This is a genomic window from Bradyrhizobium sp. 197, from assembly GCF_023073375.1.
GTDB lineage: Bacteria > Pseudomonadota > Alphaproteobacteria > Rhizobiales > Xanthobacteraceae > Bradyrhizobium.
In genome coordinates this window covers 1-56,930 of sequence record NZ_JADPJJ010000070.1, presented here as the reverse complement: position 1 = coordinate 56,930, position 56,930 = coordinate 1, and the positions used below count along the sequence as shown (strand labels likewise).

At 58.6% G+C, this 56,930-nt stretch carries 45 protein-coding genes, 2 pseudogenes and 1 other annotated feature; of the genes and pseudogenes, 19 read left to right on the top strand and 28 right to left on the bottom strand.

The window, feature by feature from the left end:
- Positions 1-12 precede the first annotated feature (12 nt).
- The 5 genes and pseudogenes from bioD to IVB27_RS43615 form a co-directional block, all read right to left on the bottom strand.
- Positions 13-525: an ATP-dependent dethiobiotin synthetase BioD gene (gene bioD, locus IVB27_RS15975; protein ID WP_247444408.1), complete on the bottom strand. Its 513-nt coding sequence runs from the start codon at positions 523-525 to the stop codon at positions 13-15.
- Positions 522-1,670, bottom strand: coding sequence for an 8-amino-7-oxononanoate synthase (locus IVB27_RS15970; protein WP_247400747.1), 1,149 nt, complete (start codon positions 1,668-1,670; stop codon positions 522-524). Before IVB27_RS15970 ends, bioD begins: the two co-directional genes overlap by 4 nt.
- Before the next feature lie 87 nt (positions 1,671-1,757).
- Complete coding sequence (gene panD, locus IVB27_RS15965; protein ID WP_247400744.1) at positions 1,758-2,111, bottom strand: aspartate 1-decarboxylase; 354 nt, start codon at positions 2,109-2,111, stop codon at positions 1,758-1,760.
- Between the two features lie 50 nt (positions 2,112-2,161).
- Positions 2,162-3,146: pseudogene (bioB, locus tag IVB27_RS15960) on the bottom strand (biotin synthase BioB).
- A gap of 439 nt (positions 3,147-3,585) precedes the next feature.
- Positions 3,586-4,005, bottom strand: a complete 420-nt coding sequence (locus IVB27_RS43615) for a DUF7694 domain-containing protein (RefSeq protein ID WP_524536486.1) — start codon at positions 4,003-4,005, stop codon at positions 3,586-3,588.
- Between the two features lie 1,906 nt (positions 4,006-5,911).
- Between IVB27_RS43615 and IVB27_RS15955 the strand changes: the two genes are divergently transcribed.
- Positions 5,912-6,133 (top strand): hypothetical protein, encoded by a 222-nt coding sequence (locus tag IVB27_RS15955; protein WP_157642944.1) that lies wholly within the window; start codon positions 5,912-5,914, stop codon positions 6,131-6,133.
- A 1,971-nt stretch (positions 6,134-8,104) separates the two neighbouring features.
- On the opposite strand, the gene IVB27_RS15950 is transcribed toward IVB27_RS15955, so the two are convergent.
- Positions 8,105-8,686, bottom strand: coding sequence for a hypothetical protein (locus IVB27_RS15950; RefSeq protein ID WP_247444407.1), 582 nt, complete (start codon positions 8,684-8,686; stop codon positions 8,105-8,107).
- A gap of 238 nt (positions 8,687-8,924) precedes the next feature.
- On the opposite strand from IVB27_RS15950, the gene gmd reads away from it, so the two are divergent.
- The 4 genes from gmd to IVB27_RS15930 all read left to right on the top strand — a co-directional run bounded on the left by gmd (position 8,925) and on the right by IVB27_RS15930 (position 15,341).
- On the top strand, positions 8,925-10,010 hold the full coding sequence (gene gmd, locus IVB27_RS15945; RefSeq protein ID WP_247337061.1) for a GDP-mannose 4,6-dehydratase: 1,086 nt from the start codon (positions 8,925-8,927) through the stop codon (positions 10,008-10,010).
- A complete protein-coding gene (gene fcl, locus IVB27_RS15940; protein ID WP_276001279.1) occupies positions 9,991-10,968 on the top strand; it encodes a GDP-L-fucose synthase in 978 nt (325 codons plus the stop codon). Before gmd ends, fcl begins: the two co-directional genes overlap by 20 nt.
- A gap of 218 nt (positions 10,969-11,186) precedes the next feature.
- Positions 11,187-13,013: a glutamine--fructose-6-phosphate transaminase (isomerizing) gene (gene glmS / locus IVB27_RS15935; RefSeq protein ID WP_247340039.1), complete on the top strand. Its 1,827-nt coding sequence runs from the start codon at positions 11,187-11,189 to the stop codon at positions 13,011-13,013.
- A 978-nt stretch (positions 13,014-13,991) separates the two neighbouring features.
- A complete protein-coding gene (locus tag IVB27_RS15930) occupies positions 13,992-15,341 on the top strand; it encodes an MFS transporter (protein WP_247340037.1) in 1,350 nt (449 codons plus the stop codon).
- 481 nt (positions 15,342-15,822) lie between these two features.
- Here IVB27_RS15930 and IVB27_RS15925 read toward each other — a convergent pair whose 3' ends face one another.
- From IVB27_RS15925 to IVB27_RS15865, 13 genes are all read right to left on the bottom strand, one after another.
- A complete protein-coding gene (locus IVB27_RS15925; protein WP_247444406.1) occupies positions 15,823-16,689 on the bottom strand; it encodes an electron transfer flavoprotein subunit beta/FixA family protein in 867 nt (288 codons plus the stop codon).
- A 407-nt stretch (positions 16,690-17,096) separates the two neighbouring features.
- A complete protein-coding gene (gene nifA / locus IVB27_RS15920) occupies positions 17,097-18,854 on the bottom strand; it encodes a nif-specific transcriptional activator NifA (RefSeq protein ID WP_247444405.1) in 1,758 nt (585 codons plus the stop codon).
- Between the two features lie 260 nt (positions 18,855-19,114).
- Positions 19,115-19,951, bottom strand: coding sequence for an SDR family NAD(P)-dependent oxidoreductase (locus IVB27_RS15915; protein ID WP_247296043.1), 837 nt, complete (start codon positions 19,949-19,951; stop codon positions 19,115-19,117).
- Between the two features lie 917 nt (positions 19,952-20,868).
- Positions 20,869-21,867, bottom strand: coding sequence for a nodulation protein NodZ (locus tag IVB27_RS15910; RefSeq protein ID WP_247444404.1), 999 nt, complete (start codon positions 21,865-21,867; stop codon positions 20,869-20,871).
- A 171-nt stretch (positions 21,868-22,038) separates the two neighbouring features.
- Complete coding sequence (locus IVB27_RS15905; protein WP_247340028.1) at positions 22,039-24,048, bottom strand: carbamoyltransferase family protein; 2,010 nt, start codon at positions 24,046-24,048, stop codon at positions 22,039-22,041.
- A 190-nt stretch (positions 24,049-24,238) separates the two neighbouring features.
- Positions 24,239-25,027 carry a nodulation factor ABC transporter permease subunit NodJ gene (nodJ, locus tag IVB27_RS15900; protein ID WP_247340026.1) on the bottom strand — a complete coding sequence of 263 codons (789 nt, stop codon included), beginning with the start codon at positions 25,025-25,027 and terminating at the stop codon, positions 24,239-24,241.
- 3 nt (positions 25,028-25,030) lie between these two features.
- Positions 25,031-25,945 carry a nodulation factor ABC transporter ATP-binding protein NodI gene (nodI, locus tag IVB27_RS15895; RefSeq protein WP_018455479.1) on the bottom strand — a complete coding sequence of 305 codons (915 nt, stop codon included), beginning with the start codon at positions 25,943-25,945 and terminating at the stop codon, positions 25,031-25,033.
- 4 nt (positions 25,946-25,949) lie between these two features.
- Positions 25,950-27,662, bottom strand: coding sequence for a nodulation protein NodU (nodU, locus tag IVB27_RS15890; protein ID WP_247340021.1), 1,713 nt, complete (start codon positions 27,660-27,662; stop codon positions 25,950-25,952).
- Between the two features lie 11 nt (positions 27,663-27,673).
- Positions 27,674-28,351: a nodulation methyltransferase NodS gene (gene nodS / locus IVB27_RS15885; RefSeq protein ID WP_249811592.1), complete on the bottom strand. Its 678-nt coding sequence runs from the start codon at positions 28,349-28,351 to the stop codon at positions 27,674-27,676.
- Positions 28,326-29,684: a chitooligosaccharide synthase NodC gene (gene nodC / locus IVB27_RS15880; protein ID WP_247340017.1), complete on the bottom strand. Its 1,359-nt coding sequence runs from the start codon at positions 29,682-29,684 to the stop codon at positions 28,326-28,328. Before nodC ends, nodS begins: the two co-directional genes overlap by 26 nt.
- Positions 29,685-29,698: 14 nt before the next feature.
- Positions 29,699-30,358 carry a chitooligosaccharide deacetylase NodB gene (gene nodB / locus IVB27_RS15875; RefSeq protein ID WP_524536485.1) on the bottom strand — a complete coding sequence of 220 codons (660 nt, stop codon included), beginning with the start codon at positions 30,356-30,358 and terminating at the stop codon, positions 29,699-29,701.
- Complete coding sequence (locus IVB27_RS15870) at positions 30,355-30,987, bottom strand: NodA family N-acyltransferase (RefSeq protein ID WP_018455474.1); 633 nt, start codon at positions 30,985-30,987, stop codon at positions 30,355-30,357. The genes nodB and IVB27_RS15870 overlap by 4 nt, the downstream gene beginning before the upstream one ends.
- Positions 30,984-31,400: a response regulator transcription factor gene (locus IVB27_RS15865; protein ID WP_247340056.1), complete on the bottom strand. Its 417-nt coding sequence runs from the start codon at positions 31,398-31,400 to the stop codon at positions 30,984-30,986. The genes IVB27_RS15870 and IVB27_RS15865 overlap by 4 nt, the downstream gene beginning before the upstream one ends.
- A 442-nt stretch (positions 31,401-31,842) precedes the next feature.
- Here IVB27_RS15865 and IVB27_RS15860 point away from each other — a divergent pair, with 442 nt between their 5' ends.
- The 7 genes from IVB27_RS15860 to IVB27_RS15830 all read left to right on the top strand — a co-directional run bounded on the left by IVB27_RS15860 (position 31,843) and on the right by IVB27_RS15830 (position 42,538).
- Positions 31,843-32,787, top strand: a complete 945-nt coding sequence (locus IVB27_RS15860) for a LysR family transcriptional regulator (protein WP_247444402.1) — start codon at positions 31,843-31,845, stop codon at positions 32,785-32,787.
- 1,811 nt (positions 32,788-34,598) lie between these two features.
- The gene (locus IVB27_RS15855) at positions 34,599-35,318 is read left to right on the top strand and encodes a MerR family transcriptional regulator (RefSeq protein WP_247403307.1); all 720 of its coding nucleotides are present in this window, start codon (positions 34,599-34,601) and stop codon (positions 35,316-35,318) included.
- 1,352 nt (positions 35,319-36,670) lie between these two features.
- Positions 36,671-37,747, top strand: coding sequence for a histidinol-phosphate transaminase (gene hisC, locus IVB27_RS15850; protein ID WP_247444409.1), 1,077 nt, complete (start codon positions 36,671-36,673; stop codon positions 37,745-37,747).
- A 209-nt stretch (positions 37,748-37,956) separates the two neighbouring features.
- Entirely contained in the window at positions 37,957-38,985 is a 1,029-nt protein-coding gene (locus IVB27_RS15845) for an LLM class flavin-dependent oxidoreductase (RefSeq protein ID WP_247444401.1), read from the top strand.
- 330 nt (positions 38,986-39,315) lie between these two features.
- Positions 39,316-39,591: a hypothetical protein gene (locus IVB27_RS15840; protein ID WP_247444400.1), complete on the top strand. Its 276-nt coding sequence runs from the start codon at positions 39,316-39,318 to the stop codon at positions 39,589-39,591.
- A gap of 555 nt (positions 39,592-40,146) precedes the next feature.
- Entirely contained in the window at positions 40,147-40,491 is a 345-nt protein-coding gene (locus IVB27_RS15835; protein WP_247403311.1) for a hypothetical protein, read from the top strand.
- Positions 40,492-41,800: 1,309 nt separating this feature from the next.
- On the top strand, positions 41,801-42,538 hold the full coding sequence (locus IVB27_RS15830; protein WP_247403313.1) for an outer membrane protein: 738 nt from the start codon (positions 41,801-41,803) through the stop codon (positions 42,536-42,538).
- Between the two features lie 478 nt (positions 42,539-43,016).
- Here IVB27_RS15830 and IVB27_RS15825 read toward each other — a convergent pair whose 3' ends face one another.
- On the bottom strand, positions 43,017-43,739 hold the full coding sequence (locus IVB27_RS15825; protein ID WP_247444399.1) for a helix-turn-helix transcriptional regulator: 723 nt from the start codon (positions 43,737-43,739) through the stop codon (positions 43,017-43,019).
- An 810-nt stretch (positions 43,740-44,549) separates the two neighbouring features.
- The gene (metC, locus tag IVB27_RS15820) at positions 44,550-45,776 is read right to left on the bottom strand and encodes a cystathionine beta-lyase (RefSeq protein WP_247444398.1); all 1,227 of its coding nucleotides are present in this window, start codon (positions 45,774-45,776) and stop codon (positions 44,550-44,552) included.
- A gap of 503 nt (positions 45,777-46,279) precedes the next feature.
- Positions 46,280-46,394 (bottom strand) — a sequence feature (AL1L pseudoknot).
- Positions 46,395-46,883: 489 nt separating this feature from the next.
- Between metC and IVB27_RS43610 the strand changes: the two genes are divergently transcribed.
- Positions 46,884-47,126, top strand: coding sequence for a QVPTGV class sortase B protein-sorting domain-containing protein (locus tag IVB27_RS43610; RefSeq protein ID WP_524536484.1), 243 nt, complete (start codon positions 46,884-46,886; stop codon positions 47,124-47,126).
- A 263-nt stretch (positions 47,127-47,389) separates the two neighbouring features.
- Complete coding sequence (locus IVB27_RS15810) at positions 47,390-48,292, top strand: transglycosylase domain-containing protein (protein WP_247444397.1); 903 nt, start codon at positions 47,390-47,392, stop codon at positions 48,290-48,292.
- Positions 48,293-48,296: 4 nt separating this feature from the next.
- Here the strand turns inward: IVB27_RS15810 and IVB27_RS15805 are convergent, their stop codons facing one another.
- The 4 genes from IVB27_RS15805 to IVB27_RS43120 form a co-directional block, all read right to left on the bottom strand.
- Positions 48,297-48,941 (bottom strand): FMN-binding negative transcriptional regulator, encoded by a 645-nt coding sequence (locus tag IVB27_RS15805; RefSeq protein WP_247444396.1) that lies wholly within the window; start codon positions 48,939-48,941, stop codon positions 48,297-48,299.
- 64 nt (positions 48,942-49,005) lie between these two features.
- Positions 49,006-49,224 carry a rubredoxin gene (locus tag IVB27_RS15800; RefSeq protein ID WP_524536483.1) on the bottom strand — a complete coding sequence of 73 codons (219 nt, stop codon included), beginning with the start codon at positions 49,222-49,224 and terminating at the stop codon, positions 49,006-49,008.
- A 155-nt stretch (positions 49,225-49,379) separates the two neighbouring features.
- On the bottom strand, positions 49,380-49,658 hold the full coding sequence (locus IVB27_RS15795; RefSeq protein WP_247444395.1) for a hypothetical protein: 279 nt from the start codon (positions 49,656-49,658) through the stop codon (positions 49,380-49,382).
- An 8-nt stretch (positions 49,659-49,666) separates the two neighbouring features.
- Complete coding sequence (locus IVB27_RS43120) at positions 49,667-50,125, bottom strand: MFS transporter (RefSeq protein ID WP_276001277.1); 459 nt, start codon at positions 50,123-50,125, stop codon at positions 49,667-49,669.
- Between IVB27_RS43120 and IVB27_RS15785 the strand changes: the two genes are divergently transcribed.
- Positions 50,095-50,571 carry a hypothetical protein gene (locus IVB27_RS15785; protein WP_247444394.1) on the top strand — a complete coding sequence of 159 codons (477 nt, stop codon included), beginning with the start codon at positions 50,095-50,097 and terminating at the stop codon, positions 50,569-50,571. The genes IVB27_RS43120 and IVB27_RS15785 overlap by 31 nt on opposite strands.
- Positions 50,572-50,773: 202 nt before the next feature.
- Here IVB27_RS15785 and IVB27_RS15780 read toward each other — a convergent pair.
- Positions 50,774-50,992: pseudogene (locus IVB27_RS15780) on the bottom strand (DUF2285 domain-containing protein); the annotation flags it as partial.
- A gap of 1,198 nt (positions 50,993-52,190) precedes the next feature.
- Between IVB27_RS15780 and IVB27_RS15775 the strand changes: the two are divergent.
- Positions 52,191-52,424 carry a hypothetical protein gene (locus IVB27_RS15775; protein ID WP_247339998.1) on the top strand — a complete coding sequence of 78 codons (234 nt, stop codon included), beginning with the start codon at positions 52,191-52,193 and terminating at the stop codon, positions 52,422-52,424.
- A gap of 3 nt (positions 52,425-52,427) precedes the next feature.
- Positions 52,428-52,649 (top strand): hypothetical protein, encoded by a 222-nt coding sequence (locus IVB27_RS15770; RefSeq protein WP_247339997.1) that lies wholly within the window; start codon positions 52,428-52,430, stop codon positions 52,647-52,649.
- A gap of 1,377 nt (positions 52,650-54,026) precedes the next feature.
- Here the strand turns inward: IVB27_RS15770 and IVB27_RS15765 are convergent.
- Together IVB27_RS15765 and IVB27_RS15760 are read right to left on the bottom strand one after the other, a co-directional pair.
- The gene (locus IVB27_RS15765; RefSeq protein WP_247444393.1) at positions 54,027-54,449 is read right to left on the bottom strand and encodes a hypothetical protein; all 423 of its coding nucleotides are present in this window, start codon (positions 54,447-54,449) and stop codon (positions 54,027-54,029) included.
- A gap of 19 nt (positions 54,450-54,468) precedes the next feature.
- Positions 54,469-54,690, bottom strand: a complete 222-nt coding sequence (locus IVB27_RS15760) for a hypothetical protein (protein WP_247339994.1) — start codon at positions 54,688-54,690, stop codon at positions 54,469-54,471.
- A 573-nt stretch (positions 54,691-55,263) separates the two neighbouring features.
- On the opposite strand from IVB27_RS15760, the gene IVB27_RS15755 reads away from it, so the two are divergent.
- Complete coding sequence (locus IVB27_RS15755) at positions 55,264-55,929, top strand: hypothetical protein (RefSeq protein WP_247339993.1); 666 nt, start codon at positions 55,264-55,266, stop codon at positions 55,927-55,929.
- 53 nt (positions 55,930-55,982) lie between these two features.
- Positions 55,983-56,237 carry a hypothetical protein gene (locus tag IVB27_RS15750; RefSeq protein WP_247339991.1) on the top strand — a complete coding sequence of 85 codons (255 nt, stop codon included), beginning with the start codon at positions 55,983-55,985 and terminating at the stop codon, positions 56,235-56,237.
- The last annotated feature ends 693 nt before the right edge of the window (positions 56,238-56,930 follow it).

The window sequence follows — 56,930 nt, the reverse complement described above, 5'->3', positions numbered from 1 at the left end:
CCGACTTCCTGCTTAATCTGATCGCCTATAACCTGATCCGAATTCCAAAACTGCTCGCCGCATAGCCACCCCGCGCCGGGGCACACTCAATAACAAGCTAGAAATTACATCCAACTCTACCGCGCCGTTCCAAAAACGACCGGCGGAAAAATGAAAATTCTCCATTTCAAGGTTTTTCAGCAGACTGCTAGAATTCAGCGGCACCATCAGCCCGCCAGCGCCTTCGATGACGAGCGGTCGCTCCCCGGTATGCGGCAGGACGAGCGAATCGGGGTCGATGCGAATTCCGTCTATTTCGGCGGCATGGTGCGGCGAGGCGGACGTTTTAAGGCGGTAACGCTCCGGAACGATCCGATCGGCCGGAAGACCGCTCAGTCGTGCGACCTGCTCGCTATCGGTCTCTCCTTCAACACCGGCCTGAATTGGTTTCCAATAATTCGCGCCGAGAAGATGGGCAAGGCCTGCCGAAAAGACAGATTTGCCGATCCCTGTATCTGTGCCGGTCACCACGATCCGCTGCCTCATCGAGATCCGCCCCTCGTCTCCTCAGCGAGGGCATCGAGCATCGCACGCACCTCATCCTCTCCGACGTTGAGCGTCAGTGAAATTCGTAAACGGGCCGTGCCGGCCGGCACCGTTAGCGGTCTGATTCCTCGGATGTCAAATCCGCGAGCCTGTAGCGCGGACGCTAGCCTCATGGCGCGGGCATTCTCGCCAACGATGTAGGGCAGGATCTGCAAGTTCGAAGGACTTCTCTCGCCTCGCGCAACCATCTCCTGATGCGTGAACGCGACAAGCTTCGCCAGCCGCTGTCGGCGCTCCGGTTCCTCCTGCAGGATCAACAGAGCCTCCCGTACGGCCACCGCCATTAACGGCGAGGGGGCGGTCGCGAAGATAAACGGGCGACAGCGATTGATTATGAAGTCGCGCAGCACGCCAGAGGCGGTGACAAGCGCGCCGGCAGCTCCCAGCGCCTTGCCGCAGGTATGAATAACCAGGAGATTTTCGCGTCCTTCAAACGGCCCTGTGAGCCCTCGCCCCTGCTCGCCGTAAACGCCGGTGGCATGAGCTTCATCCACAACCAAGAACGCATCGTGCCGGTCCGCGATCGCGAGCAGGTCCTCAAGCGGTGCGAAATCGCCATCCATGCTGTAGAGGCTCTCGACTACGATCCAGACCTGCCCCGCTCCGCCCGCGGCACGCCAGTCGCAAATTGCGCTTACGATAAACTGCGGGTCGTTATGGGCGGTGATTCGAAACGCGGCTCGGCCAGCTCGTGCTCCTTCGTGAATGCTGGCGTGAACCAGGGAATCAAGGACGAGCAGGTCATCCCGTTGCGGCAACGTTGTCAGCACCGCAAAATTTGCCACATAACCACCGCCGAAGAAGAGCGCGGTCTGCGCGCCGAAGAACCGCGCCGCTGCTGCTTCGAGGCATTCGTGCTCCTCGCAGTTGCCGCGCAGAAGCCGTGATCCGCCGGCTCCGATCGGAGTACCGGCTTCAAGCGCGGTGACGATCGCTTTTTTCATGCGCGGCGCGCTCGCCAGGGCCAGATAATCGTTGGATGAAAAGTCAATCCCGGTGCGCGGCTTGAGACTCCGCTTCTCGTGTTTGAGCGCATCTAAGCCTGCCGCATAGCTGGCGGCTTTACCCGCAATGATGGAATTCATTCTTCACTCGCTGAGCAAGGATCGACGCCCCAAAACTCCCAACTGGCCGCCAACGACGGGGTCTTTACGGCGGTTAGCTTGTTGGATTCAAATCGGCACGATGCGATTTTGTCGGTCAACCAGCACAATGCGCGGCCTGAAGATTCTTGCCTCCCCCTCGTCAACTGAGGCGTATGCAACGATGCTTATCCTATCGCCGGGCATCGCCAATCGCGCCGCCGCACCGTTCACGTCTACCGTGCCGGACCCTTGCGGCGCTTCTGTCACAATCGTTGCAAAGCGTGCCCCCGTCTCGAGGTTGTAGAGTTCGACGCGTTCGTTAATCAGGATGCCGGCCGCGTCCAAAAGTGCGCGATCAATCGAGATCGAGCCTCCAAAGTGCAGGTCGGATTCAGTTACCGAGGCGCAATGAATCTTTCCCTTCATCAAGACAATCTGCATTTCTTACCTACGCTAGTGGCTTGCGCGCAGCGCGCCGTTGTTCTGATGGCTTAAGCGAGTCCAGACGTAATGCCGAGCCGTGCTAACAAACTTACATCACCGTCAAGTTGCGGGTTTTTGGTAGTCAGCAACACATCGCCGAAAATGATGGAGTTCGCACCCGCCAAGAAACATAGGGCTTGGAGTTCATCACTCATGTACTGGCGCCCGGCGGCCAATCGTACGACGCTCTTGGGCATCATGATCCGCGCGGTCGCCACCAGGCGCACCAGTGCAATCGGATTGGGACGCTCCGCCGTGACCTTCACCGGCACCCCATTCACCTCGTTCCACAGGTTGATCGGTACACTTTCCGGATGGTTGGGAAGATTGGCGAGTAGTACCAGCATGCCGAGACGGTCATCGACGTGCTCACCTATGCCAATAATGCCGCCGCAGCAGACTTTGACCCCCACCTCGCGCACACGCGTAAGAGTGTCGATCCGATCTTGCAAGGCCCGGGTAGTGATGATGCTGCGGTAGAACTCCGGTGAAGTGTCCACGTGATGATTGTAGAAGTCGAGGCCGGCGTCGGCGAGCCGTGCGGCTTGCTTTGGCGTGAGCATGCCGAGCGTTACGCACGTCTCCATCCCAACACGTTTAACGGCGGCAATCATGTCGCAGACCTTATCGAGGTCGCGGTCCTTTGGACTGCGCCACGCCGCGGCCATGCAGAAGCGACTCGCCCCGGCCGCCTTGGCGCGCTGCGCGGTGGCGACCACATCAGCGCGATCCATCAAGCGAGTCGCCTTCAGGCCAGTGTCGCAATGCACGCTCTGTGCGCAGTAGGCGCAGTCTTCAGGACAGCCGCCGGTCTTGATGCTGAGTTAGGCTTGCGGTTTCGACGTGGTTTGGGTCAAAATTACCGCGATGAACGGTCTGGGCCTGAAATAGGAGCTCGGCAATTGGCTGCACGTAAACCCCTTCCGCCTCGGCACGTTCCCAGTCGCGGCGGACCGGCGCGCCGTTGCGGCCGCTATTGCCTTCGACTTCCACAGCACCCCCAAGATTTTCGCTCGATCGTACAGACGACAAGGTCGTGCGTAGCTCCGCAAAGCAACACTCTTGCCCTGTATTGAACGAGAAATATCGCCGAGTTGCGCGGGCATGGCGCTCATATCAGGCTAATCGCCGCCCCCTCATGCCGGATTTCCCCGCAGGCGCGCCTCACTCAGGTAGCTAGGCGGTGCGTCCGGTAGTTGCGCCCCGTAGGAGCCTCTTCCGATGCAAATGTATTTGGCCGCGCGCCTTGTATAACGGAGCGACGGATCTGCTCACCTGGCTGAATCCTCAATGGTGTTGTTATGCGCGTCACATTCCGCACAATAAACGGCGGCCTCGACGAGCCGACTCTGCGAGCGCTGTGGTGAGCAACTCCGCGGGACTCTCGATTATGTCGCCACCGCCCGACTTGGCATCGGCGGGGCGAGATCCGCTAAGGTGTCGCACTCATCTGCGCAAACAGAGTTGCCGCTTCAGACGGCCCGAGCCCGACGATGCCCACGAAGGCTGCCGGAGGCATCGGAATGACCTGACGGGTCGGCCTCCAGAGATGCAGGCAATAGCGACTATTGTTCACATACTGCGAATGAGGAGGATGCAGCTGCATCACGCATTCCTCTTCATCCCAAAACATATCTTTAGCGAGGCACATCTCCTCCCAGTTTGGAGATCGCCGTGGCGTCGACACTGAGACATGCTCCCATCCCGGACGGATCAAGCCGATGATCTTGAGTTGGCAGCCACAAGGCCCCTGCACGAAGAAGAGACCAGAAGGGCCAGACCCTGGTGCAGTGGCGAATTGGCCCTCGCGAACGCGCCCCGCTTCCAGTCTTTCTACACTGTGCCTCCTCATGCGTCCTCCTTTTGGCCGATAGAGTTGCATCCGGCACCACTCGTCTTGTCCGAGTCGCACATCGAACGGCTGGCACCCCGGCATGGGCAGCCCCAGCTACCGCTGATCATCTGCACCGAACCTACTTGGATGAAGAACATCGGTTCTATCCGCATCGTTCACCGGGGAGTTCTCTTGGGTTTGTCTTTCGACATCTGATCGTCTCTTCAATTTTCTTGTCATTCGCGCCTTCGTTGCGAACCCGGCCTCATGCAGACAATCTGCGCAGAGATCTATGATGGCCCGTCTTGGCAAGCCGTTCCAGCAGGAGCTTCTGCTCGCCTCTTCGCCTGAACATGTCCGCAATGTATGGCGTTGAGCTCAGCAGTGCTTGGTGCAAGGTGCCAGAATTCGACTGAAACGCCTCACGCCAAAATGGCGGCGGAAGCCAATTCGCGTGGCATGATCCGGCGAACCGGCTACTTTGTCACCCAAACAAAAGTCCTGGCTTCAGCACATGATGCAAAGCGCGACGCCAATGCCTCGCCAGTTCATCGAGCGAGAGGCTTTGATTCGACGACCTGACGGTGGGCTTTCATCTCATCCTTCTCATGTCTAGCGGTTAGCCGGCTTGCCGCCTGAGACACCGTCAATGCGTCATCTATGTGGCCGGCCCCGCGACTCAGAATGGATTCATGGTCAGAGGCTCGGACGCGCGGACCGCACTCGTTCAGCAGCCTAGCTCATTGGCCTTACGGCATGACGCAGTTTCGCAGTTCAGCTAACGGGCTGTGAGCTCCAACGGAGAGACACCCGCGCCGGGGTCACAAGGCGTTGACGATCGGTGCAACCGTCCGCCCGGTGGCGATCAGAACTGCCCGTCAAGCTCATTTCTTTGCCGCCCCTCCGCGAGGCGAGCCAGCTTATCATATTCTTCAGCGACCTTGAGGAGCCTGCATCTGGATGTGTCGTCCTCGAGCGACTCCGCTTTTCTTCGGGTCGCTTCAGCACGGCTTCTCCAATGTTTGGCGTCTGAGAACAGCTTTTTTTCCTTCATGCGGAAGACGATGCAATTTTTAGATCAAGAAAATGCGACACATGCCCTACGTAAGATCCCGTAGGTTGGCTTTCGCAAAAGCACCTCATTTGCCGTTATCTGCCGACCGCTCTGTTGATGTCTGAGATGCGACAACCCGCTCGCAGCAAGCGCGGCAAAGGGCGCGAATGCGCGACTCTAGACATTAGGGCTTGAATCGTACGTAGCGTCAGATTGTAGGGTCTCTTACAGCTGGCGAGCGTGGTTGGCCGTAGAACAGCTTCCGGGCGACACAATTTCGAGTGTGTCATTTGGCGCCCAGATTGCAGAACGCCCGCCTTGTCCCTGGCGCCGCAGTGAAGTCGCCTCGGCGAATCATTGCACGTGTGGCGACGAAGCCAGGAGGGGAACCGGATTCTAAGATGCAGCAGCATCCTCGCGTTGCGGTTGCCCGATTTGACAGAGTGCTCACGCAGAAGGTCGACGTCTGGAGATCGGGGCCTCGCAGCTCAGAGTGGAATGGAAGTTGGAGGCCATACTCATCTTACGTAGCCGTGATGCGGCCGCGGCGAACCTGCAATAGCTTGCTTACGCCAAAACAGGTAGCTCCAGGCATACACCGTTGCCAGCATTCTCGCCAGAGATGCGTCGACTGGTCGCTCATGCCGAAGCCGCCCTCGGGTGCCTGGATTGCCTCCGCCGCCGCGTCCATGACGTTTTTCGTATCCAAAGACGGGCAACACGGCCTTCGGAGTAGCAATGACTTCTACAGCTTTGGCTAGCAAGCGGCCGTTCAACTGATGGCCTTGGAGCGCGCGAGGTCAGACCACAAGGAAATCTCGATCTATGCTCTGTCCGAAATGTCACACAGATAACTGGTGCGAGATCGCAATGCACGATCCCTGGAGCGGCCGACCAGTGATCAACTGCAATACTTGCGGTGAGTATGCCGAATACGATTGCCTCCAGCGCAAAACAGCGCACGCGATCATCGCAGCTACCTTGGCCTGTAACGTTAGCAAAGAGGACGAGCGAGATCCGCGGGCGGTTGCTGAAACGATTTTGGATGTGCTGGAGAATGCCGGCCTAACAATCGCTCGCGCCTCAAGATGAATGGGAGGACGCCGATCGGCGCCCGCTACAAGGCCCCGCCCATCCATCAGAGAGCATGGCCAACTGCGCCGCTCGTTCCAACAGCCATTTGATTGCCTGCAAAACCGCTGTTTTTCCCCCGGCCGACCTGGAGTAGTCGGCGTAGCAAGTCTTCAATACCAACACGATTGTAGCAAACGCGCCAATCTGGACTCGAGCCGCGATGCTCTCAATGGGACCAGGGCTGAGTACCGCTTAGGCTTCCAACGTGACGCTCGGCAAATCTTCCCACAAATATCGAACCCGCGATGATCAACCCGGCGTGGCCTGCAGCTGACGAAGCCTTTCGAGGTCGTCCATAGTTCAAGGTTATCTAGAACGGCGAAGTCACTGTTGGGTTACCTGACGGGAGTTTGGCTCTTTGACCAGGTTAACGCGCTGCCGATTAATCTCGTTTCCAATTCTGCTCAGCCGCCGCGGCACCGACAACTCCCGGGAAGCAGCCCCATTACGATGGTGACAGCGGGAGAGCTCGGCTGGATAGACAAAGCCAATTTGCACAGACTCGCCAGAGCTTCCAGCCATGGCCGATCGATTCCGTCGCCAAGGCACCTCCTATCCACACATTCAAGTAAGCTTGATTGATTTGCTTGATCACTCGTGGCCGCCGACGAGCAGTCTCACAGCTGGGGGTAGCTATGCGCGCACACTCGAGCGGACCTGAGCTGCGCCTTCCGCAGACGATTGATATCCAAAGCCACTGCCTTGGTGAAGCGCCTCCCGCCCTGCTCGTCTTGCGGCTGGCTCCTGGCAAACGAATAAGGGTTCGACATATTCACGCGATAAGCTCGGAGGGGGATTGAATCATACGTAGCGTCAGATTGTAGAGTGCACAGCTAGGGAGCACCAATGTTCGGCTGCTTCCAGCGGAGCAGGCCGACCGCTTGCGATGAGAGGTCTTCTGCCAAAGCGGCTGAGGATCGCGCTCAGCCGAAGAACGCACTTTCTGTCCTGTCCACGCAATCGCCGGCCCTATGAAGACAAGATCGCCCACATGTAAGAAGGACCAATCCAGCCTGGGAGGCTGCCAAATACGTTTGCGGGTACTGAGTTCCAAACCAGCCGCGGCGAGATTGATGCGGTATCCCGGAGCGGTCATGTGAGAGGACCCGATAGATCCAACAGGGTCTTGCTCGTCGATCACTGTGAGGGCCAATGCCGGGCCATTGTTGGTTTCAAGAATGGCGATCCGGGAGCCGCGTATATGTGCGGCGCCCCCGTTGTGACGGGGCCTCGCCAAAAGCTGTCATCGTGGTGCGCTTATCACCATTCCCGAATGCACGTCATGCCATGGTCGGACGGACGCAGCCTCGTTGAACGAAAGCAGACTAGATGAACAACAGTAATCCGAGACGAGGCCGCGCAAGTGCTAGGCATGGGTAGCGGTCATCGCGGGAGCAAGAGTGAACCGCGAGCTGGATCTGCTCGAGGTGCAGGCCTGACGATTGCCCAAGAGCCGAACGCCGATCCGGCAATGAGGCCCATCAAGACCTGACGAGCGAGTATTGAGAAGCTCATGTGAGCGCCTTGGAATAGATGATGTGGAAGTTTATACCCGCGAGGGACTGAAGATTGATCTCGGCACCTTGATTGAGGGCAACACCGCGTTCGAACCCGATAAGCCGGCCATCCATTTCGAGACGCGCCTCTAAAGCTTACGCTGCTTTCGGCGCATTCGAGCGGGGGCACTTGGTTTAATGGCCCGGGTCGACCTATCCACTCTCCGCGAGCAGCTCATCCGACTTTTTTCTGCCGAGGTAGAACGCAGTTGATCCGTCAGCTCAGGCTGGTATCCGCAGAATGCTTGCTCAAGAACCGGACTTTGCCGACAAGAGAAGGGGCGCTCGGGACCAGCAAACCGCCAGTTTCAATGGCAGCGGCACGTGCTCGAGGCGGCTTAATTCACCCACAAGCGGGCTTTGCCTGGTCATACTACGGCCGGCCCGAAGACATGCTTGCGAGCGCGGAAAACACCCCCGGCGGAATGGTCGCCGAACCGAGCACTGACCTTGTGAGCCATATCGTCCGCCCGCTAAACGCACCATTGTTGTTGATTCCTTGGCCACTCGCGAGCAATGAACCGCCAGATGCCTTTCGCGACTGAATTCGCTCTTCGGGGGCGCAGGGCACACTAATCGTCGCGATAACCCCCTTGAGGTCCCATATAGCACTGGCCTCATTCATCCAGCGTTTTTCTGTGAACTCAAACAGCACGGAGGCAGTATGCGCGCCTTCACTTTTGCTTGCCAGATCACCAACTTGATTGTCCAGAAATGATCGACGATGATAAGTACTGCGCGACAGAGAACGAATTTCAATGCTTTGTTTGGCCGGCTTGCTCGCGGTTGCACTGGATGAACAGCAAGATTGGAAAACTCTTAGGCAATGACACGAAATGAGGGAAACTCGCTGGCTCAACGTGCGAGTTGACCACGAACGGACTGTGGAACGCTTCTCGGCCAAACGGGTCTGCTTACCTCCCATCCGCGCCGCAATTTCATTGGTCGCGCCCACGCCGAGAAACGCCTGACGAAGGCCGAACGGAATCTTCCGGACTACAAACTTTCGTATAGTCCTTCAAAACCCTTTCGATGTGGAAGGTTACCTCCGTACAGTTGAGCGCTTGATGCAATGCCTATACAGAATCCAGAACTCGGCCGTTCGAGAGCGTGACGCTTCCGCATTTCGAAGAGGCCAGACGCGATTGACGTCGTCGATCGGGGACCGACATTAGCCTGCGCAGAGCAACGATTTGTCAAACCAAGAGAGCAAACGGCGGGTCGCCCTAATCACCGGCGTGACTGGACAGGACGGCGCCTATCTGGCCGAATATCTGCTGTCGCTCGGCTATGTCGTGCACGGCATCAAGCGGCGCTCGTCCTCGTTCAACACTGCGCGGGTCGACCATCTCTACCAGGACCCGCATCTCGGGGACGTGCCGTTCCTGATGCACTACGGCGACATGACGGACTCGACCAATCTGATCCAGCTGGTGCAGCAGATCCGGCCGACCGAGATCTACAATCTGGCCGCCCAAAGCCACGTCGCGGTCAGCTTCGAGAGTCCCGAATACACCGCCAATGCCGATGGGATCGGCGTGCTGCGGCTGCTGGAAGCGATCCGCATCCTCGGCATGGTGAAGGAGACGCGGTTCTACCAGGCCTCGACCTCCGAGCTCTACGGCCTCGTCCGGGAGATCCCGCAGAAGGAGACCACGCCGTTCTATCCGCGCTCGCCCTACGGCGTGGCAAAACTCTACGGCTACTGGATCACGGTGAACTACCGCGAAGCCTATGGCATGTTCGCCAGCAACGGCATCCTGTTCAACCACGAGAGCCCGATCCGCGGCGAGACATTTGTGACCCGCAAGATCACGCGCGCTGTCGCCCGTATCGAGGTCGGGCTGGAGGAGACGCTCTATCTCGGCAATCTCGAAGCCAAGCGCGACTGGGGCCACGCGCGCGATTACGTCGAGGGCATGCACAAGATCCTGCAAGCCGACAAGCCCGACGATTTCGTGCTCGCCACCGGCGAGATGCACTCGGTGCGCGAGATGGTCGAGCTATCGTTCGCCCAGCTCGGCCGCCGCATTGCATGGCGTGGAGCAGGGGTTGAGGAGACCGGCGTCGATGAGACGAGCGGCAAGACGGTGGTGAAGATCGATCCGACCTATTTCCGCCCCACCGAGGTCGATCTCCTCGTCGGCGACGCCAGCAAGGCGCATCAGGTGCTCGGCTGGAAGCCGAAGCACACGTTCGCCCAGCTCGTCGAGGAGATGATGGCAAGCGATCTGGCGGAAGCAAAACGGGAGGCGGCCCATGGCAAGCGCACCGTTTGAGCTGAAGGGCAAAAGCGTCTACGTCGCCGGCCATCGCGGTATGGTCGGCAGCGCGATTGCGCGCCGGCTCGCGCGGGAGGACGTGCAGCTCGTCACGGTCGACCGGCGCGAGGTCGATCTCTGCAACCAGACGGCCGTGTTCGAATGGTTCGCGAAAACGCGGCCGCATGTGATCTTCCTCGCCGCCGCAAAAGTCGGCGGCATCGTCGCCAACGACACGCTGCGGGCCGAGTTCATCTACGACAACATCACGATTGCCGCGAACGTGATCCAGGCCGCGCATCAAAACGGCGCCGAAAAGCTGATGTTTTTGGGCTCGTCCTGCATCTATCCGAAGCTAGCCCCACAGCCGCTGCGCGAGAATTCGGTGCTATCAGGCCCGCTGGAGCCGACCAACGAGCCCTATGCGATCGCCAAGATCGCCGGCATCAAGATGGCGGAAGCCTATCGCAGCCAGTATGGCAGCGACTTCATCAGCGTGATGCCCACCAATCTCTACGGCCCCGGCGACAATTATCATCCCGAATTGAGCCATGTCGTTGCCGCGCTGATCCGCCGCTTCCACGAGGCGAAGGTCGCGGGCGCAAAGAGTGTCGCCGTGTGGGGCACCGGCACGCCACGGCGCGAGTTCCTTTATGTTGACGACATGGCGGATGCCTGCGTGCACCTGATGAAGAGCTATTCGGGACCGGAGCTGATCAATATCGGCACAGGCGAGGACATCACCATCGCCGAGTTCGCCCGTGTCGTCGCCGAGGTCGTCGGCTACAGCGGCGAGATTGCCTTCGACACGTCGCGCCCCGATGGCACGCCGCGCAAGCTGCTCGACGTCAGCCGTCTCGCAAGCCTCGGCTGGCGCGCGAGGACATGGCTTGTAGATGGAATGCGCCAGACCTACCGGGCCTTCTTGGCCGTATCGGGTACATCGGACAAAACGAGAGCCTCATGCAGCTGCTAACTGCTGACGGCGCTCATTGTGCGATTGCCAGACAGTTGCTTTAGGATCTCCCGGCGAATTCGACAGGGCTCCACGTTTTCTTGGAGTTCGAGCACCTCCGGGTGCCGCGTGCCCGATGGAGGGCAGGCACGGCTAGACTGGCGGATAACTAAAGCGAGCGAATTGGTCAGGCGCGCCTTGCGGGACGCTCTGTTTTGAACTTGAGGTAAACTGACTAAATGTGCGGAATTGTCGGCATCTTGGGGCGCGGTCCGGTCGCGGATCGTCTGATCGATTCACTGAAGCGACTGGAATATCGTGGCTATGACTCAGCGGGTATCGGAACGCTCAAAGGAAACCATATCGAGCTTCGACGCGCCGAGGGCAAGCTGAGGAACCTTGAGACACGCGTTCGCTGTCATCCGCTCTCAGGCCATGTCGGGATTGGGCACACGCGCTGGGCTACTCACGGCAAGCCGACGGAGCACAATGCTCATCCCCATGCAACGGACAATGTTGCAGTCGTCCATAACGGCATAATTGAGAACTTCCGCGAGCTGCGAGCGGAGCTAAAACAGCATGGCGCCTGTTTCGCCTCTGAAACAGACACCGAGGTGGTGACGCATCTCATCGACTTTTATCTGAAAGATGGCTGCTCGCCGCAGGAGGCCGTAAAAGCGTCGCTGCCGCGGCTAGTCGGCGCGTTTGCGCTTGCAATCCTGTTCAAGGGTCAACACGACCTCATGATCGGTGCGCGCAAGGGCTCACCACTTGCGATCGGACATGGAGAAGGCGAAATGTATCTCGGATCGGATGCTATCGCGCTCGCGCCCCTTACCGGCTTGATCACCTACCTTGAGGACGGCGATTGGGCTGTGCTCAACCGCAACTTCAGCGTGGTCTACGACGCACAAGGCACAGTTGTCCGCCGGGAGGTGATGAAATCTGGCGCGTCGTCGGTTCTCGTCGACAAAGCAAACTACCGCCACTTCATGGCGAAGGAAATCCACGAACAGCCAGAGGTGATCGGGCAGACGCTGGCGCGTTACGTCGATATCGCCACCGAGAGCGTGGCACTGCCGCAGGAGCTTCCGTTCGACTTCAACGAGATCGGACATATCTCGATCACGGCTTGCGGTACGGCAGGCTACGCCGGCCATGTCGGCAAGTACTGGTTCGAGCGGCTGGCTCGTATTCCGGTCGAGCTCGATGTCGCATCCGAATTTCGGTACCGTGAGGCGCCGATGCGCAAGGGAGATCTTGCTATCTTCATCTCGCAGTCCGGCGAGACGGCCGATACGCTGGCCGCGCTCCGCTATGCCAAATCGCAAGGCCTGCATACCCTCTCTGTCGTGAACGTACTGAGTTCGACCATTGCGCGCGAAAGCGGGACAGTGTTGCAGACGCTCGCCGGACCTGAAATCGGCGTTGCCTCGACCAAGGCGTTCACATGCCAGCTGGTCGTCCTTGCGGCGCTTGCGGTTGCTGCTGGCAAGGCGCGCGGTGAATTGCCGGAGAGCGACGAGGTCGATCTCGTGCGGGCGCTGATCGAAATTCCACGGCTGGTTACCGCGGCGCTTGCCGGCGAGCCGCAGATCGAGAAGCTCGCACGCGACATCGCCAAATCGCGTGACGTGCTATATCTTGGTCGCGGCACGTCGTTTCCATTGGCCCTGGAGGGGGCACTGAAGCTGAAGGAGATCTCCTATATTCACGCCGAGGGCTATGCGGCCGGAGAGCTCAAGCACGGCCCGATCGCCTTAATCGACGAGAGCGTTCCCGTAATCGTCATTGCTCCCTGCGACCGGGTGTTCGAAAAAACCATCTCGAACATGCAGGAGGTCGCCGCACGCGGCGGCAAGATTATCTTGATAACGGACGCTCGGGGAGCCGCAGAGGTATCCATGGATTCACTCGCGACGATTGTGCTGCCGGAGATGGATACGACGTTTACGTCGATTGTTTATGCGATTCCGGTGCAGCTTCTGGCCTACCACACGGCCATCCTGATGGGCACGGACGTCGACCAACCCCGAAATCTCGCGAAATCGGTAACTGTCGAATAAGGCAAGGTGATGCGACCTGGATTTTGTCGCGGTCAGATTCCGAATGCGCACAAGCCTCGGTCAGATCGAATTACGATGTGCCGCCCAGCTCCTGGCCCGATGCCACCGCATGGTTTCGCGGCGGTTCATAGCCCTCGCTTACGGAGGCTGAGCCTCATGTGCAAAATTTACGGCCAATCAGGTTGCGAGGCTGGCGTGGCCTTGCCTCCGGCAAGCAAGCAGTCGCGCAGGGCTTATCACGACATTCCGATTGCTTGGACCTGGTCATAATTCGTGACAAACATCCAGGTTTCTAATACGACGTGGAAGCCAGATGAAGCTGTTCGATTAAGCCCATTATCGCTGAGGAGGCCCGCTGTGATCCTCCCCCTCAGCGCGGGTTTTGGACCGCATTAGGACCGCAGCGCCCCTCGAAGTACGAGGCGCGCCTCGCTTCGAGGGACAACGTGGCACTTGCCCGAGCATGGCGATCGGCGCTATCGGACGGGCTCGATCACCAGCACGCTCACCAAATCTTTTCCGTAAACCTCAGGTTAAGTTGAGCAACTCGAGGCCAAATCGCTGGACATCGGGTGAGATGCTAACGCACCTCGGCTCCAATCGCAGGCTCGCGAGCTGTTCTAGCAGACATCTCACGGCAGCTCTTCCCTGCCGCTCGTATGCCATGCATCTCGTCCTTGCTTTTCATTGCATGTCGGTGCGCTCAATGAGGAATTCGGCCACGCCACAGACAACAACCTTTCCACCGAGAATTGCCCGAGGTTTCAATAGGTTGAGAGTCACTCCTGCGACGCGAGCGGAATAACGCCCGAAAAACTGTGCGAGTTTGCGGCAATTGCCGAAAATATGCCGGAAACGTCAGGCGCTTACGGGTTGGTCGATAGTGCCCTGATGGCAGATTCGCGGCCATGAAACTGCACTCGGCTGGCGTGAGATTTTCTCCGGAACCGGCCATTTCAAACCGAGAGGAAACTCGCCATGTCACCAGCGTCCATCGCGCAAGCGTCAAAGGCCAAACCGCGCATTGGCGCCATCTTACGTGCGACGAGCGGCAACTTCCTCGAGCAGTTCGACTTCTTCTTGTTCGGGTTCTATGCCAGTGCCATCGGCAACGCGTTCTTTCCATCAGGAAGCGAAACCGCTTCACTGCTTAACACCTTCGGTGTGTTCTGGCTGGGGGCTTTGATGCGACCTGTTGGCGCGATTGTGCTTGGAGCCTATATTGACCAGATTGGCCGTCGGCAAGGCCTGATCATCACGCTTTCGATTATGGCTATTGGCACCGTCATCATCGCCTTTTGTCCCGGCTATGCAACGATCGGCATTGCCGCACCCGCGATCGTGCTGTTCGGACGGCTGTTGCAGGGCTTTTCTGCCGGCGTTGAGGTTGGCGGCGTTTCCGTCTACCTCTCCGAGATTGCCACTCCGGGTAACCGCGGCTTTTACACATCGTTTCAGTCCTCGAGCCAGCAGGTTGCGATCTTTGTCGCGGCTCTTATCGGATATTTTTTGAGCGAAGCACTTCCGGCCGAAATGGTTGCCGCCTGGGGCTGGCGGATCCCATTCTTCCTTGGCTGCTTGATCGTTCCGCTTATCTTCTTCCTGCGCCGGACGCTGGAGGAAACTCCGGAGTTTCTCGTCATGAAGACCCACCCAACGGCCCGCGAGGTCTTTGCCTCCACAGTTGCGAACTGGCGCATTGTCATTCTTGGCATGATGATCGCAATGCTGACGACCACGACCTTCTATTTCGTCACAGTGTACACGCCTACGTTCGGCAAGCACGTATTGCAGCTGTCCTCGCAGAACACGCTCTTGGTGACGCTTTTGGTCGCCGTGACGAACTTCATCTGGAACCCAATTGGCGGCGCGATCTCTGACAGAATCGGTCGGAAGCCGGTCTTGCTGACCATTGCCGGCCTCGCCTTGGTGACTGTATACCCGGCGTTGTCTTGGCTTGTGACCGACCCAAGCTTTGGCAAGATGCTGCTAGTGGAGATGATGTTCTCGTTCTACTTTGGCACCTACAGCGGCGCCATGTTGGGCGCTTTGGTCGAAATCGTGCCGAAGCACGTTCGTACAACCTGCTTTTCTTTAGCCTTCGCACTCGCCGCAGCTCTCTTTGGTACCTTTACGCCGCTGGCATCGACTTGGCTGATCGATCGGACCGACGACAAGGCTTCGCCGGGTTTCTGGTTGATGTTTGCAGCTTTGCTCGGCATTATCGCCGCGCTCAGGATTTATCCAGGAAACACCAACAGAGTTGCGAAGCTGTCGCGACCCGAGGGGTCTAACCGGGCCGTAAGCGCGCAATTTACCACACGTTAGCAGCCCGCCCACGGGGGGACCTTCACGTCCAAGACTGAACTGAGCGGGGTGCGTGGCGGTCCTTGCGGTGATCTCGGTAGTCCGCGTGCCACTCTGCCGGCCGCGGGCCACTGCGGAATTCATGCAGCCTCAAGACGTGCCCGTTAAGTTTGCATGGCAGCGCACGTGGAGCTCGCGCGAGGGATGTATCTCCCTCGCGCGAGCTCTGCTCGTTTTTCACGTAACCGCAAAGTACGAGCATTATCATCGCGCCGCTCGACCACAGAACGAATCGAGCGTTGCGGTAGTGCTCAGCCATTCCCACTCAGCACCAGCGACGGCTCGTCCCGATACGGCTCGCATAGGAAGAACCGGTGTATCGCAGCTCGCCAATTCTTAGCGAGCGGTCGAAAAGCCTGAATCGTGCCTGGTACACCGAGCGTCGGGCCAATGCATGACCACGACCCGGGCTGTCGCTGGCTCCGCTCGATCAGCGGCGACTTCACGCACCGCTAGTTTGGGCGGATGAGGTACCGCGCGCAAGCTGCGCGAGCTCCGTCTCGAGCGCAGGGTTGCGCTTGAACATGGCGTCGATCAACGCTTGCGCCGGCTGCTCGGCCGCTTCCACCCACGTCGCCTTCTCCGCTCGTGCGGAGGGCGCGAAGACACGCTTGACGACCGTCGGCGACCCCCTCAGACCGCATTTGGCCATGTCATCCACGCCGGCAGTTTGAGCGCTCCATTTTACGATGGAGGCACGGGCCGCACGCAGGGCGTCGATCATTGCACCGCGGCGAATTTGATTGCTTGCCTCTAACATGCTGATGAGACAAGGAAGGTTGGAACGCAGCACTTGGACTCCTCCTTCGCAGCGCCGTTCCACATCAATCGTGCGTGCTTTGAAGTCCAACGCTTTGATTGTTGAAACATACGTAAGCTGCTGGACCCCGAGCCTCTTTGCAATGCCAGGTCCCACCTGCGCCGTATCGCCGTCGATAGTCTGCTTGCCAGTGAATATGACGTCTGGTGGGCCATATTCCTTCCCGATATTGCGAATCGCGCACGCCAGAGCGTAACTCGTCGCCAGCGTATCAGAGCCTGCGAAACTACGATCGGTGAGCAGGACAGCACGATCGGCACCGAATGTCAGCGCCTTTCGGAGAGATTCTTCGGCCGACGGCGGCCCCATTGTCAAAACAGTGATTTCACCGCCGAACTTGTCTCGTAGCTCGAGCGCAGCTTCCAGTGCGAACAGATCATATGGGTTGATGATCGTCGGCACGCCCTGCCGCATGATCGTATTCGTGACAGGATGCACGCGGATTTGTGCGGAGTCGGGGACCTGTTTGATGCAGACGATGCTGTGCATATGCTTCTCCTAAGATGTTGAGCAGGCTCCCCACGAATAGCAACTGTCATACCACCCCAGGCACTTCGCCGATGAGAGAGGAATGCAACGGCTGGCGATTGACGGTGAGACCGTTGGGACTGCGACGAGCTGCGTAAAGCGGGACGTGATCTCTCTCATCTGAGTCGCGCCATAAACGGCCCGGCCGCGATCTTGCGCTGGTTCGACACCTAATCATTTCTCATAGGGCGAATACATTGCAAGCAGACGATGACCAGCACGCGGCTGACGCGAAGATGGCTTACGCTCCGCCACGTCCAAGCAGAGCACATCGGTTTCGTATCCGCTTCATGGACCAGAGTACCGCCTCTTGCGCACGCTCTCCTACCGCGCCCGGCGATCGAGAGAGACGCGAGCCGACTCTTTATTCAGAAGCGCTTGATCTCGATACGGTGCCTTCTCAAGGCATAGCCAATCTGGCGCGGCGTCAGTCCAAGCAAGCGCGCCGCCTTTGCCTGTACCCACCCGGACCTTTCCATCGCTGCGACTACGCGCTCGCCATCTGTGACCTTGGCGGCACCTATGTTGGGTCGGCCGGGTGGCTCTAGCGGCGTCAGTTCGCTACCGACCGGCTGAACGTGTGCCACAGCTTGTGTCGGCGGCATGCTCAGCCTCGCGGGAAGTGAGATTATCGGGCTCGGCTGTCGCGCCACTTGCTCCGGCCCGCACTTCCATAGCGTGGCCGACAGGCATTGCCCGTGCCGGCAGGCAAAATCGTCTCTTGCGATCGACGATCCGTGCGCCAGGGTCGCGGTCCGCTGCACACAGTTCTCCAGCTCACGGACATTCCCGGGAAATCCGCAATTCATAAGAACGTCAATCGCACTTGACTCGAAGACCAGAGCACGGCCGTTCTCATTGTTGAAGTTCTTCAAGAATCGAGCGGCGAGAAGCGGAATATCAGTGCGTCTTTCGCGCAGCGGCGGCAGTAGCAGAGGAACCACGCTAATGCGATAATAGAGATCGGCACGAAACTCCTTCCTTGCCACCGCCTCTTCAAGATTCTTGTTCGTGGCAGCAATCACGCGGACGTCGACTTTGATCGTCTGATTGCCGCCCACCCGCTCAAACTCCTGCTCCTGAAGCACGCGCAGGAGTTTCGCCTGGAACGACGCCGAGATCTCGCCAATCTCATCCAGAAACAACGTTCCCTTGTCCGCGAGTTCGAAGCGACCCTTGCGCGCGTTGAATGCGCCCGTAAACGCCCCTTTCTCGTGACCGAACAATTCGGATTCCAGCACCGTCTCGGTGAGGGCTGCGCAATTCAGCTTGATAAAGGGGCGTTTGGCGCGCGCTGAACGCTCGTGAATAGCCTTCGCTACCAGCTCTTTGCCGGTACCCGATTCGCCACGCAACAGAACTGTGCTATTCGATTTTGCGATCAGCTCGATCTTCTCAAGCATCGCGCGCAGCGCCGGACTGTCGCCGATAATTCCCTCGACTTGGACCTTCTTACGCTCCCGCCCATGAGGCTTGAGCTCGGACGACGGCTGCTTCTGCGGCCCGAACTCCTCGTCCATAAGCCGCCCGCGGTCGCGCACAAAGGTGCAATGCAGCTTCGCCGTCTGGCCCAGAAGGCTTGCGACCATCGTCACCAGGCGGAGGTCGTCCTCGAGCTGCGCATGCGTCTCGTTGTCTGCGACGCGGTCGATGCTCAGCGTACCCACAACTTTCTCGTCAATCTCTATGGGCACGCCGATGAAGGCAACGCACGTGTTACCGGCAGCGTCTAGCATCTCGACGTCCGAAGAACTGAAGATCGAATGCAGCGCTACGTTCTCGACGATGAGCGGCCGCCCCGTCGCCACAATTTGATCAATTGCTCCTTGCGGCAAGCGCCCCCCGCAACGCGCGTCGCGCCCTTCGCTCCGCCCGCCGTCTACGATGATCTCGGGCACCCCGTCATGTTCGAACAGGCATACGATGCCGCGCCGCATCTGCACGAGCGATGGCAGACGCTCGATGACGCTCGCCAGCTTGGCTTCGAGCCGGCATACGGCGGTGAGCGTGTGCGCTATTTCAAAGATCGTGCTTAGCGATTTCTCTTGCGATGGCAGAATAGAAGCGGAAGGGGCCGCGCCGGAGGTTGAGTTTGGTGTTTCGCGCGGGGAAACGCTGTCCAGCATAGTGACTTCTCCGTTCCTTTCTTGGTCCTCCCCATCACCTCGATCGGACTTGTTAGACTCGTGTTGCATGCCTGCCTCGATCTGACATCCAGCTCTCAGGGCGGGGGCGAGAGATGACGGCTCTTCATGGCACGCCGGCAGCACTTACAGTGACTAGATTTTGCGCTTTATTCTTTCCAACTCGCTGCGCGGATTCGCCCGGCCAACATGGCTTCCATCGATAAAGCTCAGTTAGCCGGGTTCGCCAGGGACGGATTCACTCACAAGTGTTGCCCGCCATTGATCGGCACTTCGGCGCCAGTGACATAACTTGCCGCATCTGAACATAGGAAGAAAATGACCTTGGCGACCTCTTCGGGTGTACCCACCCGGCGTAGTGGGATCTTTGGCACAAGATGCGCTTCCGTGTCAGGCGACAAAATGTCCGTCTTGATTTCGCCGGGCGCGATCGCATTGACGCGAATGCCATGTGAGGCGTAGTCGTGCGCCATTTCGCGCGTGAGACAAGCGAGCGCAGCTTTCGACGTGGCATATGCCGTGCCTGCAAATGGATGCACCCGCGCACCGGCGATCGAAGTCACATTGACGATCGAGCCTGAAGCCGCTTTTAGCTCATCGAACAGACCTTGCGCGAGCAGGATCGGCGCCACCAGATTCAGGTGGAACACGCTCATCCAGGTATCGACTGAGGTCGCCAGCGACGTGAGCCGGGCACCGTTTGGCGTTTTTGGTGAGTTTCCGGCATTGTTTATCAGTCCCTGCAGCGGTGCGCCGGCAAGGCGCTCCTTTATCTGAGCAATCACGCGCGGTAGCGTCCGATGATCGCTCAGGTCGACTTCGATATAGCTATCCCCCTCTGAGTCCCATGGGCAGCGCACCGCGTCGAATGGTTGGCGCGCGCAAGAAATGATGCGCCAACCGGCTTCCGAAAACAATCTTCCCGTGGCGCGACCGATACCGCGCGATGCCCCGGTCAATACCAGCGTCTTCCGCTCACGCAGCGGACGGCCCGCTCCATCGGCGTGAATTGGACCACGAGGGTCCGTTTCCGACGATTTAGCTGCGACCGCGTTGTCATCTGGTAGACCTAGATTCACACGCGACTCCCTTCCGCTCCCCTCGCCCGTGCACCTGGTGCAGGATCCGGGCCAGAGCGAAGCAGGGCACAGGTGGCGCGCTTTTACGTCGCAAATGGCAGGTTTCGAACATCTGGCCTGTTTGCTTTGCGACACCGGCAACGCCGCAGCAATGGCTGTCGTCGAGCTCCCGGGTGCCGCCCACTGCGTGCGCTACGCCTTCGAGCCAGAGGCTGGGGTTTCCATGGCGAGCTGACTGCGTCACCACTCCACGAGTGGTCTGTGGGTCATGCGCGCTAGACGAGATAGATTAGCTGCGGGCGGAGATCAGGATTTAATGGCCGGTTCGTCCAAGTTGCTCTCGGCCTGGATACGCGCGGCCGCACATACGGCTCTTGAGCAATACCGATGGGCCGTCGGCCACGCGGTTCATCACACCTCCGTCCGAAAGGACTCCGCGAGCGGAGCATGAACAAAGGCCGTCGTCCAGAAAACGAAAGCCCTGCCCAGCAAAGGCGATCCATCTACCGGACGCGCCTCCTTGCTGCTGGGACATTCTGACGTGACTGTCTGTTACGTTAGATTTCCTGGGCGACCCGGACCGCCATTGCCGTGCTTTTCACCGTCTGGCCAGCGACGGCGGACTTGGCTGGAGGATGACAGAACTGTAAGCTTTCCGCGCGACTCGACTTACACCGGAGGGCCCGAAGTGTTGCCGGGCAAGACCGCCGGCCCCGCTGGCATCGGCCTTACGCTTCTCAGGCGTTCGCCCTCCCACCGCACCGCATCCATGGTAGTGCGCCGGTCAGCCGTCGCTTGCGGGACGGAAGTCGCCATCCAACGTTCCTGCGACACGTTGCGAAACTCGACCGTGTCGAAGCCAGCAGTATCAGACCGATGATCTAGCCCGCCATTGTTCAGGCCCACATTCTGGCGCTTCAGGAAGCCGCGACATGCTCGTAGGGATTATCGATCAGGGTCAAGCGCTCCGGATTGCGCTGGTCGAATTCAATAATCCGCGGAACGAGCAGACGGGCATAGCGCGTGAAGGCGCTGGTGGGGGGAAAGCGGATCACGGTAGCGCATCGCGCAAGAAGATACATGTCAATGAGAGCGGAAGCTCCACCTTCAATTCCCATTTCCGCACTATGCAACGGCCCTGCCCGATCGACCTGGAAACGTTTTGGTACGACGAAGACATCGGGAAACAGACCTGATAGGCGGTCGAGCACCTGTGCACTGTCCGTGCACAGGAAGACCTTTACAGGCTTTGGATATGGCAAAGCCTTGGCTTTACGGATTGCCATGCAGACCTGACGAAAGGCGAGTTCCGAATCGGCCCAGTACGGCGCATGGTCCATGATATCTTCGCCATTGCCGTGCCGAACATGAACGCCAATGATGCTATGGCCGCCAAAATGTTCCTCATACAAGGCGTCGATCCGCGCTTGAATCTCAGACCTGAGCTTGATGTTCCGAAAGATCAGTCGTTCGGCTGCCTCGCCACAACGCCACATCAGGCAGGCGTCACAGACAATGGTGTTGGCTTCGTTATCTTCTCTCGCCTGGAACAGCTCGGTCAGTTCGTCACGTTCTCGGAAGATCTGCTCATCCGGACGATTGATGCAGTCGATCGACGGCCTATTCCACCACCGCGGGAAGAACGGTCCGGGAAACGAGAGCTGGTTGATCCGGTCATCGCAAATCACCGGTACCCCAGCGATGTCCTCAACCGGCTCGAAGAACACCGGAAAGGCGTTGCTGAACGGTCGGTCGATGTAGCAGGAACCGCGCCAGTCAACGACGAGCGTCCGCCCGGTCCGCTGCGCGTACGACCAGGCTGACGCCAGCGACCAGAGACAGTCACCAAAGCCGGTACGCCTCCGAGAAATAACAAAGCGTTCCTTCGTCAAGTTATTAAACCCTTCTCGTTGCATAAGAGCAGTTTTGTGTGGCGCACCTACTCATCTGCGATTCCGATCCTCACCGATGGACGGCTGGTCACCTGGACGCAAGGCGATCAACCCGCAACCCTCCTCCACGGCACCGCGATTGGCAGGTCATGCAAGAGGCGCCCAAGGAGCCCGCTTCCGCATTGCTCACTTTTACTACCGCGCAGTCTGTGACGGATGCAGCCGAATACGGCGCAGATCCCAGAGCCCGCGCAGTTCGTTCACGAGAGCTTCTCGCCTAGTCCTATCAGAGGTGACCCTGGCGAGAAGATCGGCAAGAACAGCTTCCTTCTCAATTTGCATCAGCATGTCGAACAGGTCATGCGAGACGCGCACGCTCTCCTGGCTGGAGTGACCCATGCGGATCTCGCAGACTGTCTCCTGGCGTTCTCGGCCCGCATGAGCGCGAACCCGGTAAAGAGATACATGGGGCGGCAGTGATACAGCGAGTGCAGTCCAGCTTTCGAGTGTTGTTGCCCGCTTCTTGACGAGGAATGAACCGATCACAAGGCCATCCAGCTCGGTTGACAAAAACGCCGTAATCGCATCGGCAACGGAATCTACGATCGGTTCGGCATTGTTGTTGAACGACGTATTAAGCAAAATCGGGACGCCAGTCAGGCCCTTGAACGCATTGATGAGTTCCCAATAGGCGGCATTGTTCGTGCGGGAAACAGTTTGCAGCCGAGCTGTACCATCGATATGCGTGATCGCGCCCAGCAAAGCACGCTTGGATTCGCGCACGCGAACGACGAAATTCATGAAGGGATATTCTGCGCGACCATCCGGCAACTCAAAGAACGCGCCCGCATCCTCCTCCAGAACCGATGGCGCAAATGGTCGATAACCCTCGCGCTTCTTGACCATCGCATTGATCCGGTCCTTGTTCGCCGCGGGCCTCGGGTCCGCAAGAATACTACGGTTGCCGAGCGCACGAGGGCCGAACTCCGATCGGCCCTGTACCCACCCGATCACGGCGCCATCAACCATCCACTCGGCTGCTCTGGTTGCGACGTCAGCGGTCCGTTCAAACTCGAGGTGTCCGGCCCATCCCTTCAGTTCCTTTTCGATGCTATCGTCGCTGCCGACATCTGGCCCCCAATAAACCGTCTGTAGTCGCTCGCGGGGCGCAGGCTGCCCGGCCTCGTTCGACACCATCAATGCCGCGCCCAATGCGCATCCGGCGTCATGCGCAGCCGGCTGCACGAAGATGTCTTCGAACAGGCCTGAATACAGGAGTTTTCCGTTCAGCGTGCAGTTGTGGGCCACCCCGCCAGCCAGGCACAACCGTTTCATTCCGGTCGACTCACGGTAATGCCGCAGAATGTGAAACACGATCCGCTCCAGCGCCTCCTGCAACGATGCGCTCACATCTCGATGCTGTTGCGTGAACGGCATTCCCTTTCGCCGGACCTCGATATTGTGCAGCAATGCTGGGCCGATACGTTCGAGGTGAACGCGGTAGCCACCGTTTGCGCAGAGCTCATAGAATTGCGAAAAGAGCTCACGATAGCGTGCGGGATCTCCGTAAGGAGCCAGTCCCATAACCTTATACTCGTCGAACAGGCCGTAGCCGAGATATCGGATCGTCTCCAGATAGAACAGTCCGAGAGAGTTATTCTCTGGAAACGTCATAAGCTCGGTCATTTCGCTGCCTGACCCGACAGCCAAGAGACCCGACAGGAAGTCGCCACAACCGTCGATCGCGAGGACCAGGCTATCTTCAAAACCCGACATCGCCAGAGCGCTCACGGCGTGGGCCTGATGGTGGCCTACGAATGACACCCGGGAAGGATCAACTTGGGTACCGAACTCCGTGGCTAGAAGGTGCCGTAGCAGCAGATTCGCATCTAGGGGAATTGAGATTTCCGGTTGTGAGATAAACAACCGTTCGAGCATTGCATTGCAATAGGATTCAGTAGCGTAGAACGCAATACGATCGACGTCGCGAAGCTCCACACCCGCGGCTGCAAGACAGTATTCGATCGCACTGCTCGGGAGCTTGTTTGAATGTTTGATCCGGTTAAGGCGCTCCTCTTCCACGGCAGCGATCACGCGCCCGTCCTTGACAAGTACCGCGGCGCCGTCGTGCAGAAACGTGCCCGGCAGCCCAAGGGGGTTTTCATAGACCTTGTCGAGGCCGCCACTCAATCCTAGACACAGCATCTTGTTCTCCGTTAATCCTGAGAGGCCTGTTGGCCTATTTCGTATCGCTTGCTTTGGGAGTAGGCCCCGCGGGGCCGATCAGGCATCGCTAGCTGACGAGACGCATATAAGCGTCGCACGCGATTGGAAGTTCGCTAAGCCCAATATCTCATCTCGCACACGCGATGCTTCGCTTTAGACCTTATTCCTCTCACCGCATCAGGCGCTGCCGAAGGAGCACGGCCGAGACGAGGAAGGGAACTGCTGCGTAGATGCAAAGTGCGCCCACATGCAATCCGACGCTGTCAACCGGTCGACCAAGCATTGTTGGACGAATGAGATCGACCGAATGACTCAGCGGCAATAAGGCTGCGATGCGTTGAAACGAACCGGGCAACTGGCTCATTGGGAAGATCGTCCCGCTTAAATACATCATGGGCGTAAGAATAAGCGACTGGTAGAAGATGAAATAGTCGTGGCTCGGTGCAAGTGCTGAAACGACCATTGCGAGGCTCGCGAAAGTAACGCCAGTGAGGGCGATGGCTGGTAACGCATAGGGAATGGATGACCACTCTGCGTAACCCAGCGCGACGGCCACAATCGTGATCGCGGTCCCGGCGAGCAAGGCCTTGCTCGCTGCCCATGCCACTTCACCGAGGACAATGTCGCCGAGCGTAAGGGGCGTACAGAGCATTGCCTCCCAGGTGCAATTTGTCTGCATGCGAGCGTAAGCCGCATAGATCGTTTCGAAGGTTGCGGACACCATCGCGCTTGTGGCAACCATTCCAGCCGCCAGAAACGAGATGTATGAGGTGCCCTCAACACCACCTATGATCATTCCAAGGCCAAAACCGAGACCGAACAGAGAGCTCATCGGCTCGGCCAGATTCCCAAGAACCGATGCCAGAGCAACTTTCCGCCAAACCAGAAAATTGCGGCGCCATACCGCCATCCAGTTCCATGGATTAGCAGGGAGCGCCGGCGCAAAACGTTGCCACATCGTTCAGTCCTTTATCTCTCGCCCGGTTAGCCGCAAGAACACATCCTCCAGATTTGGAGGACGCTGCAGAAAGCGCAGATCCGTGCGGTTGACAAGCCGGAGGCGCACCTGCTCTGGATCCGTGACATAGCAGAACAGCGTCTCCCCGCTCACCTCAGCGCGCTGCACTTGGGGTCTGACCAGCGGCAGCAGTTCGTGCGGGTTACCGCCGTAAATCTCGATCACTTGGCAGCCGATCTGCTGCTCGATCAGCGCGCGAGGCTGACCTTCGGCGATCTTACGGCCGTGCTCGAGCACGCACAGGCGGTCGCACAATCGCTCCGCCTCTTCCATGAAGTGGGTGGTGAGAAGGATCGTTTTGCCGCGCCCTAATAACGAGCGCAAGCGTTCCCAAATCAGGTGACGGCCGTGCGGATCGAGGCCGGTCGTCGGCTCATCAAGGACCAAGAGCTGCGGATCGTTAATGAGGGCCCGTGCCAACGTCAGGCGTCGCTTCATGCCGCCGGACAGTTCGGCGACTCGCGCGTCCGCCTTGTTCTCCAGGCGTGCGAATTCGAGCAGTGACGGCGTGACCGCTTCCACCTCAGCCGCGCTCATGGCGAAGTAGCGCCCGAAAACGAGCAAGTTTTCGCGCACCGTGAGCTGAAGATCAAGGTTATCGAACTGTGGGACAACCCCGATCCCCCGGCGCGCCAAGCGCGCCCGCGCCGGCACTGGCTCGCCGAGCACGCATATCTTACCTGCGTCGGGCGATGCAACACCCAGGATCAAACGCGCAAGCGTGCTTTTACCCGCGCCGTTTGGTCCCAGCAGACCGAAGCACTCTCCCGGCGAGACCGTAAACGAAAGAGCGTCCACGACGACCCTGTCGTCGTAGAACTTGCTCACCTGGAAAAGGTCGACTGCCGCGGTTGACATTTGCTTACGCCATCGCGACGGACGTTGTTCCCGCCGCTTCCCCGCTTGCGCGCTTTTTTGTCCAAAGCAGGCCGTCACACCATACGTGATCGACGCGTCCCCACTGGCACGCGGCGGCAGCATCCGGGAAAAAGCCGCGTCCATGCAGATTGGCGCTGGTATTGCAAAGCAGCGGAATGGCTGTGAGCTTCTCGTATTCGACGAGAAGCTCGGCCACTTCATGCTGAGAGGTTCTAGAAACGGTTTGTAGACGAGCAGATCCATCGAGATGCACGACGGCGGGAATTTTGTCCCGCCATTCTGGTCGCGTCTGGTGATCGAACAGCATGTACGGATCAGGTATTCCAGGGCTAAAAATCTCCGCGGCACGATCCTCCAGGCATATCGGCGCTACCGGCCTGAAATGCTCACGAAGTTTGACGTCGTTGAGATGATCTTTCATTCCTTCCCAGCTCGCAGCCGCGAGAATGCTTCTGCCACCCAAGGCTCGCGGCCCGAGCTCGGCACGCCCGGCAAGGAAGACCACGGGCTTGTCGCAAGCGAGGATTGCCGCAAGTTGGCCCATAGTGCAGGGCGCGCCCTCCCATTCGGGCGGGACTTCGCTGGGACGCACGGCCGGTCCGCTGTAGACCGACCATTCCAGAGCTCTAAAGCCTTGCTGTGCCGCCAATGCAGAGCAAGCAGCACCAATGGCTGAGCCGCTGTCGTTCGGAAAGGGCGGCACCCACACGAAATCGAACAGGCCTGTCGCACGAAATGCACTATTCCACTTAATATTCAGGCCACAGCCGCCGGATATGCAGAGGTTACGCGCCCCCGCAAGATTCGAATGCCGCTCCACCACATCAGCAATGGTGCGAACCAGCAGACGCTCTAGAAACACGTGAAATGACGCAAGGACGTCTTGGGCCTGTTTTTCCTTCAATCGCATTGCGCACGCATCGAAGAAGTCGTGCAGAGCTTCAAGTGGCGATTGTGAGCTGTTGATCTCTTCAAGCTCAGGACAAGCGCCCTCAGCATCCGTGGCAAAGTGGGCCTCATAAAGTTCATGAAACGTCTTAATACAATCCTCGTCGGGCGATCCCAGTGCGATATAGGCCATCAGCTTGCCGGCAATACCGAGATCCCAGCTGGTCCGGTCTGCCCGCCTGTAAGGTCCAAAGTGGTGTCCTGCCGTCGCATAGGCGTGACCTATTATCGGAAACAGGCACTCGATGAACCGGATGCCGTGGGGCTCGACATAGTAGAGGCGCGGAAAAATGCAGCCGTCCCACACCAAGCAGAAAGCAGATTGTCCGGATTTGGCAAACGAGCTGGCGCAGTATGCGGATGCTACGTGCCCGGTGACATGGGGATAGCTTTGATAGGGATATAGCTTCCCATCAAGCATGAGGCCGATCCGATCGCGGGACGTCAGGGGGCTATCGCCTTGCCGTTCGACATACGGCGCGCCCTTGAGCTTGATGGTCGTCGTCCCACTAAGGACTTCAAACTGTGACTCGAACTCTCCATCCCAGCCATCAATGACGAACTGATCAACATCGCTCGGATCCAGCCCGTGCTCCGCCAAGGCGCCAACAACGGCATCCAGGTTGTCGATAGTTTGATAACGCGGATTGTTGTTCAGCTTCTCCTGTTCGACACAAAACACCACCCGGCCGTCCTCGATCAGAGCGACTGCCCCGTCATGCGTCAACTTAATACCGCAAATGCGCATCGTAGCTCCTTTCAAGCTCGGCCGTTAGAACAAATCGAAGATCGCTCCGGATTGCGAAAGCGGACCAACAAGCAGTCTTCGTCAGCCGACTGCCCCTGGCACTGCACGCGTTCGACCTCAATGAGCGCTTCAGTCAACATCGTGATGACTGTCTCGGCGCCAGCGACATGCCCCCATCGCCTGCAGATGGCATCACGTGCAGATCCGAAGACCAGGTGCCCACCTGGAGCAAGCATCTTCACCAGCTTGTCGATTGCGGTACGCATCCGTGTCATGTCTTCGAGATAGTAGAGAACTTCGGCGACCACGATCAGATCGAACAGCTCTTCGGTCGAGAACTGCAGAATATCGGTCGCCGCCCAGCTGATATGCGACCACCTCTTGGTCCGCTGGACCGCTCGACCGATCGCTCGCGGCATAACATCGATGACCGTGAGCCGTTTGCAGTGAGGAGCAAGCTTCTCTGTGAATGCACCGGCCGCGCACCCGATCTCGAGGCCGGTTGAGACGGCGCCGTTCGACAGCGATAGCCGTAGCAATTGGGTGTGACGCTCACGTTCGAACGGATTGTCGTCAAGCCGCCATGGGTCATCGTTGGTCAGCTCCCGTTGCAACGATTGATATGTCTTGTCCACGCTCACCACTAAATCCCCTACAAAGCTGTCAGTCAGTCGCGGCGGCAATGCCATCAGACGCGATCAGCTGCGAGGGAGCGCGCGAAAGACCTGCCCTGCGAATTGAGCCAGGCGCTTCCGATCCCGGGTTAAGGCTTGGTCCATTTGTCGCGTCTTCGATCGAGGCCTTCGACTCATCGACGTCTGATGATTGCGCTACTTTGCGCGAGAGCCAGTCGCTGTTGCTCAAGGTACAGAGCGCATAGGCTTTCATCGGGAGCAGGAGGAAGATGTTGATCGGGGTGTGCAGCGAGAAGCCGATAAATCGAAGCTCGCCGGCACGGAGGGCCGCCACGCTGCATCGAACCATGGTCATCGCGACGATGGTCAGACCGGTCCACCAGGGCACGGTGCCGGTGAGCGCGAGCTGAGCGAGCGCGGCAATCGATGAGATGGCGAGCAGCAGCGGCCCGAGGTTCTGTCCGAGCACGTCGAGCGTAAGGTACCGGTCCAGGCCGGGCAACAGGTGCAAGCCCAACAGCGTGTCGCGGTAAGTGCTCCGCGCCCAGCGGAGCTGTTGCCGCAGATAGGGCAAGAGCCTGTCCGGGACCACCGTGGCGGCGATGGCGTCCGGAACGTACTCGGTTCGAAACCCTGCCTTGAGCATGAGGATCGTCAGATGGCGGTCCTCACCGAAGTCGCTCGGCTTTCCCCGGAAGAACTGCGTCTCGTACTGGTCCAGCAGCAATAGCAGCGCGGAGCGGCGGTACATGGCACACGGCCCGCAGCAGCACATGACGGCACCAAAGCGCGTCTGCGCCGCGCGCTCCTCGTTGCAAGCCAACCAGTACTCCATGTCGATCAATCGGGTCAGCCAGCTGTCGTTCCGGTTGCTGGCCGTCAATTGCCCCATGGCCGCGCCGACGGCTGGATCCTGCATCTTGCGTACGAGTTTGCTGACCACGTCGCTGGCGATTTCCGTGTCGGAATCGACGTTGAGCACGAGATCGCCGAACGACCGGCGTATCGCTGCGATCTGCGCCTTGCGCTTTCCAACGTTGCTTGGCAGCAGAATGACGTCGAACCTCGGGTCATATGCGTAGCTCGCATGGACCGGGGCCACTGCTGCGACATTTGCAGAGCCGTCATCGACGACATAAACCTGCAATCGCCCTGGGTAGTCCTGGCTTGCAAGAGACTTCAGGCAGGCCGCCAGCGTGCGCGGGTCCTCGTTGAAGCAGGGCACGATGACGTCCACGCTGGGCAGAGCACCGGCGTCGACCGAGTCGTACGGCGGCAGTGAGGCGTCGGTTCGCAGCGCATAAAGCGCCTGCGCGCTCTTATGAACGCTGGAGAGCAACGCGTATGAGGCAACAGCAACGGTGCCGATGGTGGCAAGCAGGCTCATGGGAATTGATCTATTCAGTTTGTTTGAGGAAGCGACCGGATTGCAAATCCACGGTCATGCAGTGCTGGAATGAGCTTGGCGAGCGCCGTCACAGTCTGGTCGCGCCGACCAGAGTGAGGGCAGCGTTCCAACTCGTCGGGAGGGCACCCGTCGTGCAGGAGCACGATCGCCCCCGGGCGTGCCGAGGCCAGCACCGCGGCAACAATCGCCTCGCCGCCAGGACGAGACCAGTCTTGCGGGTCGACTGACCAATGCAGGGCTGCCAGTTCGGCCTTCGCCGACGCGGCGAGGGCCTCCTTGGTCCAAGTCCCATACGGCGCACGCATGTGCCGCACAGAGGCTCGCGGGCAGGCCATTCCGATGACCTTGTTCGTTGTGAGGATCTCGTATTCCACCTCATCGGGCTTGCATTTGGATAAATCCGGGTGCGTCATTGTGTGGTTTGCGATTTCGTGCCCTTCTGCGACGATGCGCTGCATCAGCTCCGGCTGACCCGCTGCATATGCACCGATCACGCAGAAGGTGGCGGGGGCCCGATGCTGCGCCAGCACATCTAGGATAGCCGGCGTGCAATGCGGGTTGGGCCCATCATCAAATGTGAGATAGACGCAGTGCTCTCCGCCGGGGTCGGCGTAGTCGCTCCGCGCTTTAATTTCGCCGTCTGCGGACGTCACAGTTCTGGCCCGTTTCGTTCAATCATCTCACCGGCCGGCCATTCGCTCATTGGCCTCGCAATCGGCAGAACGAGGCCGACCACGTCCTCCACACGCGTCGGAGGCACAGTGAGATAGATATCCGGACGAGCGGACCGGACACGGAGCCCTGGCAAAACAGTCGCCAATCCCTGTCGCCCGAGCAGCCTGGTAATATGTTTCTGCAGGGCAGATCGGACCGTGCCAAAACCGAACGGCACCCCAAGATCTCGCAATACGGGATACATCACGCGGATGGAGTGGCTGATTCCGAGCCCCTCGAGATCCGGGCGCACCCCGTACAATCCGAGTTCAGCCACAAGCAGATCGACCTCACCCACTTTTATGAAGCGGCGCAGTGCGCCGATGTGAATCGCAACACCACGATCATCGTAGCCGATTGCGCGAATCTCAGGCCTTGCGCCGGCCCAGCTTCGATGACCTTCAAAGGGCTTTGCATTGAATGCCCCGGTCGGACCATAGGTCTTCCGGAAGAAGTCGGACAACTCAATATGGTCAGCAAGTTGAAGCTCGTTCTCCCAGCACAGCCTCCAACGAACTGGAGGGCGCGCCGAAGCACCTCGTGTGGATCCGGGCGCGATCATTTTCATAGAGAGTAATTCCTATTCATTATCTGGCTCCTGACGCACGCCAGCAGTTCGCTACGCTCGAAAGGCTTGCTCAAAAACTGGAGTCCCGTTTGCAGGACTCGCCTCATATCGTTTTCGAAGCTGTCTGTGAGCAGAACGGTGGGAATCGCGCCTCCGGATGCAGCCAGATGATGGAAAAGCTCAAAGCCACTCATCACGCTCGACTGCATGTCCGCGATCAAGCACGACGTGATCAAACGGCGGCCCGATTTCAAGAACTCGTCTGCGCTCTCGAAGGGTTCGGGTACGTAACCCGCCGAAAAAACCATATCTGTCAGACCTTCACGCACTGACCGATCTGCATTCACAATGGATACGACGTCGAGCGTGTGCGCAACTCGCATCAGATTCACCAAGGACGGCTTCGCTTGCATGTTCGGCACGATTTCTCCGCAGCAAGGACGCAATCGGATGCGACCAAAACACATTTGGCACCCGCAACCGAAGGGGTCCAACTGGAGGGAAATCTACGGTCAGGTTAAGCGTTCGCTCAATTCTACAGCGGTACACGGCCGGTATAGAATGGGTTGGCGAAGCCATACGATGGTTTGCTCGTCCTATACGCCCACGCACATTTGCGGATCCCCACCGTGCTAGCTCGCCGAGATAGGGCTTGCGCAACACGCGCGAAACTGCGACCGCACGGTCCAGATGTCTTGATCGATCCCTGGCGCTGGGCTGAGACGCGCTACGATTTGTAACCATTCTGATAGATCTGGCATCTCGCTAAACTATCCTTTGCTATCCTCAGTCGGTACAAATGGTAAAATCGATTGTATCGATAGAACACATTCACACGGTGGATCACTCAAGATTATGCGTTTCAAGGGCCTCGATCTGAATCTCCTCGTCGCGTTCGACGCCCTGGTGACGCAAGGCAATCTCACTGCGGCGGCAAGAAGCATCAACCTCAGTCAACCTGCCATGAGTGCTGCCGTCGCGCGGCTTCGCACTTACTTTCGCGATGAGCTATTCACGATGAGGGGTCGGAAGCTTCTCCCAACGCCGCGGGCTCAAGCGCTCGCAGCCCCAATTCGCGAGGCTCTCGCTCACATTCAGCTCTCCATCATTTCTCCGGAGGGCTTCACTCCGTCTCAATCGAATCGGCGATTCAGGATCATCCTGTCCGACTTCATGACTGTCGTGTTTCTTCGAAGAATCGTGGACCGCGTCGCGCGGGAAGCTCCGACGATCAATTTCGAGTTGCTGCCGCCCTTAGAGGAACCCGATGAACTTCTCCGGCGCGGTGAAGTCGATTTTCTCATGTATCCGGAGATGTTCATGTCGAGTGCGCATCCCAAGGCGGCACTGTTCGAGGACACGTTCGTTTGCGTGGGCTGCCCCATGAACAAGCAGCTGGCGCCGCGACTTACGTTCGAGAAGTACATGTCGATCGGGCACGTGGAAGCCCGGTTCGGGGGCTCCCTGAGGCCCTCCTTTCACGAATGGCTCTTGCTCGAGCATGGTTTCAAGATACGCACCGAGGTCGCAGTGCAGGGTTTTGGTATGATTCCGCCTATGTTATTGGGCACCAACCGTATAGCGAGTATGCCCTCAAGACTGGTCAGCCATTTCGCAGACACGATGCCCCTGCGGGTCATCGAACCTCCGCTGCGACTTCTCACATTCACCGAGGCCGTCCAGTGGCCGGCCATTCATAATACTGATCCTGCAAGCATTTGGATGCGCAACATGTTCTTGCAAGAGGCATCCATGATGGTCTCTCCGTCCGAGACCAACCAATGTCACGGCCCGTTCTAGCATTGTTCGGCCGTTTGCGATCTAATCTCGGTTAACCAGATCTACGCCAGGCTCGAGGCTCCGGTCCTCGCTGGTGTTCGGATTGGCGCGTTTGAGCGTAGTTTGATCGGGTCGGCGGCGCTATTGATCTCGCGCTGGCGTGACGATCTTGCGCTTCATACAGCTCGTTCGGCGGCGCTCCGCATGACTTTCCTGACACGACGGCTGCATCGCACTGTTCTACATGAGCTGAGCTCAGAGCTCGCGAAATGATCCGGCCAGTCAGGTGAAAGAAATCTGGCTTGGCACTAAAAACCCTTGAATCGTACACCGCGTCAGGTTGTAGACCAATACCTGCGATCGAGGCTGCAAACGTGGACACTGGTAGGCACCCGCACCGCTGTTGGCCTCCGGTGGGCATTCTCCTTGCCGTCTACGGTCCCGGCGATCGCAGCAGTAATGCCAAAGCACCACATCGGATGGTGGGTGCAGGTCATCCTTTCGGATCTCGCGACCGTGGTGTTATTTTCGAAAGTGTCGTGGCGCGTGGCGCGCGGGATGCCGCCGCCATTACTCCCGAGTTGCGGCCCCTCACCGCTGACTTCGAAGAGCTACTTCGGTGCGGTAACATGATTTGCCAATCTTACCCAAAGCATCTATGTCCAGCTCGCACCCCAAAGCGATACTGTTCGAGGATGAAAGTGAGTGAGCTTCTGGACGAGCAAGCCATTACCCGCGACAGCTGGACTGTGCTGCGCAACACTGATCCGGCTCACGTCTGGATATGCGAGTTATTGCTGTAGGAGTTATGGCACGTCGTTTTTTCCCGGCGCGGCCGCGCTGCGCTGGGGGCGTGTTGACTCGTTTTGAGCGCCTCCACGTCCAACGGGTATCGGAGCGATCCTTCGAGGCTCGTCCTCAATCGCGAGTAACGTTCCGCCAACCGCGCGAGCTGCGCTTGCGTTCAGATACATACCGGGAATGGTTTTTGCGGCCCGCCTTCTCTCATCATACTGGCGCTTTGCGTCGCAGACTTGCGCCGTTGAAGAGCAGCCATCATCTGGTGGCATTCCAAAACCAGATGTTGCCATGCGCGAACAACGCCTTCGCGCCCACAAAACCATCTCAACAGGACTAGCAGCGCGTCGAAAACGCTGCTAGGTGCCGAGCGGGCGGCCGCGCCACCCATCTGATCAGATCAGTACTTTGTCTGGGCAGCCGTTCGTGAAGCTGTGTCTCAAGAGCAAGCGGGGCTGCATGTACCTGCTTTCGCTTCGCGTGGCGATCAGACAGCAAATGGCCGCTGCTGCGGCAGCATCCAGCGGAAATTGCACAGTTTCGGTCAGGCAGTGTTGGACAAAAGGGAAGCAAACGCCGTGTTGCACAACGGCACCACACGAACGCACCTGTCACATTCTTTCGCGCACGTCGCCGCTCCGTCTCGTTTTTGCCCTACCACAGCCAAACGGCTTCGCCACGTGCAGCGAAGGTGCCGCAATGAAAGGAGCTTACTGTTGGAGAAGCCGAGCGGAGTCTACGACCCGGAGGATCTCGCGAGCTTGGGAAATCTTTTTGATCGAGCAATCGCGTCTTTACCGACATGCATGCGAACCGGCGAGAATCGCGTAGCGATCGCCAGACTTGTGATCCAACGCGCAGCGAGGGACGAATTGGCGTCGCTGGCGAACTTGATGCTTGCACTTGTCTCGGCTGATTGATTAACAGCATGCGCTCAGTGCTCCTGGGGTTCGCAGCAAGACACCATCATCTAGATCATTGAAATCACTTGATTCTCACGTGACGTCAGGTTGTAGGCTTGCAAATTGAGGACCATGACAAAAGCCACACCACGACGGCGCCGATGGCGCATTGGAGAACTTGCAGAGGCGACCGGTGTAACGGTACGCACTCTGCATCATTACGAACATACGGGGTTGTTGACGGTCGCGGAACGTACCGGTGGCGGTCACCGCATGTACGATCGTGAAAGCCTACAACGCGTCTGTCAGATACGGGCGCTGCGTGAGCTCGGCTTCTCGCTTCCTGAGATCCGCAAAGCCATCGAGGGGCGGTCGTCTCTCACGGACCTATTGCGCAACCATCTCGAGCGAATTGAAATTCAAGTCGCGCGGGCGACATTATTACGGGATCGATTGCGCAATATGACGACGCAAGGTGAGACAGAAGTTAGTGTCGACGAGCTGCCGGCCACGTTAGATGCAATGTCGCGGATTCAGGAACGTGCCCCCTCGGCCATCTGCACATGCGCCTCTAACGCTAGCCGCGAAGATCGGTGGCGCAAGATTCGGGATGAGCTACGAAGCTGCATGGATCGGGGCGAGCCGCCATGCAGTGAGCGACCAAATGCGGTCGCGCGTCAGGCCCGTTCGCTGCTGACTGAGATCGCAGGAGTTGATTCGACTGTCTCGATGATACTGAAGGTGCTGACGCGATTGACTGAACCACACAATCTCGCCGGCTGGGATGCGAGCCTCATGCGATACCTGGATCTCGCCCTCGCCGCGCTGGAGAGCCAGCTCGGAAAGAGTTGACGCACCCGGCTGCCCGGACTCGGTTGCTCAAATGTCTCTAACTGAATGAGCTGATGCTGATCCTTGTCTGACTGAGGATCGTTGGCCCGTAGCAATTCGCCTGCGAATGTGCGTTGTCGGCACTCTTGGGGACTTCGCTCTGCCAAGCTCGACGAGCACGCTTCGAAGTACTTGATCCGTACGTAGCGTCAAATTGTACCTTCTAAAAGTATCGACGCAGCGGCGGGGCGGCGGACAGAGCGCCGGCTAGGCCGATGGAGACTCCAATGATCTGCACCACTTTTGGAAGTTCCCGGTGAGAGCGCTGGGCGAGGGCAATTCGGTGGATGCACGTCTTTGGCCATTGCCGGCGACTCCGCAAACGGCACGCTCTTTAACTCCAGGCCGCACTCGACGAAGAATGCTGCAGGGGCAGCCGATGTCGCCAAGCTCAAGGCTTCAAGCCAATCTGCCGCAGGTTGCAGGCTACGCTTATGCCCCAGTTCAAGCATGGGCAGGCTCGGTCAGACGGCGGGCACCGTCGATGCCACGCGGGTCGCTGCGGCCGAACCTCGGGCTCAATCGAAAGGGCCATTGCCACGGTTCGATTCGACTCCAAGGGAGACAATGCCGCTCCTGGGTCCATCGTTTACCGCTGGCGCGACAATACCGTCGACGTGGTCGCGCAGACCTGACCGCCCGCACCAACACCGCACGGAGCGTTGAATGATGAACCACTCTAGGCCTCGCGATTACGCGCTGGTCACGTGCGTCGCAGTCGCCGCACTCGCGGCATTTCTCGCCCTCGCGGCAATGCTATCAGAGCTGTCGTGCGCGCCCGAACGGCCGCCCGAAGAGTACGTTCCCATTCGTCTGGTACCACTGGAATGAGCATCACTTCCACAATCGTAAGGCCGACGAACATCGTGTCTTCTTCCACCTAGTGACACTGATGCGCACCTCGCTCTCGGGAGTGAGCTGCGCGGACCTCTTTAGAAGGAACGTAGCTTGTGGCAACATGTCAGGCGTGCGCAGTCTGTCTGCGGATTACGCGAGTTCAAGCCACGTTAGCAGCGCTGTTCGGCCGAGTGGACGTGGCGTTTCCTCCCCTCTTGAAACAGGTATTCGCCGGGATAACGCCGTGCGCCCGCCTGATCCGATCCGTGCTGATCACCGCGGACTTTGAGACGGGCTCGGATCCGGTGCGGCGCTTAGATCTGAGCCCGCCTATGCACCCCACCCCTCACATTTGAGCACGCCTTGCGCTTCCCGGCTCCGAACACAGCGCGCGCATCACGTAGGCTCGATGAAGGCCATCAACTGCCCTCGCCGACAAAAGGAAGAACACCAAATTGGATGCAAAACTGCAAACTATGCTTTCCTCGCTCTCGCCGGTGGCTCGCGAATTGGATGCTCTGCCGTCCGGGCGGCCCACCGCGGACAATGCTTGCGTGAAACTGAACACGAATGAGAACCCATTTCCTTTGCCAGCCATCGTGATGCGAAGCGCAATTGCAGCTCTTGAGGTGCAATACCGCTATCCAGAAGATGACAATATCAGCTTGAGGCAAGCGGCCGCAGCGGCGTACGGGATTGCCACTGATCGCGTGATGGCTGGCAATGGATCGTCTGAACTCCTCAGTCTCATTTACAGAGCCTTTCTTGCCCCGGGCGACAGCATCGCAATGATGTCGCCCGGCTTCTCATTCAATCGCAAGCTTGCCATGTTGCAAGGGGCTCGGTTCATTGAAATTCCCTGGTCTGAACCCGACTGCTTGCCGATGGACGAGCTGCTTTTCGGTCCGGCTAAACATGCCAAGTTCATTCTGCTGGCCAATCCGAACAATCCGACCGGAACCTTCGTTCCGGTCGCTGAGATCGAGCGCCTCGTTACACGGTCTGACCGATTGATCGTATTGGACGAAGCTTATGTCGATTTCGCACCTGAGGACGGCCTACGCCTCATTGAGCGCCATTCGAATCTTCTGGTCCTGCGCACGCTTTCCAAGAGTCATTCCGCCGCTGGCATTCGCGTCGGCTTCGGTTTCGGCCATCCCGAGCTGATTGGGCGGCTTCGCAATATCCAGAATGTTTTTAACATGAATGTGGTCGCTCATGCCGTAGGCATGAGCGTCCTTGCGCATCGCGACGCCTACGAGGAGAACCATCGCCACGTCAGGTTTGAGCGTCAGCGCGTAGCGGCCGCCCTCTCGGAATTTGGGTTCTCCGTAACGCCTTCCCACGCGAACTTCCTCCTCGCCCGTGTGCCGGTAGGCCAGGGTGGCAGATGGTGGCAGGCGGCGTTGCAAGACCAGAGCGTCCTCGTTGCCTTCTTTCCGGATCCCGGCCTGGAAGAGTGCATTCGGGTTAGCATCGGTACAAAGCGCCAGATGGATGCGTTTCTTGCGGCTGTCGGCAGCATTCTTAAGAAAGTGGGATGCCGTGGCTAGTGAACCCTTCCACTCAGGTCACAGATCCCCGTTCGTCATCGAACAGGACCCACACATGATGCAGCTTCGCGACCGGCCTCAGTCAGTTGTTGTCCGGTCGGCGCATTGCGAGCTGCTGAGAACGGCTTCGCAGCATATGCACGCCAGCGAGCGCTTCTTGAACCCCAAAAACCTAGCGGACTCCGGTCCTCTCTATAGGAGATAACTGAGTGAGAAACGTTCTTCCCTCAAACCTGACCTGCGGCATTTTTGATCATCTTGACGAGGACGGCCCCGATATCGCCAGGCAATACGCGGACCGCCTCGCGCTGGCGGAGGCCTACGACCGGCTCGGTTTCTATGCCTATCATCTGGCAGAGCATCATTGCACCCCCCATGGACGCGGTCCATCGCCGAACTTGTTTCTGTCAAGCGTCATACAACGCACACGGCGACTTCGCGTTGGTCCGTTGGTCATGCTGCTCAACCTCTACCACCCGTTGCGGGCATTCGAGGAGATCTGCATGTTGGATCACTTGAGCAGCGGCAGAGTCGAGGTCGGCCTTGGTCGCGGCTCCCTCCCGATCGAACTGAGCTATTTTGGGGTTGGAGCCGATGTTGCCTCTAGCCGTTACGAGGAAGCTTCCCAAATCTTCGTTAACGCGATGAATGGCGGCCCGCTCTCGTACAAAGGGCAACATTTTGCGCTGAGCGACGTTCCTTTGACGCTTTCACCTCACCAGCGTCCTTGTCCCCCGACATGGATTGCTACAAATCGGCCAGAGTCCGCGCATTGGGCGGCGGCGAATGGCGCTAATCTGGCGTGCATGGGACCCTCTTCTGCCGTTCGCAAAGTAACAGATCGCTATCGCGCTCATGGAAACGCCAATTATGACGTCAACGGTTCAGCACCATTTCTCGCATTACTCCGCATGGTCGTAATTGCCAGCTCTGAAGCAGCCGCCCGCTCCCTCGCCGCGCCAGCCTACGAAACCTGGCTCAAGAGCTTTAAGTTCTTGTACGACCTCAATGACATCCCGCCTCCATCCAACCTGCCCCTAACCTTGGATGCCGCAATTGAGAGTGAACTGTGCGTTGTCGGATCCCGCGCTTCGGTGCGCCAAACTCTTCTCGATCACGTGGAAGAGGCAGGCGCCAACTATCTCCTTTGTCAGCTCGCCTTTGGATCTCTGTCACTGGATGCCTGCCTCAACACAGCAACTGCGATTCACTCCGAGCTCATGGCGGCAGAGCACTGATGGTGAGCCGATTCCAAGCAGTTCGCCCTTGACCATGCAATAAATGGCAACACCGAGGCCCATGAGCACCGCAGCCGGATGCATTTGTCAGGCCGCACTTATGGCTCAAGTGGCTCTTACGCGCATGAGACCCTTTCGACTACATCACCAAGGTGTAGTCTCGAGGGCAATAAATGCCGTGCCTCCCATTTTGCGGGCGTTGATATTGCCCGCGCAGTGGTTTGCTTGGCCAGGTGAGTTGGCTCACGCTCATCCCGCTTTGGCGCGCCAGTTCGTCGATCGCATTTCACACGAATCCAAGATGTGGCTTATCGCACGGGCGGGCCTGTCGTGACGCGGTCCCGGCAGCGCCCCGACCAGATGGAGGAGATCGCGCGTAAGCTCGAGATCGTGCTGGCGGAGTTGGCTTCGCTGCGCATTCTGCTGGCTGCGCACGGAATTAGCCCCCCTCCGCCTCTGCATGAGGACTACCTCACTGTTCAGCGATTCGCAGCGATGAACCACATAAGCCCCGAAGGGGTGCTCTCTCGGATCCGCCGCGGCAAGCTGCGCGCGGAGAAGCGCGGTGGCCGCTGGTGGGTGAAATGCACGGTTTGCACAGCATAGCCGTGCAGTGGCGAGGACAGTTATGGTAGCCGAAACAAACCAATCCGAGATACGGAATCCAGCACATGGAAATGATCTGCGCGTTTAAGTTGCTGCCCTTTCTGAGCTGGATCGGACGACCAATCGAGAATCGAGAGATGATCGAGGTCAACGTGGCGCACGACCAACACACCATCGCGGGATCGGGAGGCTCGATGTCGATACACCCAGGCAATCACAAAACGCGCGCGTGGCAGAAGTCCAACTCCGATGCCGCTGCATGTATTGTGGCAAATGGGGAGCGGCGCATACCCTCCGTTTTGCACGTGAGCCACCGCACGCTACCGAGTTACGGCTTGGAGCGCAGGAAAGAGAAGTGCCTTGCTCGCAAATCGCACCTTGCGAGTTCCGCTGAGCATATTTTGAACGTCCGTCTCACGCCGGCTGGGGTGTAGCAGCCGACATGTATCCCGGTCATTCGCCTGTTCAGGGTCGCCTCGCGCGCCGGTGCGAGACGCGGACAGGTTTAATTTCGCTGGGATAGTCCGAGATTCAGGCTGGAGAAGGAGATGGCCAATGATGTCACCAAGGCTAATGTCAGTCCTCGGGTCGACGGTAGCAGTCGAGCGTATATTTTGGAAATTTCGAGAATTGATCGATGGCGATAGCGCGATCTCACCTGAAGTTCGAGAGACGCTTCATGTAATCCTAGATGCAAAGCTTCTTTCCGCAAAAGATAAGATTATGAGCGACGCGCGCGCTGCGATTGACGCAACTCCTGATTTGCCGCAGGCGGCCCGCGATCGAGCATACCGGTCGCTCGACTTTGCAATGAAGATGTTCATGACCAGTGAACCGCGCCGCCCTGAGGATCCTTTTAACGAAGTTGGTATCTGCAGCGCTCATCCCAGGACGCGTTGATGCAGGACCCGCTCCAGCGATCGGCGCCTCACTGCCGCCGTACGACCCGGTCAAGACCGGTGCTTTGCCCAGCGTGGATGTCATCGTGCCCTGCTTCAACGAGGGACCGGCGTGCGCTTGCCGCCTGCCTGAGGTCTCTCGCAAGCCAGGGCTTCCGGCAGTTCTGCTCCGCCGCCGCTCCGAGTTCCCGCACGTCGTGGTTCCTAATGCGGCATTCGGCCTTGCTCAAGCAAGGAAATTGCCGATCTGCCACAAGAGGGCGAACGCCGGGCGCCGTCAGGTCGTCGAGCACAAAATCGGGAGGCGGCGTGGAGGGCACGCGCGTGCAGTCAGTCCCAACAGCGCGGTGCAAGGTGCGACTGCTGGCCGATTTGACCCGAGACACTGACGGTGACGACGGCGAGCCGGCCGTTCACGGATGATCGGATCGGCAGCCGTGTATTCGCGACCGGCCCTGGACCTTGCAACGTACGTTTGTGTGATCTTAGCATGCGCGGAAGCCATTGCCGGACCGAATTCTAACAAGCGCTGGTGCACACCATCCACAAGGAGCACCTTTCACTCTCCTGCGGCATCTACGCCGGTTCAATGCCCGTGTCCATCTGCACTGGGCCAGAAGGCTGATCCAGAGCCACCGCACGACTTCGAATTTCATCTCGCGCAGGATCAGCGCCGCATTGACCGCCGAATTGAAATCTCTCAACTCGCCTACCTAAACCGAGAGGTTTCCAAGGTTAGGCTCCCCTCCTAGAACTCGATCCGCGATAGTCACTACAGCGGATGCATCATGAAACCTGACGAGCGCCTCGCCGAGGTCCTGGAGAATAGCGCGTGTTTTGATCATGAGGCATCGAAGGTGTGGGCGCAGTGCCTCTCACCCACTGAGCGGCTGGCGTATATTCGAAAGCATCGCTCTCACTTCCGGTTCGCAGATTACGATGACGTGATATCTGTTGTACGGGGTCGGCGCTTCACCGGTTGCTCATCGCAGCTCCTTCGGTGGCGTCACAGGATAAGAGCAAGGGCGTTGCAAGGCGCTTTGCTCTTTTCGGTTGCGGTGTGGCTGGGCCTCGTGTGGGTTGCGGTGCGTTTCATCCGCTGAGATCAGCAGCACGCTTTTCGCCGACGCCACGCAATCTGGTTCGCACGCGAAAGAGCATTGCGAAGCGTGATCCGCAACGCCGCAACCTGACGCAGGGTTCGGTTCAAGCATTCCTTTCCGACGAAATGTTGCGGTGCAGCTACAGCTATCCGTGCGGATGTTGTTAAGACGCGCGAGGCTCGGGGCACTCAAGACATGAGAGTAGAAATGAAGAACTTGTTGCTCGCGACTGCAAGCATTGTGGCGCTCGGCGCGATTGCGCCCGCATTCGGCGCGGATCTGGCTGCGCAGCCCGTCCAGCCTCTCTATGGCAAAGCTCCGCAGCTTGTTGCGGCTATGATCTATGACTGGAGCGGCTACTACGTCGGCTTGAACGGCGGCTTGGGCTCAAGCGCGAATTGCTGGGACTTCAATGGCGGCACACCTGAGGGCTGCCATGATGCGACCGGCGGTACTGTGGGTGGCCAGATCGGGTATCGAAGGCAGACGGGCCAGATCGTGCTTGGTGTTGAAGGCCAGGGGAACTGGGCTGGTTTGACTGGCTCGAATGACAGCGTCGCGTTTGCGGATATCAACCAGACCAAGATTGATGCGTTCGGCCTGGTAACAGGGCAGATCGGTTATGCCGTAGACAACGTATTATTTTACGCCAAAGGTGGTGCCGCAGTGACGAGCAATACCTATCAGATTAGCTCGACCCTCACGGGCGCGCAGCTTGGGAAGAGCGACCACATTCTTTGGGGTGGTGCGCTGGGAGCTGGGATTGAGTACGGTTTCGCGCCGAGCTGGTCGGTCAGCCTCGAGTACGACCACCTATTCATGCAGCCCGGAGCGGTGCACTTCGCCGCGCCCGCAGGCGGAACCGATCGCGTCCGCCAGGATTTCGATCTTCTGACTGCCCGGCTCAATTATAAGTTCGGCGGCCCGTTTCTTCTGAAATATTGATCAGCAGTACGAACGAGGAATCGAAAGCCCCGGCCCATGGCCGGGGCTTGTTTTTGCAAGTGCAGGCTTGCTGCATCAAGCAATACCGTTATCCCAGGCGACTAGGTTGCCGCAACCCAGGCCCAAAAACCGCTCCCATATTGATGGGTGGCGGCATCCACAACCAAGCACGCTTGCGAAGATCACTGTGATCGCACGCGCGTCATCGATACGCCGAATAGTCTACCGTCATGGCCAGTCCACGTCGGATTTAGGCGATCGTGCGAACCTCTCCCGCCTCGAAAACTCGACCAACCCTCGGCGGGATACGCATCTATGCCCCCGAAGACGACGAGACGACAGGCTTGTCAGCTATTCGCGGCGACAGCATCTTCTGCACCTTGGGCTGAACGTGTCCTCGCTGTCGTGTTGCCACGCTGGTCAGATCGCTCGCTCGTGACTTCGACATAGGTCGGTACGGGGCAGCGGCGCCGAAACGTCAGATTAGACCGGGGCGAATCGTCTTGGCAAGGCAATGGGTACGGCTGTTCGTCTCTAGCTTTCGCATCGCGTTCTTCAGGTGAAAGTTCGCCGTATTCTCGCTGACTCTCAGGATGACTCCGATTTCCCAGGATGATTTCCCCTCTTCCACCCAGCGGAGGCAATCCTTTTCTCGTTCGGATAGGGCCACTTTCATATGGCATTTGCCCTCCGATGAGGGCGCGATTTCTGTAAATGTATGATGGGGCTGCCAAGCCAATGCGTTGAGACGACTGAGGCGATACTCAGGGTCGACATCGTCGAACCTGGATGCAAAGGATACGACTGATAGCTGTCCAAACGGTCCGAACAGTGGTACGGTTACGCCGTGCTTCAGACCCGCCTCTTTGGCCTCGTTCAACACACGCATTTCGCCGGGTTGCAATTGATCTTGTGCGCGAGTTGATCCCATAGAAACGGCGCCGACTGCATCGTCGTACCGAACCACAGGATCGATGGCATTGTATCGGCGTTCAGCATAGCGCTCGCACCACGCGGAAGGAAAGTTCACCGTCACGGCGGCTGGCAGATACTCTGGCCGGCGGGTCGGCTCCGCGTCCGTCAGCGCCCCGTAAGCGACTTGACTGAAGCCCTGTTCGCTCGAGCAGCTCACAAGCAGATCGAACAACACCTCGGGAGATCGACTCTGTTTTGCGCATTCGATGAAGCAAAATAGGTCCATTTGGTGCCTCCCGCCACCGACTTAGGCAATCCGGTGCTGCGTCTTTTGAGTGGATCGATTTGGGCAGGGCCCTGCGCCACTTCGGCCTCATCTTGCTTCGAAGTGCTCGACCGAACGCGACAGTCATACTTCTCGTCATGAGCTGCAACCGAGTTGGCTGAGATCGGGTAGCTGCTCGATAGAGAACATTGTGCATGCGCCTCTTCCGGAGGAGGCGGACCTGAAGCGTCCAGCAAATGTCGTCCCAGCTGAGGCGGCAGGAGCACTGCCGCAAGCAGGAGTGTTGGAGAACTGGGCGCCACGTTCACTGCTACAATTCGGACATTCGTCGCAAGAGAGACAACCTTGTTGGTGCTAGCTGAAGAATGTATGTCGCATCGGCAAGTACGCGAACGATCGTTTACTCCTTGGGTCAGCCTCCGCGTCTCTGCTCCGGGGGCCAGCCGAGCTAACGTAGACCCGGCGCCCGCGTCATAGGGCACAGAGGCAATTAGACGCAGAAATGGCATGCATCCGCTGCGATACCCGTTTGCGTTTGCGGTCGCGCCGTACCGAACGGAAAGCCGGAGATTCCCGGTTGCGCGGTCGCCTATTGCCAAGCGCTCGTGTTCAAAAGCACCCGGACATGTTTGGGCAAGCGAATCATCCGAATACGGCAATGGCCTGCGGCTTAAATGAGATCCAACCGACCGCACACATGGGCGTTGTGCTCACGCACATTGACAGACAGAAGCCGTACGCATGGTTGCGATAGCGCCCCCAAGCGTCGCTCTTATCGGCCTCCTCGCACCATCAATACTGCCCTTGAAATCACCCGTCTCTGCTCTCATCCTGGTATGCAGCGTCGCTCACGGAGTGTTCGCAGGCGGCTTGCAGCGCCTGATGCATGTCCGCAATGAGATCACTCGGCCTCTCGATGCCGGCGTGAATACGAATCAACGGTCCATCAAATGAAACCTTAGCTTCCGTTCGTGGAGGATCATCGACAGGCAGCACAAGGCTTTCGTACCCACCCCACGACAATCCGATTCCAAAAAGGCGCAGTTTCTGGAAGAAAACCGAAAGCTGGGCCTTGGGCATAGCCTTCAGAACGACGCCGAACAGGCCACTTGCACCCAAGAAATCCCGCTTCCAAATATTGTGGCCGGGATCGTTTGGGAGCGCAGGGTGTAGAACCCGGCCCACTGCCGGGTGGTCTTCCAGGCTTTGAGCCAGCTTGATGCCATTTTCGCAATGCTGCCTCATGCGAACGGCTAGTGTCCGCAGTCCACGAAGAGCTAAATAGACGTCATCTGGCCCAGCGATCTCCCCGAAATGATGAGCGCTTGGCTGCAGGAGCGGCCACGCTTCCTTGTTAGCAGTAGCAATGCCCAGAAGGGCGTCGGAATGACCAACGATATACTTGGTCGCGGCATGGATCGAAATGTCGACGCCATGGAGAAAGGGTTTGAAATAGAGCGGCGTGGCCCAAGTGTTGTCCATGAGCACGAGCGCACCCGAATGATGCGCGATCGCGCACAGCGCGGGAAGATCCTGTACCTCAAACGTCAGTGACCCCGGGGACTCCAGGTACACAGCTCGCGTTTTTGTTCCAATCTTTGCGAGTAGATCCGAAGGTTGTGTGGGATGGAAGTACTCCACTTTGACCTTAAATCTAGTTAGAACCTCGTTCGCGAATATCCTGACCGGTTCATAGACGTTATCGCAGATCAAAACATGATCCCCGGCCTTCAGGATCCCGAGAAGCGCGTGGGAGCACGCAGAGAGCCCCGAAGGGAACAAGATCGAACGATACCCGCCTTCCAGTTCACAAATGGCAGCCTCGAGAGCGCGAGACAGCGGTGAGCCGAATCGTCCGTAGTTCGTCACTGGATTCTGCTTGCGCCTATCCCACTCTTCGAGGGTTTCCGAAACGATCGTGGAACCTCGATAGACAGGAACATTGACCATCCCGGCGTGTTCAGCCGGCGCGCGACCGAGATGAGACAATTGCGTGTTGGGCTCTGGCAAGCCTTTATCCGAAGGGATCCGATCCATACCTCTCCTATCTGAGATCGCGCCGCTTAAATGCGCAGCGAATGCCCACAACTATCAACGTGCAACTCGTCTCCGGCGCGACCACTCGAGAACTCTGCATCGACGCCCTCTTCGTCATCATATCCCAACGTTAGAGCAGCTCTCCTCCCGCATCGAAAGCGCGGTCAACCGCACAGCGAGACCGTGCCGGACCGCGCTCCTGAAAGTCGGTGGTCAGCTTCATGCAGATCTACAGTGGGTCCATCACTACAGCAAAGGTTGGGCCAGACGCGCGGGGTGCGGGCTGCAGGCGGATTAACCAGGACTGATCGAATGACTCGGCACCAGGCGACTTTCTTGTCGGACAAAAGACGCTGCATGTGGGCTCCTCGCCAAATCGGTTAAATCGGGACGATCTTGATGTGGGTTGACAATTGCACTTGTTATGAACTCGCGCGTTGGCGTTGTTTTTGCAGCCGCTTGGCTGGATCGCGCCGCTTGGCCGCATCGGCGTAGTAGGTCGAGGGGGCGTATCGGCAGGACCTTGCAGATCGGCTCGCCCCCATGCGCCCACGATGATCATCAAGAGGCGATCATGGCTTGGACCGGCGGTCGAGCTCCGCCATCGCAAAATAGGCGCTTGCGTTCCGTAGGATTTCGTTAGCCTGCCGGAGCTCGCGGTTCTCCCGTCAGGGCCTTCAGCTTGTCGGCCATCTCAGTCGGAACGCCGGTCCGCTGCCCGCTCTCGATCTCGCCTTCTTGACCCAGTCACGAAGCGTTTGCGGTGTGCCGCCGATCTTTGCCGCAACCGATCTCACCGCCGCCCGGCGCGAAGGATGCTCGCCGGAGAGATCCAGAACCATCCGAACCGCTCGGGTCCGGACCTCGGGTGACAAGTTGTCCGTCGTCTTGCTCGTCATGGCTCCATCCTCTCAGGAGTTGGAGCGTCCGACAAACCCGGGCGGTTCAAACCGATACCTGACTTAATCGAGAGCTGGCCCTTAACAGACTTGAATCGTACCTAGCGTCAAGTTGTACTAACTACCGGTTCGATTCTCCGAACCCGAGACACATTCCGGCCTCAAGGTGCAGGCGCGGGACATTGAGGATCTGCGAGGCGCGCTTGAGATGATGGTGGCAGCTCTTATTGTCCTTTCGATTGTCGCAGTCGGTGGGGCTGGCTACGGCGTCCGTACTCGGCGCTTTCGCAGCCGACGAGAGCGCGCGCGGCTGCATATGGCTACGGCCCACTCCGCAGAGAGTTGCAGCAGTCATGCGCCGTCGCGCAACTCGCTCGAGCAACCCGCGTGCTGGCAACCAGAAGCTGATCTTGCGGACCAGAAGCGCTCGACAATAGCCCGCGAGGGCTAAACAAATTCACACGGGCTCACCTCTCACCTGCAGAATTCGCTGCCGGCACCCTCGGCAAGGTGCAGTTGATGCGCGAGTTCTTACGTTGTGCTGCGGCGTGTCGCGGCTCCAGAACTACGACAGATGCTTTGTCTGGCGGGGACGTCCGAACGGAGCGGCGTGCCGCAGGCAGCACGCGTTTCGACGCGCTAAGTTCAAAACAATTTGAAACGCAAGTGAGTCAGATGATACCGCGAAGAAGAACCCCAATCCCAGATCATATGATGGCTGGAGCCACGCGTGGCTCGTCGATTATGCGCGGTGCAAGGCTTGTTCGCCGATCCTTGCGCTGTACGATCATCGATCCGCTTTCGGAGGCCTTAACATTCGGGCTCATCAGCCTCATAGTGTTAATGATCGTGGCAAACCCCGTTTTTCAGAAAACAGGTGATCAGGATTGGAGCCAGGGCGACGATCCCACACTCTGTCTGCCGGAATGTCGCACGGGTCTGACCAGCGCTTGCGCGACCTACAGCTCGATTTCAGTGAAGGAGCTTCCGGACGTCCTAGTCAAGGCGACATTGGCAACCGGGGATCGCCGCTTCTATAGCCATTTCGGCATTGACCTTACCGCGATCGCGCTCTCATTGCATGCCGCCCCGGGCACAAAGGCCGTGCGCTCGTCCATTACCCAGCAGGTTGCGAGAATTCTATTCCCCTCAGATCAACCAAATTTGGAGGTCAGGATACAGGAGGCGCTTGTCGCAATTTGGCTCGAATGGCGGCTCAGCAAGGATGAAATCCTGAAGATCTACCTAAACCGTGTGCAGATCGGAGGCGGCATCTTCGGCGTCAGTAAAGCTGCGCAGAGTTATTTCCAGAAGCAGGTTCAGGATATCGAACTTGGCGAAGCAGCCTTGCTTGCCGGCCTGATAAATGCGCCACTAGATCTACCTTCGCATGTTGCTCTTCCGAATGCGCGTGAGCGTGCAAACCTGGTTCTGGACACCCTCCTCGAGACCGGGCTCATCACCAATGATCAGCTGTTCGCGGCAAAGCAACACCCGGCACGCCTGACCTTCATGGATCAGGACGCATCGCCGAATCGAAGCGATCGAGGTGAGCGTGATCTCGCGGAAGATGATTGCCACTGCTGCCAACGAGTGGAGGATAGCACAGCTGATTGACTGGCTATGAAGCCAGCTCCGTGTTGACGGCTGCGGCCAGCATTGCCTCGCCCATCACATTGTTCCCCTGTGCCTTTAGGGCATAGCCGGCGCCGACAATATCTCGGACCTCTTTGTTCTGGCTGAGCTTCGACTTGCCTATGAGGCGTGTGACCTCGATCTCGACGCCGACGATCATCTTGAGCATCGCGTCGATGTAGTCCTTGGGGCTGTCGGTCATCTTCCAAGGATCGGCCTGTTTCGCCTCATGAATGCGCGTCAGGCGCGCGACCATGCCGCGGACATAACGCTCATCATCGCGGATCGTGACACGTCCGTACACAAGCGTAACCATGTAGTTCCAGGACGAGACCTGCTTCTTGGAGCCGACCTTGCTCGGATACCAGTTTGGCGCGATGTAGGCATCCGCGGCGCGGAAAACGATCAGAACCTCATCGCCCGTGGCGAGATCCTGACAAAAAGGGTTCGCACGAGCGACATGCGAATGAAGCACGCCCTGCTGACCTTTGTGCGCATGCAGCCCGAAGGGAATATGATTCGCGTCAAGCCCACTCTTCCCGTTGGTAAAGAGGATGCCGAGCGGATTCTTTTCAATGAGATGGTGAAGTACCTCGGCGCGAGCCTCAACGAAGTGCTGAGGGACGTACATGATAACTCCTTTGGTATTGTGGGACGCCGTGCACCATAGGGTCGCGCAGCATCAACGGTTTGGTTCAGACCTCGGTCATCTCGAATTCACTTTTGCCAGCACGACAGTCGGGGCAGATCCAATCTGCGGGCACGTCCTCCCAGCGGGCGCCGGGCGGAATGCCCTCTTCAGGCCATCCGTCTCGCTCGTTGTAAATGAGCCCGCACAACGCACACATCGAGGTCTTGTAGAGAGGCGCGTCGGACGCGATCTCGGTGTTCACGTGAGCACTTTCGTTGCTCATGACAGCTTCCATATTCGTCGGGCAGGGTTCATGAGGTCGATTTAGGGCGAGTCTGGCCTATCCAACTTGTAACTGCATTTTTGCTGGTGCGATAGCGATGGGATAGATCAGGCCGGGGTAGATGTTGCCGGTGTAGCTGATGAGCGAGAGGCTGATCAGCGGAACGAAGCCGCCGAGTATGCCAGTGCCGATGGGATACGGAAGCGACAGCGAGGTATATCGCAGCCGCGCCGGAAAGAGCTCGACGAGAAACGCGGCATTCGCCCATACACCAGCACTACCAAGACGAGTTGCGCCAGGATTAGCGCGGTGACGGCCACGTAGTTGTGCGCAGCCGTGGCGCTTGCAACGCCCATGTAGATGGGAATGTAGAGCGCGGCGGCGAGCAGAAGTCCGGTGACGATCAGCGGACGACGTCCGATGCGGTCTGACAAGACCCCGCTCACGACACCAGGGGCGTACCGATCGCTAGGGCAATGGCGACGCAGACATTCGCCGTCAGGAAATCCACCTTGACAACGCTCTGCAGGAAATACAGCGCGTAGAATTGCCCGGTGTACCACACGCATCCCAGACCCGCCGTCGCGCCGAAGAGAGCATACAGCGCATAACCCAATCCTTGTCTCGTGCCGAAACTTTCGCGAACCGGCGCGCGCGAGACCTTGCCGGGCTGGCGCATCTGCTCGAAAACCGGCGACTCGCTCAGCTTGAGACGAAGATAGATCGAAAACACGACGAGAAGTGCAGACAGCAAGAACGGGATACGCCAGCCCCAAGCACGGAAACCTTCCTCCCCGAGCCTTAGCCGACACGCCAGCACGACCAGAATTGCAACGAAGATGCCATCGCTTGGTAAGAAGAAGTGCCTCGATGGACCTTCAGAAAATTCTCGATCAGACAATCAAAGATCTGCCTGCAGGCCCCTATAAAATCGACCTAAAGGCGGTGATGGCGCATATTGATGCCGCCATCAAGCACTACAAGCGAGGACAATCCGAGCCAGACCAAACACTATTCATCGATGCTGTCTTTCGCTGCAATCAAGCTTTTGAGGGTAGTGTTAAGGAAGCTTACCGAGTGCTCGCCGGCAAGGACCCGTCGCGTATCGCGCCCCACAAAATCGAGGAGTTCCGCGGTGAGGCTGATCTACTTCGAAAGAAAGTGTTGGATCAATTTACGCGTTACCGGACCGAATGGCGCAACCCCTTCCACGCACGACTACACTCTCGATTTCGACGAGGACGAAGGCCTGATGGCAATCGTAACGCAGCAGTCGGGTGTCAGGCGTTCACCAGAGACGGCGGAGGCGTGGTCGTGGAAGTGGCAATACCGCTGCGAAAGCACTGAACTGGTTCAACGCAGGTCCCAGCACACCGCCGCGTTGTTGCCCGCGAAATAGCCAGAGCCTGCCCGAATTGGTTAACGGGTTGTTAATCGGGGTTCGGCAGGCTTACCATCAGCGCTGCCGATCAGCCCCCCAGCCACAGGTAGCGCAAAGCGATGGCCGGCGGCAGCGATGCCCGCCGGCCATTGTCGTGACCTAGCCCTTTCAGCGAGCCGAAGGCCATCCTTGCCGCAGCAACCGACGGTACCCACTGTCAGCGCCCCATTTCGCGCGCTCAAGATGGCTTTCGAACGCGCGCCGAGCGCGCGCTGGCTCACGTTCCGGGTCAATGCGCAAGATGATCCGCGATACCTCGCGCCAGTCAGCGCCTTCCGCATCGGCATCAAGCATGCGGAGATAGGTGATGCGGTGCTGTTCATCATAGAAACATGTGCTTCCTTGCGATCGTTGGTTGCAGCGCCGGGACCATTCTCGGTCTTTGTGTCGCCCGGGTGGCGCCGGCACGGGACTAAGGCCGCTGCGAAATGTGGCTGATTTATTTCCCGCGCGATCCGGGTTGACGTGATCGGTATGCGCGCCGGCGTACCCAATTCGGCCCGCGGTAGGGCTGGTCATCCGGCGTTCTTGTGAAGCGCGCCGGGCGAGTACCGAGGCAGCGCCGCTGAGACATTCGATGCAGCCCGCGGCCGCTTCCAAGCCGCTAGGGAAGTTGGACAGGATAGCCAAATCGCCCCCGCGTTCGGGGTCCGCACCTACCGCAGCGCGGGGCCGTAGGACTGCCGGCACTCGACAGCCCGGTCATGTTGCACACCGGTTATTGATCCGGCCAGCCCAACATGCAGGCTTGGGATGGGCCGGCGCCGACGCCAAACACGCGCCCAGCTGGGACCGCGGCGCCTGCGCGCCGTAACGGAAGTTCAATGCCAATGTGGAGCATCTCTCGGCGGATCGCGGCCGCCACCTGAGCCGATAAAACAAGGCGGGCCCGGTATTCCTAGGAACCCGGGCCCACAACCTCAGCAACGTCATGGCGGCGCCGTTCGGCTGCGTGTTGGGTTCTAAGCGCCCTTGTCTCAAACCGCCTTGAGCAAGGTCAAAGAGTGCCCTTCTGGCAGTCGGGCTGGTCATCGGTCGACTTGATGCTATCGGCTACAAGCGGATGCAATTCAACCTGATGGACCAGGCGAGCATAGCTTCGCCTAACAGTGGGCACGAACCAAGCAGATGCGTCCTCCCATGCCGCAAAACAACAACCATGAACCATTTAGAAAAGATTGCCGGCTGTTCCCGATCGTTAAGTGATCGTAAACCATGCGATGGCAACAAACCGCATGGAAACCGAACTCCCGCCTGAAACGATACTGCGAGACATCCGTCGGCAAGAAAAGCGCAGGTCGCTTTTTAAGCACTATCACCGGCAATTTCTCGATCGTCTTCGTGACCGCGATTGGGTGTCTTCGTTAAAGCTTCCCGACAGCCCCGGAACGACGCTCGCTCTTTTACGAAACGGATGGATGGAGCGACGCTCAACGGGCAAAGGCGTCGAATATCGTATGACCGAAGCCGGTCTGTTGGAGCTTAGCCGGCCGCGATAACTCAAAGGCGCAGTGGAGGCAACGCAGTGTCAACAGCCATGGAAATGATCGTCGGCGGCTACGTGAAGGTGCGGGACCGACGAGCCTTGACGGACCTGCTCGCGCATCGGCGCAAGATGCTGGGCGAACTACACGCTGTCTGCGGCATCGATCCCGCGAACGCTGTTCAGGCCGTCCAAGACGAAATAACAACTATCGAAGCCGGCCTAGAAGAACTCAAGCCGCCGCCCGGCTCGCTTCCCGTAAACGAGTGGAGCTAGGGCGTGCGCGTTAACAAGATCAATTGGGAGAAGATCGGCCGCATGACAGAGCCCGGCCGTTACAAATGCTTCTTCGGCTATCTAACCGTTACGTCAGACGACATCGAAGTGTGGACGCGCTATCCCGACGCGACGTTCACTTTGATTGTGGGGCCAACGACTGAGCAATCGGTGGGCGAAGATTACCGTTTAGGCGCGTTCGACATCGGCGATCCACAACAGTAGGCGGTTCGCCGTCGGCGATGCCTATCAGGCTGCCGCTTGCGCCGACCTCGCCAAGGCGCTAGGCCCGGATCTAGACCGCCTCGCCGGTACATCGCTGGACAAGGGCGGCGAACTTGATGCACTCGCGGCGATGCCAGCAGACGACCGGGCTTCGCTGATCCGATGGGCGGCCGCCGGCGAGATTGCCGCCTTTGCGGTCCTGCTGGCCGGTTGGTTCAGCGAGCGCGCACTCCGTGGAGAAAGACGGCGCCGGATACCCCATCGACGCCGCTGATCGTCATGGTTGCAATGCTAAGTGAAGCCTCGCCAATCAGTTGGGGCAACATGGTTCGGGCATTTCGCGATACTGTTATGGCACTCACTTTTCTTGTAGTCGCGGGCAGCAACATTTTGTGGGATTTCATGAATAGCTACCTCGCCTGCGGCCTTGCACTGACCGCTTCAATCACGGCCGGCTTTTGCGTCGAGCGCGACTTCATCAGGCGGCCCAATCGCGAGATGGCCCGCCTCCACCGCGAGCATTCGGCAGAAGGACCAATAGGCCGGCGCGGCTGGGAGTAAGGCCAGCTCGGCTTACGAAATACGGCTCTTGTGATTGAGACGCTGCATTCCCGATCGCGGCGAGATCAGCCCTGAGCTATTCCGCGCCGCTTATCGCATGGGTCTTGAGGGGCTGGTATTCAAGCATCGCGATCGGCCTCACCGTGGCGGCCGGCAGAAGCACTGGATCAAGGCGAAGAACCGCAGCCACCCGGCGACGGGACGGGAGCTATAGATCGGCAGCACGGCTGTTCCAGAATTAACCTGATCTCGCTGCATCAAGCTTAATTCTGCAACTCGATTGCAGCATCGCTGCGAAGCGTTACCTTCTGAGCGCCGGACATTGCCCGTCTGGCTCCACCCAAGGCGAAGTCGTCGCACCACCATATTCGACGCGGCGCTTCGTTTGATTGCAGGCGGTTTCGTTTGGAAAAGCAGCCGGACCACGAACCGCTTGATCTCGTCGAGATGCGTCGGCAACTCACCGTACTGCGTTCGCAACATTCCGAAAATCTTGGAATAGCGTCGCTGTTGAACCGCTTCCTCGTGAAGATCGCGTTTCTGTCAGAGCCGAGGGACGTCGCGCACGTCCAACATCTGCGGTCTGAGTTCGCACGAACGCTACAAAAGGTTGAAGCGATCGCCTCGCGGTCCCCATCTGCGAAGCCATCAGGCGCCGTCAAGCAGCCCAAGTAACACTAACGCACAGACGTCCTTGCGCCTGCCGCCGGCGGCGCCGATGCTGGATGCAGTCGCGAAGTCGTCCTCGTCTCGCGTACCGGCGGCTTCGCGGCTAGGGGTCGCCGCCACAAGCGGCGGCCCCGCCCATGATCAGATCTAGGGAGCGCGCCGCACCGCTCGGGGTACAAACGGCTGTCTCGGAGAAAACAACTTGGCGATCGCGAGAACCGCGGCTTCGTCGGTTTCGAGTGCGATCTTCTGGGCGAGCATCACATCGCCAACTGCCAACGCCCGTTCGGGGAGAAAGCACCATCCCACCTTAGGCTCCAATTTTTCATCCAGCTCCAAAACATTGCTCATGGTGCACTGATGAATTCGGTATCGACGGCCGGTAAGGGAACCAGTGACTTCAAAAAAGCCATTGACATCAAATTGCGCGCGCTGTTCTGGAGATAACCATTCCCGCAAAAGACGGCGTGCACGCGCTTCCGGGCCATTTTGCTCGTTGAAGCTCCGATAGAGCGCGCGCAGGGCGCGCAAACGCGCGCCCTGCGCGACGTTGCGTCCGAACAAAAACATCTTCGGTGCTACGACGGTTCTAACCGCCGACTAAGTGCGGATAGAACAGCGTTTCCTTCGCTGTTGGATCAAATGTCCGTATCAGCTTGAGATCGCCGGCCGGGGTCCGAGTGGCAGCGGTAAATCCCCGGCCGGTAAACATCTTGAAGCGCCGCTCGGCCTCGGCGAGCCCCTTGGGGTCGTCTTCCTCAAAAAAATGTCTGCTGTCGCCTGTGCTGTCCATTACGATCTGGGTAGCCATGGAAGAGAACTCCGCAACGCCTAGCCTCTGATGAAGAACAAACCTCGCTGCGATCAATAGTGTTCCTGGTCTCGGCAAATTTCATTGTGCCTTCTTGTTAGTCAGCGGTCGTCTACGAACATTCTATCGTCGCGACGCTACCCGCGCCAAGGGGTTAGGTTCTTGGACTATGTTTCAACACGTCGCGCACCAATCGTCAGGAAATGGAACGAGCAGCCACGGCCCGTCCTCAATGTTATCGTTTGCAGCTACGGGTCTGCCGGTCGCGAGGGGCTCGGCTGCGAACTCTTCGACCTCAGCGGTACTCGCCGCGTTACGCTCGGCGCAGCTTAAATCGCTTTGCATGAATAAAACTTCCCACCGGGGCACGATCGAATTTGCAGCGTCTTCGAAAAATATGGATCAAAAAGTTCGGCACGCGACAAAATATCAGGCCCCCTTGGCAAGCGATAGGAGCGCGGACCTGTCCTTTTGCATCCTAGTCGAGCGCGCCATCACGCGTTGCAGTGCAGCCAACAGCCATCTCTCATTCTTTGAGCGCCGTCGCTCCATCAAACTTTGCGGGCGGCGATCATGGCCTGTGAGGGCGGCTCAACGGGGTTCTTGCGCCGCGCGCCGTACCTCCCTGCCGCGCAGCGCACGGCCGAAGCAATCGCTGCTAACCCGGAGAAGTTTGACCGCGCTATCGCAGCGGAAATCGGCGTCAGTCACCCAACCGTAGCGATAGCCCGTCGATCAACTGGAAAGCAGTTACCAGTTGAAAAACGGACCGGCCGCCACTGCAAGCAACGGAAGGCGCCGACCATGTCAGCTGCGCAGGTTGAGGCATTCTCGGTCGATGAACTCGACGCCCGCGGCCGTGCTGTCGTTGCCTATACTGCAGCGAAGCTTCAAGCGCGGCTTGCGAAGGCGAAGGCCCACGACGAACTGATCTGCGCCGCCTACCGCGCGCAAGGCGATGCGCTTAATATCGAGGCGCAGGCAAAGCGTCGGCTTGCCGACGAATACGACGCAGCGCAAGCGCGGGGTGAAGTTGCGCGTCTTGGAGATAATCTGCCTAGAGTTACCACCCGGAACGCTAGCAAGCCGACAGCGGCCGACGTTGGTATCTCCCGCCAAGAATTCCACGAGGCGCGCCAGATCAGGGACGCGGAAAAGCGCCACCGCGGCGCGCCGCTAGGCCGCATTAAACGGGGAAAACCACCGCGGGAGAATTCCTCGCGCCAATCACGAGTGTAATGTCCGTCGGTGCAAAACCCGGCCGCCTCCGGAGTGTTGCAGGGGAGCTGCTATTGGCAATCATTTTGATCCTGGCTCTCGCCGGCGCGATCGTCCTTCTAGCGATCCGCATCGTCATCGGCTGGATTTCCCCGACCGCCGGTAAACAGTTCTCCCCGGCGATCGACATAGCCGGGACGTTCTTCCTGAAACTGATCGTCGTGGTTGCCGCGGTCGCGATCTTGGCCGTCGTCGGCTTCGCGCTGATGACCTCCACCAAGTACAGCAAGCGAACCACGACATCGATATCAGACGCCACTTCGGGATAGAACGTCGCCTGACGATTACCTAGATCGAAGTGAACGCGACCTCGGGCAGGCATGGTTTTGGCCCGAGCTCGCAGATACCGATTGCCGCGGCTTGATTGCGTGAACTCGATCGGCTTGATCGGACAGACGGCCTTCAACATGTGGACCGACAGCCCGCAATAGCTCGCGGCTTGACCCAGCCGCAGCGCCGCCGGCCAGTATGGTCGGTCGGGCTTCATGTCGCTGCTTTGACCCGCCCGGCCAGCGCGGGTATCCGTTCGCACCGACGTAGCCGCGCTTCCCAATCACCCGACCTATATGACCGTTTGGTAAAGCCATCGTCGGTCCACTCCGCAAACAACACCCGCTCGCCGTGGAACCTAATTTCGAGTTTTCTGGTGTGCGCTGGATTGTCGATCTGCCGACGCAAGGACAGCGCCATATGGTTGTATCGGAAGTCGTAAACGCGGGCCCGGCCGTCGAGCGCTTGGATAATGAAACCGGCAGCGTTCCGGAAGGATCGCTAGCAGTCTGCTGAAAAACCTTGAAATGGAGAATTTTCATTTTTCCGCCGGTCGTTTTTGGAGCGGCGCGGTAGAGTTGGATGTAATTTCTAGCTTGTTATTGAGTGTGCCCCGGCGCGGGGTGGCTATGCGGCGAGCAGTTTTGGAATTCGGATCAGGTTATAGGCGATCAGATTAAGCAGGAAGTCGG

What these genes read in the sequence shown, in the direction of transcription:
- hisC (WP_247444409.1), top strand. Translation starts at nt 36,671, where the DNA reads ATGCTTTCCTCGCTCTCGCCGGTGGCTCGCGAATTGGATGCTCTGCCG.
- IVB27_RS15970 (WP_247400747.1), bottom strand. Translation starts at nt 1,670, where the DNA reads ATGAATTCCATCATTGCGGGTAAAGCCGCCAGCTATGCGGCAGGCTTA.
- IVB27_RS15825 (WP_247444399.1), bottom strand. Translation starts at nt 43,739, where the DNA reads ATGGACCTATTTTGCTTCATCGAATGCGCAAAACAGAGTCGATCTCCC.
- IVB27_RS15765 (WP_247444393.1), bottom strand. Translation starts at nt 54,449, where the DNA reads ATGTTTTTGTTCGGACGCAACGTCGCGCAGGGCGCGCGTTTGCGCGCC.
- IVB27_RS15800 (WP_524536483.1), bottom strand. Translation starts at nt 49,224, where the DNA reads ATGAGCAACGAAAGTGCTCACGTGAACACCGAGATCGCGTCCGACGCG.
- IVB27_RS15835 (WP_247403311.1), top strand. Translation starts at nt 40,147, where the DNA reads ATGATGTCACCAAGGCTAATGTCAGTCCTCGGGTCGACGGTAGCAGTC.
- IVB27_RS15755 (WP_247339993.1), top strand. Translation starts at nt 55,264, where the DNA reads ATGGCCTGTGAGGGCGGCTCAACGGGGTTCTTGCGCCGCGCGCCGTAC.
- nodI (WP_018455479.1), bottom strand. Translation starts at nt 25,945, where the DNA reads ATGTCAACCGCGGCAGTCGACCTTTTCCAGGTGAGCAAGTTCTACGAC.
- glmS (WP_247340039.1), top strand. Translation starts at nt 11,187, where the DNA reads ATGTGCGGAATTGTCGGCATCTTGGGGCGCGGTCCGGTCGCGGATCGT.
- panD (WP_247400744.1), bottom strand. Translation starts at nt 2,111, where the DNA reads ATGCAGATTGTCTTGATGAAGGGAAAGATTCATTGCGCCTCGGTAACT.
- IVB27_RS15955 (WP_157642944.1), top strand. Translation starts at nt 5,912, where the DNA reads ATGCACGATCCCTGGAGCGGCCGACCAGTGATCAACTGCAATACTTGC.
- IVB27_RS15925 (WP_247444406.1), bottom strand. Translation starts at nt 16,689, where the DNA reads ATGCACAGCATCGTCTGCATCAAACAGGTCCCCGACTCCGCACAAATC.
- IVB27_RS15760 (WP_247339994.1), bottom strand. Translation starts at nt 54,690, where the DNA reads ATGGCTACCCAGATCGTAATGGACAGCACAGGCGACAGCAGACATTTT.
- IVB27_RS15830 (WP_247403313.1), top strand. Translation starts at nt 41,801, where the DNA reads ATGAAGAACTTGTTGCTCGCGACTGCAAGCATTGTGGCGCTCGGCGCG.
- nodU (WP_247340021.1), bottom strand. Translation starts at nt 27,662, where the DNA reads ATGCGCATTTGCGGTATTAAGTTGACGCATGACGGGGCAGTCGCTCTG.
- IVB27_RS15905 (WP_247340028.1), bottom strand. Translation starts at nt 24,048, where the DNA reads ATGCTGTGTCTAGGATTGAGTGGCGGCCTCGACAAGGTCTATGAAAAC.
- bioD (WP_247444408.1), bottom strand. Translation starts at nt 525, where the DNA reads ATGAGGCAGCGGATCGTGGTGACCGGCACAGATACAGGGATCGGCAAA.
- IVB27_RS15910 (WP_247444404.1), bottom strand. Translation starts at nt 21,867, where the DNA reads ATGCAACGAGAAGGGTTTAATAACTTGACGAAGGAACGCTTTGTTATT.
- nodC (WP_247340017.1), bottom strand. Translation starts at nt 29,684, where the DNA reads ATGAGCCTGCTTGCCACCATCGGCACCGTTGCTGTTGCCTCATACGCG.
- IVB27_RS15865 (WP_247340056.1), bottom strand. Translation starts at nt 31,400, where the DNA reads ATGCAAGCGAAGCCGTCCTTGGTGAATCTGATGCGAGTTGCGCACACG.
- IVB27_RS15805 (WP_247444396.1), bottom strand. Translation starts at nt 48,941, where the DNA reads ATGTACGTCCCTCAGCACTTCGTTGAGGCTCGCGCCGAGGTACTTCAC.
- IVB27_RS15930 (WP_247340037.1), top strand. Translation starts at nt 13,992, where the DNA reads ATGTCACCAGCGTCCATCGCGCAAGCGTCAAAGGCCAAACCGCGCATT.
- nodS (WP_249811592.1), bottom strand. Translation starts at nt 28,351, where the DNA reads ATGGCATTGCCGCCGCGACTGACTGACAGCTTTGTAGGGGATTTAGTG.
- IVB27_RS15785 (WP_247444394.1), top strand. Translation starts at nt 50,095, where the DNA reads ATGGACCTTCAGAAAATTCTCGATCAGACAATCAAAGATCTGCCTGCA.
- IVB27_RS15870 (WP_018455474.1), bottom strand. Translation starts at nt 30,987, where the DNA reads ATGAAAATGATCGCGCCCGGATCCACACGAGGTGCTTCGGCGCGCCCT.
- IVB27_RS15810 (WP_247444397.1), top strand. Translation starts at nt 47,390, where the DNA reads ATGGCTGGAGCCACGCGTGGCTCGTCGATTATGCGCGGTGCAAGGCTT.
- fcl (WP_276001279.1), top strand. Translation starts at nt 9,991, where the DNA reads ATGGCAAGCGCACCGTTTGAGCTGAAGGGCAAAAGCGTCTACGTCGCC.
- IVB27_RS15855 (WP_247403307.1), top strand. Translation starts at nt 34,599, where the DNA reads ATGACAAAAGCCACACCACGACGGCGCCGATGGCGCATTGGAGAACTT.
- IVB27_RS43610 (WP_524536484.1), top strand. Translation starts at nt 46,884, where the DNA reads ATGATGGTGGCAGCTCTTATTGTCCTTTCGATTGTCGCAGTCGGTGGG.
- nifA (WP_247444405.1), bottom strand. Translation starts at nt 18,854, where the DNA reads ATGCTGGACAGCGTTTCCCCGCGCGAAACACCAAACTCAACCTCCGGC.
- nodJ (WP_247340026.1), bottom strand. Translation starts at nt 25,027, where the DNA reads ATGTGGCAACGTTTTGCGCCGGCGCTCCCTGCTAATCCATGGAACTGG.
- IVB27_RS15860 (WP_247444402.1), top strand. Translation starts at nt 31,843, where the DNA reads ATGCGTTTCAAGGGCCTCGATCTGAATCTCCTCGTCGCGTTCGACGCC.
- IVB27_RS43615 (WP_524536486.1), bottom strand. Translation starts at nt 4,005, where the DNA reads ATGAGGAGGCACAGTGTAGAAAGACTGGAAGCGGGGCGCGTTCGCGAG.
- metC (WP_247444398.1), bottom strand. Translation starts at nt 45,776, where the DNA reads ATGGATCGGATCCCTTCGGATAAAGGCTTGCCAGAGCCCAACACGCAA.